The 51,464-nt window shown below is 57.0% G+C and carries 43 protein-coding genes and 2 tRNA genes; 19 read left to right on the plus strand and 26 right to left on the minus strand.

Annotation, left to right across the window (positions count from 1 at the left end; genetic code table 11):
• A partial coding sequence (locus P0O24_RS06680) for a DUF7507 domain-containing protein (RefSeq protein ID WP_316968969.1) occupies window positions 1–1,873 on the minus strand: 1,873 nt, incomplete at its 3' end.
• A gap of 371 nt (window positions 1,874–2,244) precedes the next feature.
• On the opposite strand from P0O24_RS06680, the gene P0O24_RS06685 reads away from it, so the two are divergent.
• Window positions 2,245–3,981, plus strand: a complete 1,737-nt coding sequence (locus tag P0O24_RS06685; protein ID WP_316968970.1) for a NosD domain-containing protein — start codon at window positions 2,245–2,247, stop codon at window positions 3,979–3,981.
• A gap of 77 nt (window positions 3,982–4,058) precedes the next feature.
• On the opposite strand, the gene P0O24_RS06690 is transcribed toward P0O24_RS06685, so the two are convergent.
• Together P0O24_RS06690 and P0O24_RS06695 are read right to left on the minus strand one after the other, a co-directional pair.
• Window positions 4,059–5,228: a pentapeptide repeat-containing protein gene (locus P0O24_RS06690; protein ID WP_316968971.1), complete on the minus strand. Its 1,170-nt coding sequence runs from the start codon at window positions 5,226–5,228 to the stop codon at window positions 4,059–4,061.
• A 287-nt stretch (window positions 5,229–5,515) separates the two neighbouring features.
• Complete coding sequence (locus P0O24_RS06695) at window positions 5,516–5,737, minus strand: hypothetical protein (RefSeq protein WP_316968972.1); 222 nt, start codon at window positions 5,735–5,737, stop codon at window positions 5,516–5,518.
• A 150-nt stretch (window positions 5,738–5,887) separates the two neighbouring features.
• Between P0O24_RS06695 and P0O24_RS06700 the strand changes: the two genes are divergently transcribed.
• Window positions 5,888–7,549 carry a right-handed parallel beta-helix repeat-containing protein gene (locus tag P0O24_RS06700; RefSeq protein ID WP_316968973.1) on the plus strand — a complete coding sequence of 554 codons (1,662 nt, stop codon included), beginning with the start codon at window positions 5,888–5,890 and terminating at the stop codon, window positions 7,547–7,549.
• Between the two features lie 85 nt (window positions 7,550–7,634).
• Here P0O24_RS06700 and P0O24_RS06705 read toward each other — a convergent pair whose 3' ends face one another.
• From P0O24_RS06705 to P0O24_RS06720, 4 genes are all read right to left on the minus strand, one after another.
• Window positions 7,635–8,768, minus strand: a complete 1,134-nt coding sequence (locus tag P0O24_RS06705) for a pentapeptide repeat-containing protein (RefSeq protein ID WP_316968974.1) — start codon at window positions 8,766–8,768, stop codon at window positions 7,635–7,637.
• Between the two features lie 98 nt (window positions 8,769–8,866).
• Window positions 8,867–9,571 carry a hypothetical protein gene (locus P0O24_RS06710; protein WP_316968975.1) on the minus strand — a complete coding sequence of 235 codons (705 nt, stop codon included), beginning with the start codon at window positions 9,569–9,571 and terminating at the stop codon, window positions 8,867–8,869.
• A 211-nt stretch (window positions 9,572–9,782) separates the two neighbouring features.
• Window positions 9,783–10,160, minus strand: coding sequence for a 4Fe-4S dicluster domain-containing protein (locus P0O24_RS06715; RefSeq protein ID WP_316969009.1), 378 nt, complete (start codon window positions 10,158–10,160; stop codon window positions 9,783–9,785).
• Window positions 10,161–10,165: 5 nt separating this feature from the next.
• Window positions 10,166–11,662, minus strand: coding sequence for a homocysteine biosynthesis protein (locus tag P0O24_RS06720; protein WP_316968976.1), 1,497 nt, complete (start codon window positions 11,660–11,662; stop codon window positions 10,166–10,168).
• Window positions 11,663–11,769: 107 nt separating this feature from the next.
• Between P0O24_RS06720 and P0O24_RS06725 the strand changes: the two genes are divergently transcribed.
• A complete protein-coding gene (locus P0O24_RS06725; RefSeq protein ID WP_316968977.1) occupies window positions 11,770–13,263 on the plus strand; it encodes a B12-binding domain-containing radical SAM protein in 1,494 nt (497 codons plus the stop codon).
• A gap of 14 nt (window positions 13,264–13,277) precedes the next feature.
• Here P0O24_RS06725 and P0O24_RS06730 read toward each other — a convergent pair whose 3' ends face one another.
• The 6 genes from P0O24_RS06730 to uppS all read right to left on the minus strand — a co-directional run bounded on the left by P0O24_RS06730 (window position 13,278) and on the right by uppS (window position 19,676).
• Complete coding sequence (locus tag P0O24_RS06730) at window positions 13,278–13,592, minus strand: DUF2551 domain-containing protein (protein WP_316968978.1); 315 nt, start codon at window positions 13,590–13,592, stop codon at window positions 13,278–13,280.
• 38 nt (window positions 13,593–13,630) lie between these two features.
• Window positions 13,631–14,692, minus strand: a complete 1,062-nt coding sequence (locus P0O24_RS06735; RefSeq protein WP_316968979.1) for a radical SAM protein — start codon at window positions 14,690–14,692, stop codon at window positions 13,631–13,633.
• A gap of 131 nt (window positions 14,693–14,823) precedes the next feature.
• Complete coding sequence (locus tag P0O24_RS06740) at window positions 14,824–17,199, minus strand: hypothetical protein (protein ID WP_316968980.1); 2,376 nt, start codon at window positions 17,197–17,199, stop codon at window positions 14,824–14,826.
• A 160-nt stretch (window positions 17,200–17,359) separates the two neighbouring features.
• Window positions 17,360–18,703: a signal recognition particle protein Srp54 gene (locus P0O24_RS06745; protein ID WP_316968981.1), complete on the minus strand. Its 1,344-nt coding sequence runs from the start codon at window positions 18,701–18,703 to the stop codon at window positions 17,360–17,362.
• A 34-nt stretch (window positions 18,704–18,737) separates the two neighbouring features.
• A tRNA-Arg gene (locus tag P0O24_RS06750) sits at window positions 18,738–18,826 on the minus strand.
• A gap of 28 nt (window positions 18,827–18,854) precedes the next feature.
• A complete protein-coding gene (gene uppS / locus P0O24_RS06755) occupies window positions 18,855–19,676 on the minus strand; it encodes a polyprenyl diphosphate synthase (RefSeq protein ID WP_316968982.1) in 822 nt (273 codons plus the stop codon).
• Window positions 19,677–19,792: 116 nt separating this feature from the next.
• Between uppS and P0O24_RS06760 the strand changes: the two genes are divergently transcribed.
• The 6 genes from P0O24_RS06760 (at window position 19,793) to P0O24_RS06785 (ending at window position 23,776) form a co-directional block, all read left to right on the plus strand.
• Window positions 19,793–19,866: transfer RNA gene (locus P0O24_RS06760), tRNA-Val, on the plus strand.
• A 280-nt stretch (window positions 19,867–20,146) separates the two neighbouring features.
• Complete coding sequence (gene eif1A / locus P0O24_RS06765; RefSeq protein ID WP_394356735.1) at window positions 20,147–20,422, plus strand: translation initiation factor eIF-1A; 276 nt, start codon at window positions 20,147–20,149, stop codon at window positions 20,420–20,422.
• A gap of 2 nt (window positions 20,423–20,424) precedes the next feature.
• On the plus strand, window positions 20,425–21,210 hold the full coding sequence (locus tag P0O24_RS06770; protein ID WP_316968983.1) for a serine protein kinase RIO: 786 nt from the start codon (window positions 20,425–20,427) through the stop codon (window positions 21,208–21,210).
• Window positions 21,211–21,258: 48 nt separating this feature from the next.
• Window positions 21,259–21,792: a KH domain-containing protein gene (locus tag P0O24_RS06775; protein ID WP_316968984.1), complete on the plus strand. Its 534-nt coding sequence runs from the start codon at window positions 21,259–21,261 to the stop codon at window positions 21,790–21,792.
• A 90-nt stretch (window positions 21,793–21,882) separates the two neighbouring features.
• The gene (locus P0O24_RS06780) at window positions 21,883–22,083 is read left to right on the plus strand and encodes a hypothetical protein (protein ID WP_316968985.1); all 201 of its coding nucleotides are present in this window, start codon (window positions 21,883–21,885) and stop codon (window positions 22,081–22,083) included.
• A 61-nt stretch (window positions 22,084–22,144) separates the two neighbouring features.
• Window positions 22,145–23,776, plus strand: coding sequence for a site-2 protease family protein (locus P0O24_RS06785; RefSeq protein ID WP_316968986.1), 1,632 nt, complete (start codon window positions 22,145–22,147; stop codon window positions 23,774–23,776).
• Window positions 23,777–23,788: 12 nt separating this feature from the next.
• Here P0O24_RS06785 and P0O24_RS06790 read toward each other — a convergent pair whose 3' ends face one another.
• Window positions 23,789–24,781 (minus strand): hydantoinase/oxoprolinase family protein, encoded by a 993-nt coding sequence (locus P0O24_RS06790; RefSeq protein ID WP_316968987.1) that lies wholly within the window; start codon window positions 24,779–24,781, stop codon window positions 23,789–23,791.
• A 76-nt stretch (window positions 24,782–24,857) separates the two neighbouring features.
• On the opposite strand from P0O24_RS06790, the gene P0O24_RS06795 reads away from it, so the two are divergent.
• Together P0O24_RS06795 and P0O24_RS06800 are read left to right on the plus strand one after the other, a co-directional pair.
• Window positions 24,858–25,964, plus strand: coding sequence for a Coenzyme F420 hydrogenase/dehydrogenase, beta subunit C-terminal domain (locus P0O24_RS06795; RefSeq protein ID WP_316968988.1), 1,107 nt, complete (start codon window positions 24,858–24,860; stop codon window positions 25,962–25,964).
• Window positions 25,965–26,082: 118 nt separating this feature from the next.
• The gene (locus P0O24_RS06800) at window positions 26,083–27,249 is read left to right on the plus strand and encodes a redox-regulated ATPase YchF (RefSeq protein WP_316968989.1); all 1,167 of its coding nucleotides are present in this window, start codon (window positions 26,083–26,085) and stop codon (window positions 27,247–27,249) included.
• Between the two features lie 112 nt (window positions 27,250–27,361).
• Here the strand turns inward: P0O24_RS06800 and P0O24_RS06805 are convergent, their stop codons facing one another.
• Window positions 27,362–28,390 (minus strand): hypothetical protein, encoded by a 1,029-nt coding sequence (locus P0O24_RS06805; RefSeq protein ID WP_316968990.1) that lies wholly within the window; start codon window positions 28,388–28,390, stop codon window positions 27,362–27,364.
• A complete protein-coding gene (locus tag P0O24_RS06810) occupies window positions 28,374–30,533 on the minus strand; it encodes a DUF1156 domain-containing protein (protein WP_316968991.1) in 2,160 nt (719 codons plus the stop codon). The genes P0O24_RS06805 and P0O24_RS06810 overlap by 17 nt, the downstream gene beginning before the upstream one ends.
• A 552-nt stretch (window positions 30,534–31,085) precedes the next feature.
• Here P0O24_RS06810 and P0O24_RS06815 point away from each other — a divergent pair.
• The gene (locus P0O24_RS06815) at window positions 31,086–31,619 is read left to right on the plus strand and encodes a flavodoxin family protein (protein ID WP_316969011.1); all 534 of its coding nucleotides are present in this window, start codon (window positions 31,086–31,088) and stop codon (window positions 31,617–31,619) included.
• A 460-nt stretch (window positions 31,620–32,079) separates the two neighbouring features.
• Window positions 32,080–32,418, plus strand: coding sequence for a hypothetical protein (locus P0O24_RS06820; RefSeq protein WP_316968992.1), 339 nt, complete (start codon window positions 32,080–32,082; stop codon window positions 32,416–32,418).
• Between the two features lie 90 nt (window positions 32,419–32,508).
• Here P0O24_RS06820 and P0O24_RS06825 read toward each other — a convergent pair whose 3' ends face one another.
• The 4 genes from P0O24_RS06825 to rqcH form a co-directional block, all read right to left on the minus strand.
• Entirely contained in the window at window positions 32,509–34,404 is a 1,896-nt protein-coding gene (locus P0O24_RS06825) for a GNAT family N-acetyltransferase (protein ID WP_316968993.1), read from the minus strand.
• A 43-nt stretch (window positions 34,405–34,447) separates the two neighbouring features.
• A complete protein-coding gene (gene thsA / locus P0O24_RS06830) occupies window positions 34,448–36,094 on the minus strand; it encodes a thermosome subunit alpha (RefSeq protein ID WP_316968994.1) in 1,647 nt (548 codons plus the stop codon).
• Window positions 36,095–36,527: 433 nt separating this feature from the next.
• Window positions 36,528–36,776, minus strand: coding sequence for a hypothetical protein (locus P0O24_RS06835; RefSeq protein WP_316968995.1), 249 nt, complete (start codon window positions 36,774–36,776; stop codon window positions 36,528–36,530).
• Window positions 36,777–37,308: 532 nt separating this feature from the next.
• Window positions 37,309–39,297, minus strand: a complete 1,989-nt coding sequence (rqcH, locus tag P0O24_RS06840) for a ribosome rescue protein RqcH (protein WP_316968996.1) — start codon at window positions 39,295–39,297, stop codon at window positions 37,309–37,311.
• A gap of 52 nt (window positions 39,298–39,349) precedes the next feature.
• Here rqcH and P0O24_RS06845 point away from each other — a divergent pair, with 52 nt between their 5' ends.
• The 4 genes from P0O24_RS06845 (at window position 39,350) to P0O24_RS06860 (ending at window position 44,108) form a co-directional block, all read left to right on the plus strand.
• Window positions 39,350–39,814 (plus strand): Mut7-C RNAse domain-containing protein, encoded by a 465-nt coding sequence (locus tag P0O24_RS06845; protein WP_316968997.1) that lies wholly within the window; start codon window positions 39,350–39,352, stop codon window positions 39,812–39,814.
• 55 nt (window positions 39,815–39,869) lie between these two features.
• Window positions 39,870–40,127 (plus strand): hypothetical protein, encoded by a 258-nt coding sequence (locus P0O24_RS06850; protein ID WP_316968998.1) that lies wholly within the window; start codon window positions 39,870–39,872, stop codon window positions 40,125–40,127.
• A gap of 103 nt (window positions 40,128–40,230) precedes the next feature.
• The gene (locus tag P0O24_RS06855) at window positions 40,231–41,172 is read left to right on the plus strand and encodes a class I SAM-dependent methyltransferase (RefSeq protein ID WP_316968999.1); all 942 of its coding nucleotides are present in this window, start codon (window positions 40,231–40,233) and stop codon (window positions 41,170–41,172) included.
• A gap of 236 nt (window positions 41,173–41,408) precedes the next feature.
• Window positions 41,409–44,108, plus strand: a complete 2,700-nt coding sequence (locus tag P0O24_RS06860) for a cation-translocating P-type ATPase (RefSeq protein ID WP_316969000.1) — start codon at window positions 41,409–41,411, stop codon at window positions 44,106–44,108.
• Window positions 44,109–44,190: 82 nt separating this feature from the next.
• Here P0O24_RS06860 and P0O24_RS06865 read toward each other — a convergent pair whose 3' ends face one another.
• Together P0O24_RS06865 and P0O24_RS06870 are read right to left on the minus strand one after the other, a co-directional pair.
• Window positions 44,191–44,625, minus strand: a complete 435-nt coding sequence (locus P0O24_RS06865; RefSeq protein ID WP_316969001.1) for a UPF0146 family protein — start codon at window positions 44,623–44,625, stop codon at window positions 44,191–44,193.
• A gap of 9 nt (window positions 44,626–44,634) precedes the next feature.
• Window positions 44,635–45,414, minus strand: a complete 780-nt coding sequence (locus P0O24_RS06870; RefSeq protein ID WP_316969002.1) for a sulfide-dependent adenosine diphosphate thiazole synthase — start codon at window positions 45,412–45,414, stop codon at window positions 44,635–44,637.
• Window positions 45,415–45,587: 173 nt separating this feature from the next.
• On the opposite strand from P0O24_RS06870, the gene P0O24_RS06875 reads away from it, so the two are divergent.
• Window positions 45,588–46,631 (plus strand): cell division protein FtsZ, encoded by a 1,044-nt coding sequence (locus tag P0O24_RS06875; protein WP_316969003.1) that lies wholly within the window; start codon window positions 45,588–45,590, stop codon window positions 46,629–46,631.
• On the opposite strand, the gene P0O24_RS06880 is transcribed toward P0O24_RS06875, so the two are convergent.
• Complete coding sequence (locus tag P0O24_RS06880; protein WP_316969004.1) at window positions 46,626–47,897, minus strand: UbiD family decarboxylase; 1,272 nt, start codon at window positions 47,895–47,897, stop codon at window positions 46,626–46,628. The genes P0O24_RS06875 and P0O24_RS06880 overlap by 6 nt on opposite strands.
• A gap of 40 nt (window positions 47,898–47,937) precedes the next feature.
• Window positions 47,938–48,645, minus strand: a complete 708-nt coding sequence (locus tag P0O24_RS06885) for a DUF1614 domain-containing protein (RefSeq protein WP_316969005.1) — start codon at window positions 48,643–48,645, stop codon at window positions 47,938–47,940.
• A gap of 146 nt (window positions 48,646–48,791) precedes the next feature.
• On the opposite strand from P0O24_RS06885, the gene P0O24_RS06890 reads away from it, so the two are divergent.
• Window positions 48,792–49,619: an Mrp/NBP35 family ATP-binding protein gene (locus P0O24_RS06890; protein WP_316969006.1), complete on the plus strand. Its 828-nt coding sequence runs from the start codon at window positions 48,792–48,794 to the stop codon at window positions 49,617–49,619.
• An 80-nt stretch (window positions 49,620–49,699) separates the two neighbouring features.
• Here the strand turns inward: P0O24_RS06890 and P0O24_RS06895 are convergent, their stop codons facing one another.
• Together P0O24_RS06895 and P0O24_RS06900 are read right to left on the minus strand one after the other, a co-directional pair.
• Window positions 49,700–49,975: a hypothetical protein gene (locus tag P0O24_RS06895; protein ID WP_316969007.1), complete on the minus strand. Its 276-nt coding sequence runs from the start codon at window positions 49,973–49,975 to the stop codon at window positions 49,700–49,702.
• Window positions 49,976–50,167: 192 nt separating this feature from the next.
• Window positions 50,168–51,250 (minus strand): mechanosensitive ion channel family protein, encoded by a 1,083-nt coding sequence (locus P0O24_RS06900; RefSeq protein ID WP_316969008.1) that lies wholly within the window; start codon window positions 51,248–51,250, stop codon window positions 50,168–50,170.
• Between the last annotated feature and the right edge of the window lie 214 nt (window positions 51,251–51,464).

A 51,464-nucleotide genomic window follows, 5' to 3' on the forward strand; every position in this document is an offset into this window, starting at 1 on the left:
GATCGGAGTCTTCGACTTCCTCTTCCTGATAAGTCCCGTTGGCCTTTGCTGTGTTGCTGTACTGTCCGACCGAAGCCGTCCCGGTCTTGGTGAACGTCTTGCTTTCGCCGACGTTCAGGTTGATGGGACCTGCTACGGGACCGATGACGTCGTCGGTCACGTAGACTTCTGTGAGAGGAACGTTACCCGTGTTGGTGACCACATAAGTCCAGGTCACCAGGTCTCCTGAGTTCAGAACGGGTCCCGTCGGAGAATCGGCATCTTGACCGTTCGTCGCCTTCTCGATGGATATAGAAGGTTCAGGAACAACTAGGTAGTTGGATGCGGTTACATATGCTTTGCCAATACAAATAGGTCCACTGACGGAATAATAGCAAACTTCCTGCCCCGCCTTGATCGCTGCATCGACGGTTCCGGTCACCCACTCACCATCTAGAACGAACCAGAAATCTGTGCACGTCCCTTTTTCAATAGGGATATCGAACTTGATCCCAGTAACCCCGGTTGTTGGATCCCGTCCAATCGCATATTTATGTGAGGCGCTCAGCACTTTTATGCTACAGCCTGATAAAGTGACCTGTTCAGGATCTATTGTATACTCCCAACCCTCGCCGGGATCATCTTCACTTATATAATAAGTTCCGAAAGGCAGATTGCTGAAGGTGTATTTTCCACCGTCACAGCCGAAGGTGGCACAATCTTCTTGGGGGCCGTCGATACAAATTTTGAACTCTGTCTCACCATCACAATCCCCAACCACGGCCTTGGTCACCTCGATGCTGCCGCTGGTGCTGACCTCCAGCTCCACCGTCCAGTGGCTTATATCAAATGGAGCATTATCTGTGGCACAAACCCTATAATCGAATCTGGTATTGTTACCGACAGTCGTCTTGCCGTTAAAGGTTACGTTATATTGATCGCAGGGACTCACTGAACTGCTGAGGTAATGGGTCGGATCGGTGTCAACGACCTCTTTACCATCATAAGTTCCTTTAGCCGTACCGACTTTTTTGTTTTGGCCCGCCACCGCAGTTCCCGTGGCCTCATAGGTCCATGTCTCGTCGGGATCCAGGATGCCGTCATTATTGGTATCACCGCCTACATAGATCGGGGTCATACCCTGATCGTCGGTGACGACCACGTTGGCTAGGGGTACGTTGCCGGTATTTTTAACCACATAAGTCCAGGTGATCGTGGATCCCACCGCGACGACGGGACCTGTCTCGGTATCAGCATCTTCACCGTTCGTCGCCTTCTCGATATCGATGCTCGGGATATCCGGGCAGTCGATCACCAAAGTCAGATAATTGCCTCTTCTCCCCGTGGACGAGGTTCTATCTTTAGATATTTGTATATGAGCCTCAAAGCTATAGGTTCCTTCAGGAAGGGAAAATGAAGCTTCATAACCGATAAGGGTATTGCCACTGTACACCCACATGAAGTCGGGAGGGGTTCCATCGTTCCCTGATTTGCCGCTAACTCGAGGGCTATTACCCAGATCGTAAACCTTGATCCAGGCGTCATCAGCTTTCTTGAGTGGGATATAATTTTCATCCCTCAGAACTAAGGCATATAATACATTCTTGTCGCAGTCGTAGCGCAAATAAAGCTTCGATAAAATTACAGCATTAGGCTTATTTGGGTTTCCTGCTTCCCACATATATGCGAAGAAGTCGTTAGAAAGGGCCCATTCGTCATAACTGCCGTCTACAACAGCTGAACCGTAGGTAGGCTCGTTCAGGGGAGCAACGACTGCAGATCCTGTAGTGACCACGAATCCCAAAACCGCTGTTATAAGAACTGATAGAATAGAAATATTTTTTACGCCGCATAAAGCATGATCCGGTCGGCTTATATCAAAGTGGATTCTCATGAGCTTACCCTCTGAATTCAAAGATCAGTACTAGAAGTAAGGAGTTCAGATATTTAACGATTTGCAGCTACCGGTCCTATTCGTCGATTTAACACCTCAATGAATTCTCATTATACTTCAATGTTTGATTATTGTCAAGAACCTCCAGTCCAGCATTCATCCTCATTCATCCTATATCGCCCGCCACTGGATCAATTAGCGATGTAGAAGAGAGGCTTAACGATCTAATATGCATAACTTTACTTCATGGCTACACGGGACCTGCTTTGTATAGGGCGATCATCCTCTGCTCTATCCCACAAGGTAAGTTAATAAACCGCGAGAAACTATTGGGATATGTGATTTCCATGCTCAGATTCCCGACTTCCATCTTGCTGATACTGATGACGGCAAACCTCGGGGCGGGTGCTGCCACCATTTTTGTCGACGGTGCAGGCTCCGGAGACTTCACGAGTATCCAGGACGCCATAGACGCCTCCGAGGAGGGCGACTTGATCCTCGTCCTGAACGGGACGTACCGCGAGAATCTGGTGGTGGATAAACAGATCGGCCTCCTTGGAGTGGGGCAGCCTATAGTCGAAGGCGGGGCTGGATCAGCCCCTATCATCACAATAAATGCGAGCGGTGTCGTTTTGGATGGTTTCATCTTAGCCGGAAGCACCAATGAGAGCAGCGATGGCGGTGCGGTTCTTGTTTTATCGGATGGCTCCAAAATCCTGAACAACACCATATCATCCTCTTTGAGTCACGGCATCTGTGTCCTCAACTCAAAGGATCATATGATATACGGCAATATGATCAGCGGGAGCTTCAAGGCTGGGATAAGGTTTGCCGGAGCTAACGATAGCCAGATCGCGGCAAATGAGATACATCAAAATGCGTACGGAATATTTGTCGAGGACTCCTCCAGCAACTGGATCTCGAACTGCGGGGTTTGGGGCAACGGCGCAGACGGGATCTCCATCGAATCCTCCCTTTGGAACGAGCTTGTCGGAAACGCGATTCATAACAACTCAGAGAACGGTGTATATATCACCAAATCCAGCAACAACATACTCATTTCGAACTGGATTTATGACAATTATGAAAGCGGCATCGACCTTTATGAGTCATCCAACAACATGATCGTGACAAATACGATCGGAAGAAGCGCTCAGACGGGAATAAACGTCGACTCCAGCGATAACAACGTGATCCTCCTCAACGCCTTATCATATAACGACCTCAACGGTATCGCTATACAGGGCTCGAAGTCCAATACAGTATCGGAGAACCTCGTCAAAGAGAACCGCGAGAGCGGCATATCCCTGCGCGACGAGAGCGGTGAGAACCTGATCACTCTCAACGAGATCTCGGGGAACAAGAGGTACGGCATCGTATTCGACGGTAGCTCCATCAACTATGTTCAGGCCAACAAGATCACAAGAAATTTGGACGGCATAGTCATCAGGTACTCCCGGGATAACTCCGTCGTCGAGAACGAAATAGATTACAACAATTTCGGCATAAGCCTTGAGTTCACCCAGAACGTGGTCGTTTCGACGAACAGCATACAGAACTGCACTCGGGACGGGATCCGTCTACTCCGCTGCGATAACAGCAAGATATATTCCAACAAGGTCCGCGAGAATATGGCAGACGGGGTCCATATGGTAAAATCAACAGGTACCGTCGTTTCGAGTAACGACATCGATATGAACGGCGAGTACGGGATTCAGGTCCTGGATCACTCCGACCATAATCTCTTCATGCTCAACGTCATCCGAAACTCCGGAACTGGCGGCGTATATATCTTCGAAGGAGAGCTCAACATCGTCTTATCAAACGCCCTGATCGATAACGGCAAGTTCAATGGAAGGGACAACGGCGGTAACAAGTGGCTCAGCAACTCCTACAGCGACTATGCTGGAGAAGAGATAGCCTACAGAATGGTCCTCGGCCAATACGACGATCGATTTGCCTCCGAACCAGGTGTGGTAGATATAGGCGCAGACCCTTACGAGATATTTGGCCATAGGGGCTCGGTCACTCGTGATTATAAGCCTTTCATGAACCACTTTGTAACGCTGGGCGATCGGACACTACCGGGTCCGCCGGGCGATATATAGGCTGAGTTAGGAGGTATGGCGAGGTCCCGCCGGGTCTTTTTGAGGATGGGATGAGGGATAGGAAGGTCGATGGGACCTCACCCTATCGCCTCAAGGTCTCTTTTTAGCTCGTCGTCTATCATCGCTCCATCCAGCTTCGCTCTCGATAGGGAGAATAGGGTGAACTGGTCGTACTTCGCCCTGATGAGGTTCGCCCCCGAGAGGTCGGCTCCCGTCATTTCGACGGACAATAAGGTCGCGCTTCGGAGGTCGGCACCGGTGAGGTTGGCATTGGTCAGGTATGTCCTGTCGATGGTGGCGTCCCTCAGAAACGCCCCTGAGAGGTCGACGCCCCGCAGGTCCAGCCCCAGTAGATAAGCCCTCCCCAACTTGGCGTTGCTCAAGTTCGATTTTATCAGCCGGACCGCGGTGAGGTCGGCGTCGGTAAGATCGGCTTGCGAGAGGTCTGCGCCGGTGAGGTCGGCGTAGGATAGCTTCGTTCCCCGGAGGGTAGATCGGGCGAGCTTCGCCTCCGTCAGGTCGGCGTAGGCGAAGAGGGCCCAGTTGAGGTTCGCGTCGGTGAGGTTGGCCCTCATGAGGTAGGCCCTTGAAAAGTCGGAGTCTGATAGGTCTGATCCCGATAGATCGGCTCCGTAGAACTCAGCCCTCGAAAACTGGCCCCGGTTGAGGTAGCTTCCTTTCATCTCGGCCCAGTTCATATGGGCTCCGACGAAGTTGCCACCGATGAGGTAAACTCCGATCATCGTCGCCCCGGTGAGGTCGGTGCGAAAGAGCCGCGCGTTGGTCAGATCCGCCCCGGTGAGGTCGGCGTCGGTGAGGTCGGCTCGGGTAAGATCCGCCTTGGCGAGGGTAGCATCTTTGAGCCTCGCCTCCGAGATCTTTGCACCCCAAAGCTTAGACTCCGAGAGGTCGGCTTCATCGAGGTCTGATCCGCTCAGGTCGGCGGCTGAGAGGTCAGCTTTAACTAGGTTCGCCTTGGTGAGGTTTGCGCCAGAAAGCCATGCAGATATGAGGTATGCGCTCTCGAGATCTGCCCCGGTGAGATCTCTCCCCCTCAAATCCGACTGGTTCAAATTTGCTCCTCTCATATCGAGGTCGGAGAGGTTGACGTATCTCAGGTCAACCGGATCGGATAGCCTCTCATCTTTGATCAGCGGTTCGGAGGCGGTTCCAGAAAGACAGAGGATTAGCGATACGACCGTGATAAATTTTAGCGATTTGAAGATATAAATGCGGATTCCTGTCATGTTGAACCTCTCGCTGAATCTATGATTATAATTAACTATATATGGATTTTCTGATCCGTCGTCGGATACGCTGACGCTTCTGGGATACTGTCACGTGCAGGACCTCGTCGGGATTGTTTAACCCCTTGAACTTTTGTACTCAGCCCCCATCCCTTCTGAAGGGATCTCCAGTTAAGGCCAGATTGAAGCTGACACGCCTCAACTCTGTCCTCTTATCTGCTCTTCGATCTTATCAGGGTTCTTTTATAAACCCTTTCTGGAAGCTTCTTCATCCGGCATGCCGTTCTCTACATCTCCAGCGTCACAGAGGCTATACCATCCTGGGCACAATAAAAGTTGCTGTCGATCTCATGGACCTCGAGCTTCTCTTCTTCATAATCTTCCTGGTGAAGAGTGGCGGTGATTTCTCCAATACAACAGGCCTCAAACGGGTCTTCCGGATGCTTCAGATTCCTCCATATCGATAGCCATATTGAGGGCTGCTGCCATCCTGGCGAGACTCTGGCCACCCCTACTCATCCGCTACTATGATCGTCATCATCATCTGATCTCATATGATGCTGAGCCAAAAAGAAGCGAACAGATTAATAAGTAGCGTTTGACTATTTGAGCAGGTGATTCTCATGCTCAGATGCCTAACTTCCTTATTGCTGGTTCTGATGTTAGCTACCGTTGGAGCCGGCTCCAACGCCTTTCTCGTCGACTGCGCAGGCTCCGGAGACTTCACCAAGATCCAGGACGCCATAGACGCCTCCGAGGCCGGCGGCGAGGTAATTGTCTTGAACGGAACGTACCGTGAGAACCTGGTCGTCGATAGGTCCATCACCCTTCTGGCCGATGGGAGGCCGGTCGTAGAAGGTGACGATACGATGGAGCCTATCATCGTCATCAATGCCAGCGGGGTCGTCGTTGATGGGTTCGTCCTCGCCGGCGGCTCCTATGACCGCTCTCTTGAGACGGTCGAGTGCGATTCCGCCGCCGTCCTGGTCCTCTCCGACGGCTCCAGGATCATAAACAACACTATATCCGGCTCCCCGGGTCACGGCATCTTCATCCAGAACTCCACCGGCCACCTCGTATCGGCGAACAAGATCCACGACAACCTTCTGGCGGGAATCCGGCTCTTTGGCGTGAATAGCAGCGCCATCGAGACCTCTGAAGTACATCGGAACGCCTATGGCATATTCATCGAGAACTCCCAGGAGAACTGGATATCAAATAGCGAAGTGTGGGGGAACGGAGCCGACGGCATCACCATCGCGGAGTCCTACAGAAACGAGTTTTCATCAAACTCGATCCACAACAACTCAGAGAACGGCGTACATCTATCAGAGTCGAATAACAACATATTCGTGGCGAATAGAATAAGGGATTGCGAAAATAGCGGGATCGACATCTACAGGTCTGATAGCAACATGATCACGATGCAGACCATCGAGATCTGCGACGAGATGGGGATCAACATAGACTCCAGCAAGAACAACGTCATCGTCCAGAACGTCCTATCAGATAACGATCTCAGCGGAATCGCATATCGTGGATCAAGCTTCAACACCGTCTCGAAGAATGTGATCAGGAACAATCGCGAAAGCGGCATCTCCCTCCGGGGTGAGAGCGAACATAACCTGATCATGAAGAACGATGTATCGGGGAACAAGAGGTACGGCCTCGTCTTGGACGATAGCGACCTGAACTTCGTCCAGGAGAACGAGATCCGAAGGAACGGCGACGGCGTCATCATTCGATATTCAAGCGACGTCTACATCGTCGAGAACGAGATCGAAGATAACGTCTTCGGCGTAAGCCTCGAGTTCGTCCATAACGCCGCCGTCTCTAAGAACCATATCGCCAACAGCACCCGAGACGGGATCCGCCTCCTCCGCTGCGATAACGGCAAGATATATGGAAACAGTATCAATAATAGCGTCGCAGACGGGGTCCATGTTCTCAGATCGACGGGGACCGTCGTCTCTGATAACGATATCCATGAAAGCGGCGAGTACGGAATCCAGGTTCTTGACGAGAGCAGCGAGAACCTGTTCATGACGAACCTGATAAGAGACTCTGGGCTCGGGGGCATTTATATGTTTCATGGCGAGCTCAACCTCATCATGTCCAACGCCCTCATCGATAACGGCAAGTTCAACGGGCGAGATAACGGCGGAAATCGGTGGATAGGAAACCATTACAGCGACTACGCCTGTAAAGAGATGATCGGGACGATGATAGGCATGGAGCCCTACGAGATCCAAGGCCAGAGGGGTGCGGTCACATTTGATCATCGGCCGTTCTTAAACTACCGGATTCTGTTGGGCCGATAAGGGTGAGATAGGTCGATGAGATGGTGGATTGATTGGGGGGCGATAGATCGGGGCCACGCCGAAAATCGCCTCCTGCCCCATCACCTCATCCGAGGGCTTCAAGGTCTCTTCTCAGCTCGTCGTCGATGAGGGCCCCCTCCAGATTCGCCTTGGAGAGGGAGAACAAGGTGAACTGGTCGACCTTCGCCCTGATGAGGTTCGCTCCCGAGAGGTCGGCCCCCGTCATCTCCACAGACGAGAGGGTGGCTCCCCTGAGGTCGGCACCGGTGAGGTTGGCGTTGGTGAGGTACGTCCTGTCGATGGTGGCGTCCCTCAGAAACGCCCCCGAGAGGTCGACTCCCCGCAGGTCCAGTCCCAGTAGATAAGCCCTCCCCAACTTGGCGTCGCTCAAGTTCGATTTTATCAGCCTGACGGCGGTGAGGTCGGCGTCGGTGAGGTCGGCTTGCGAGAGGTCTGCGCCGGTGAGGTCGGCGTAGGATAGCTTCGTTCCCCGGAGGGTAGATCGAGCCAATTTCGCCTCCGTCAGGTCCGCATAGGCGAATAGGGCCCAGTTCAGGTTCGAGTCGGTGAGGTTGGCCCTCATGAGGTAGGCTCTTGAAAAGTCGGAGTCCGAGAGGTCAGAGCCCGATAGGTCTGTCCCGTAGAACTCGGCCCTGGAGAACTGGCCGCGGTTGAGGTAGCTTCCTTTCATCTCGGCCCAGTTCATATGGGCTCCGACGAAGTTGCCGCCGATGAGGTAAACTCCGATCATCGTCGCCCCGGTGAGGTCGGTGCGAAAGAGCCGGGCGTTGGTCATGTCCGCCCCGGTGAAGTCGGTGTCGGTTAGGTCGGCTCGGGTAAGATCCGCCTTGGCGAGGGTGGCATCTTTGAGCATCGCCTCTGAGAGCTTCGCTCCCCAGAGGTTCGCCTCCGAGAGGTCGGCTTCGGTGAGGTCGGCGCCCGATAAGTCCGCCCCCGAGAGGTCCGCCCCTGCGAGGTTGGTTTTGGTGAGGTTTGCGGCTACAAGCCACGCTGATATGAGGTAAGCGCTCTTGAGATCTGCCCCGGCGAGATAAGCGCCGGATAGATCAGACTGGTTCAAATTGGCGCCGCTGAGGTCGAGGCCTGAGAGGTTGGTGGATCTCAGATCTGCCCTATCGGATACCGATAGCGTCTCATCACCAACTGAGCCGACTCCAGAAAGGCAGAGGATGAGCGATACGACTGCTATAAATTTCATCGACCTTGCTATAGGAATGCGGATTTTTTTCATCTCGAACCTCTCGCTGAATCTTCGGCCATATCTGACTGCGATTACGGGGTTTCTGGTGGAGCTTGTCATCCCAATCTCCATTTCGGGTTTATCGAGTTGAGGTTTTCGAACCCCTCGAAGCTGTATGGTGCGGAGTAGTATTCGTCGTCTATCATGACGCCGTAGTAGCTATCGACCGCAATCCATAGATCTGGTCGGCCGTCGTCTTCGACAATAACCCAGAGGTGTCCCTGCCAGTCCCATTCGCTAGGATCGTACATATATCTTACTCTATAATTGAAACTTTCGTAGGTATCCGCCAGCTTCTTCGATCCGTCGTAACACATCCCCAGGGGAGTTACAGGAAAGATGGCGCGCCGGGTCACCTCTCTGATGAATCTGCTGTTATCGGTCCTCTCGTATGTCACGTTCCTCTGGATGGCGTCGGGGACGATCACCCTCACCGGTCCCGTCGGGGTCGGCGGCGCCGCCCAGAGGTCTGCGAGCCTCGGGGCGGCGCCGTTCGGCGTCAGGTAGCTCCTCTCGCCGTCGGAGAAGGTCACCGTCACGTAGCCCCTCTCAGGGGTGGCGTTGAAGCTGTGGGTCGCCAGGAAGAAGGCGAGGTCGTGGACGGTTATCCCGATATCCTCGTAGCTGGATATGAGGAGCCAAAGGTCGTTGACCTCGGCACAGCTCGAAATGCCCGGGGCGAGGGCAACGTAAAGGGCCAATAGTGCCACCTTCAGATCAGTTCTGGTACAGTCCATTCCGACCCTGCTATCGATACCCAATCAAAGGATGAGTGGGGCTAGCTAGTATAAAATACATCGCGAGATGCCATCCCGATCGCGTCTCGTCGTTGAGATGACAGATCCTGAAGAGCTAAATCCCCCACCGTCAGCCTTCAGACCGCAAGGCTGGGATCTCCATGACGTCCAGAGCGAGGGTCCGGCATCTCCGGCGGAGATGACCAGGTCCTTTGGTCCTCGCTGGAGACGGCCTCTACTTCAGGACGAGCCTCAGAGCCCTCTGGGGACAGGCGGTGATGCAGCTGGCGCACTGGACGCATCTTCCGGCGTCGGCGACCACCTCAGACCCCTCGAACCTGAAGGTCCCTGTGGGGCAGATCGATATGCAGGCCCCGCAGTGGACGCATTCGTCGTCGTCTTTGATGATGGGGTTCTCCAGGAGGACGACCCTGACCCCCCTCTCCTCGAAGGCCCTCTTAACCTCGACGCATTTATCGAGGTCTACGTCGACGACGATCTCGCCGGAGACGGCGTCGACCTTCGCCCGCTCGATGTTGATGAGGGCCTTAGTCTCCAGGATCACCGAGGATACTATCGGCTTTCTTACGATCCCGGGGGCGACGTGGAGCATCAGCTTCACTTTGACCTCCTCCTCCTGCCGTAGAGCCTGCTGAGGTGGTCGCTCGTCAGCATCCCTATGACCCGGTGATCCTTGTCCACCACGGGGAGCGCCGAGATCTTGTGGTGGTGGAGCTTTCTCGCCGCCAGCTCCAGGGGCTCGTCGGGACTGGCGATGAAGACCTTCCTCGTCATCATCTCGGAGATGTGGGAGGTCTTGTCGCTGGCGACGGCCTTGGATATGTCCCAGGCGGTGACCATCCCGATGAGCTTCTCATCGGCCGATACGACCGGAAGGTGGTCGAAGGTGCCGCCGACGATCATCCTCGCCGCCTCCTTGATATTGATCTCCTCTCTGACGGTCACCACCTCTGAGCTCATGACGTCCCCCACCAGGAGGAACTCCTTCGTCTGCCTCACGGGGTTGTTCCTGCCGACCCCGGAGAGGGGCTCCACAGCCTCCGATAGGAGAAACTCCCCCCTCCGAATGGAGTCGCCCAAAGCCGAAGCCACCTTCCTCGCCACGTGGCGGCTCGATAGCGCCGAGGTCTTCACCTCGGCCCCGTCGATATCGACGACCCCGGAGTAGAGCTCCTCGTAGTTCACCCGCCTCACCGTCGGCCTGGCGCGCCTCGGGACGCCGTAGTCGACGATCTCGGTGACGATCTCCCTATCTCTTACGGCGGTCTTTTCTGCGATCCTCTCGTTTAAGACCGGTATCGGGACCCCCAGACCGACGTAGAGGCTCGGTCCGTAGTCCTGGAAGGTGGCGCCCCTGAGAAACTCGGAGCTCATCTCCTTGAGGTCGCCCTTCACCATCAGGGTGGCAAATCCGTTCTGAGGGAGGTGCTGGGTCCCAGGGCCGATGATCTGCCCCTGGCCGCCGCAGAGGAATATCCTCGTCCCCACCCCGATGTACTCGAAGTCGGGGTCGTTTGGTATCGGTGATAGGGCGCCGGCCCCGCTGTAGCTGACGTTTCCGTATCGAGGGAGGAGGGTTCCCATGTAGGTGTGGAGCGTCCTCTCTGTGGAGTTTGCGGCCGCAGCGTACCTCTGGTAGGCGTTCCTCGGGTTGACCATGATCGCCTGGTTGAAGTCATCAAGCCTGAGGGTCGTCTCCAGCTCGGAGCGGGGGTAGCAGTCGGTGACGACCCCCTGGGCCCGCAGCTCCACATCCCGTCCGGAGACGAGGTCCTCCATGACGTGGGCCCCGCCGTACTCGTCTCCTCTGTCCTCGGACGGCTGGGTGGCTCCAAGAAATAGGTCGACGGCGGCGACTCCGCCGTATGCCTCCACGTTGTTCAGCCAGGCCTTGGAGATCTTTATCGGTGGATCGCTGTGGCCGGTGTTGAGAAAGAGACCGGAAGAGCACATCGCTCCGAAGGTGCCGGTGGTGACGACGTCCACCTCTCGGACAGCACCCTGGGTGCCCAGCTCGTCCACCAGCTCCGGCATCTCCTCCGCAGTGACCACCCGAACGCTGCCGTCCCGGATGCGTTCGTTGATCTCCGACAACGATTTCTCCTGCACAGACCTCTCCTCTAAAGACGGGAGGTATTAAAGGCTTGTGGGGTCCGCCGGCTCAACACCGTTATCTGGGATCACGGAGATGGGGCACGAAGATGTCAGGCAAAAGGATAGTCCTCACCAGCGACGCTACCATGATGAGCAACTACAACGGAGGAGTGATGCTCGGCTTTGCGGCGATCCTCCCGGCATCGATGATCTCCGAGAGGATCTTCAAATGGCTATTCTGCCCGCCCGTGGAGGCCGGGGCTGACGGGTCGGCCCTCCTCGCCCCCTGCGGGATGAGGAAGGTGGAGGCCGCCCTTCTGGAGGCGGGCTTTTCGCCAGATGAGGTGATCGTCGCCCACCCCGACCATCTCGACGAGGCGATCGGGCCTGATACCGAGATCGTGGGGATCGGCCACGACGATCCCATGGGGAAGATCGCCGTCCGGGAGATCGAGGAGATGATCAATCGGGGCGCACCCTACAACAGGACGAAGTTTCTGGAGCTTCTGGGCCATCCCCTCATAAGAGAGCACAGGCCGAAGGTGGTCATAGGCGGCAACGGCTCCTGGGAGCTCCGGGGCGAGGATGCAGGGGTCGATCACATCTACCTGGGTGAAGGGGAGAGGACGTTCCCGTCGATCTGCAAGAGAATCATCGGCGGCGAGGACGTCCCCCGGGAGGTGGAGGGGGAGGCCGTCCCCGGCGATGAGATCCCCGTCAACAGGGGGGCGACCGTCGGGGGGATCGTCGAGATCGGGAGGGGCTGCTGGCGGGGCTGCTCTTTCTGCTCGCCGACTATGCGAAGGACTCGGAGTCGGCCCGTCTCCAGGATCCTCGAAGACGCCAGGGTGAACCTTTCTGCGGGACAGAGGGACCTGATCCTCCACTCCGAGGACGCCTTCATGTACGGCTCCGTCGGGATGGTGCCGGAGAAGGAGATCCTCCTCGACCTCTTCCGACGGGTGAAGGGTTTGGGCCCCAGGACCGTGGACGTATCCCACATGAGCTTGGCGTCGGTCTATCACAGCCAGGACCTCCTGGCGGAGGTCTCCGAGGTGGTGGGGGTCGGCTCTGACCAGAGGTACATGTCGGCATGGATCGGGATCGAGACGGGCAGCCCCCGGCTCCTGGCGAAGCACATGAAGAACAAGACGAAGCCTGCGCCCCTGGAGGCCTGGCCTGAGATGGTGAGGGAGTGCTACGGCCTCTTCCGGGATCGGTCCTGGCTCCCGGTGGCGAGCCTCGTCCTGGGGCTTCCCGGGGAGACGGCCACGGACGTGGTGGCGACGACGGAGCTTGTGGAGTCGCTGAAGGAGAGCGTCGGCCTGATGCTCCCCCTCTTCTTCACCCCCATCGGCGAGACCCGCCTGGGAAGGGCGAGGGGATTTGGGCGGGAGGAGGCGACCCCCGAGCACTGGGAGCTGGTGGGGAGTTGTCTGGAGTACAACCTCCGCCATCTGAAGGCGCTGCACAGCTATTACAGCGAGAGGATGACGGCGGGTCCGGTCCAGCACCTCGCCCTCCGGGGGACGAACATCCTCGCAGACTTCGCCCTCAAGAAGTATCTAGGAAGGATGAAGCGCGGAGAGCCGCCCAACTGAAGAATTGATATGGATCAATATGTTTCGAGGACCGAGCTGACGATCATCTTGTGATCCGGCTTGAGGGAGTAGACGTTGTGGTCCCCCGAGACGTCGATGCTGAGGATCCCGAGCCTGGTGTTCATGAGACCCACCATCGCCGAGACGCCCCGATAGCTCACCTCGAACCCTTCCCGGTCGAGGTAGGTGTAAACTTCCTCGGTGGTGAAAGACCTGTCATGCAAGAACAGCTTCAGGACAGCCTTCCGGATGCCCATCCCGTCGCGCTTCAGATAGTTTTTCAAGCGCTCCCGGATCTGATCTTCATGTTTTCGAACGCTAGCCTCCATCCTCTAAGCTCACCGCCTCTACATTTACAGCTTTGGACTTATAAAGGTATTCTCTCCACCACGGGGCCGCCTTCCAGGGGGTACCTCTCCTCCAGGAAGAGCTCCCACCCCATCGGTTCCAGCTCCTCGACTATATCTTCCAGGATCCAACCGGCGATCTCGATCCTCCCCTCGGAGGGGGCGTACATCTCCTCCGGGACCCCCAGGCCCGCCAGCATATCCACCACCGGCCCGAGGCCCACGACCACCCCATCAACGGGGATTATGGCGCCGTAGATGAGGGTCCCGTCATCGGTGGGAAGGTCGAAGGGTCGGGCGGTCCGCTCGGCCCGCCGCTTCAGCCGCTCCCGAAGCTGGACTGCGTCCTTGAAGGCGGAGGAGCAGTAGTGGACCTGCAGCCCTCCGATCTTGAACTCTTCGGCGGCAAGATCGCTCCCGACGGCGCCGCAGCCATAGTCCTTCGACCTGAACCCCATCCGCCCCAAAGCTCGCTGGTTCGTCTCGGAGAACTCCAGCTCGTTGAGGTTGAGGAAGCCCTCCGCCCTCATGACCGCATCGACGATCCCAGGGGCGGGGCCGATGGCGGGGATCTCGACCCCGGCGAGGAGCCCCAGGCCTTTGGCGTCGACGAGGGTCTTGTAGAGCCATCCCGGCTTCGACCACTCCGACGTCGGCGGGTGGAACCTGATCTCGTCGAGCCCCGCCTCCGCGAGGCCAGCGAGGGCTGTGGGGCCGGGCCTCGATCCTGTATATAGGTGGATGTGATGATCTTGCCCGAACTCCCGCTTCAGGGCCCGGATCGATTTCAATACAAACTCCATCTTCAGGAGCGGCTCGCCCCCGGTAATCCCCGTCCCCAGGGCGCCGATGGCGTTTGCCTCCTCGATGATCTCGATGTCGGACCCCACCCGGCGCTCGTTGGCAAAGATCCCGTCTTTTCCGCGCCGCTCCTCTGAGAGGGGGCAGTAGAAGCAGTCCCTCTCGCAGATCCCGGTGACGAACAAGACAAGGGACGCTCCCTGGCGGCATATCCGGCAGCCTGGCGATAGGTAGCTATTGAAAGAGCCCGTAAACTCCGAGACCCACTCCCGATCGGTCATCTTCCCCGGAGGAGACCTCTCCTCCGATAAATAGGTTTGGAGCAGGCCTTCCGGCGGATCTCGCAAGATCGAGGAGGTCGCTGGAGGGTATTTGCGTGGGCGGCTAGCAAGGGGAAAAGGGGGAATGAAGCTTAGGCGTTCTCATTCGGTTGCGACGGATACAACTCTTTAGAAGTCAGCTCGATTACTTCTCCCTTGAACCATTCCCTTAATTTTTCTATTCTGTTCTTCGTTCCTTGTTTCCATTCCGACTTGGAAGTTGCAAATACTATGCCGTCGGGTTCGAAACTTTTGCAGAGATCATCATAAAATGAGAACTGGTTATCGGGTATCTCATCATTGCTTTTGGCTTCACCAATGAACAACTTTCCGTCAAGAATACAAAGAATGTCTATATTTCTATTATTCTCTTCTTCATCATTGGTCCAATAAACATCCGAATCTGGTATCCATTCAAAATCATGCCGAGCCATTTTTCTAAGGTAATTTAAAGCAAGAAGTGGAATGTCCATGTTGCTTGTTAATCCCTGAAAAGTAACTTCAGAAAGCTTATACAACCACAATGGGTTTCTCCCTAAAACTTGTGACTGATAACATCGAGTGCATTCGAACGTTTGGCCAACATATTCAGCAGGATACCAGGATTTGAAGGAACATGATTTGCATTTAAGTTCAAAACCGCGTTCTAGTATTCTTTTTTCTAAAAGTTCTATTATTTCATCTGGGATCAAATCGGATACTTTATCGACATATGTCTTAGTTTCGGGTGGATTTGTTATTCCTAACGATTCTCTGAGATGATAGTGATGTAATGCGCGTCTTTTGTCCGAATCCTTACCGAGAAGCCAACCAGGTCTATTTTCATTTCTATTGTCCGAAAGCAATTCGAAAAATTCTCGATAAGGAGAAGTTGCAAGATATCTAGCAGCTTCTTCAAGACTGCCCGCGCGGTTGATAAAATCAGTATGATACTTAGCGCTACTGCTTCGTTCGATGCGAGAAAATCCCGAAGATAAGAATGAAGTCTTAATAATTTCATCGACTAGAGGTTTATTAAATTTTATTCGCGATACTTTTTTAGTTTGCACTCTAATAAAATTGTTCTTGGTGATTCGAAAGCTTGGCATTTCGATAGGATCTTCACTTTCCCTATCATAAACCTCAACATTTTCGGATGAAATCAATTTTATAAGATCAGCTTTTTGAGGAAGCATTAAATCTTCCCACTCTAAAGTAATAGTAAAAATTCCACCAATCATCTCCGAAGGCATATTCGGCAAAAACATGCATTTAGATGAGTCTCGTGCTACCAAAACATGCTCAGATTTGACATGAGGTTTGATAAAACTGTAAAATACTAACTCTTCGTAGGTCAATATACCCCAATGAGAGATTTCGCGCTTTTTTCTTTTTATTTTTTCAAATATATTATTAAGTCTTTCAATGTCTTCATTTCGGGAGGAAAACGCTAAATCCAGATCAGGGGGTCTAAAACGCCCATGATCCACGTACAGAGACCCTAGAAGAAGGTCTCCTAACCAGTTTCCGACATTTTCCATACCTTCTTCCAGGTCTTTAAATGATAACCAAATAACATAGATTTCATTGGCACGTAAGTTCCAAAATAATACTGCCTCATCTAAGCCAAAGCTATCTGATACCAGTATAACCATATTACATGGAACCTTAATATCATAAAAATATCTTCCAGAATAATCAATTGTCGATCTGATAAAGGATATAATCTGTGGACGCCTTGTCTGCATGCGACAACATGTACTTAGTATTTTGACTGCATCTGTGAGCGGAAATTGGTTCCCATCGCATATTATATCCGCTAGCTTATAACGATCAGGTGGAGAGATAAGATCTCCATTTTGCATTTTATGACCAAGATCACTTGGCTTATATTTGGATTCAAGTATCTCCCCTAAAAAAGATTCACGATATCCTGTACAGCCGTTTGTAGTGATTCCTCCTTTGAGCATCAGCTTATCTATGTGACGCAAAGAAGCCTCACCAGATTCGATATCGCCGCATGCAACAAGTGCTAAACGGCTGGCGTCGGGATATTCTTCTTTTGCGACCGCAGCAATGTAAAATGTGGATATGCTGTCGTCATCAATACGAGATTCTTTTAACTCTCTTAAGGTTGCGTTTGTACCGGATTTGATATCCCACGGATTATATGCCGCAATTTGTGAAACAGAATCCCAAGGAATCAAGGCAAAAGGACATATGCGTCTCAGAAATGACTCCGGTTGAATCGTATCCATATCTGGAGCTAGCACAATTAAATCCGGATCGAAATTTATCATAAATTGCTGATATTTTTCAGAGATCTCATCTTTGCCGGAAAGTGGAATAATGACATTGAAGTATCCGCCTACCATAGCACAGTTGTACTTGATTATTTGCTCGAACCGATCCCATTCATTAGGATCATTGGGGCGAATTATCCATGCTATGCTTCTGGGATATACTGATGCCACAGCAAATGGCTGCAAGTTTAGTCACCAGTAGCTACCACTATCGCCGACTTAATAATAACTTCGCATATCTCCCCTTTCATCCCCAACGCCAACGACGCGAAGACGCCAACGGTCCCGAAGAATAGGAACTAAAGAAGAACAAAAGAGAACAGAAAGACGGTGATATCGCGACGGCCTACATCCCGCCGCCGCCCATCATGGGGCCGAACTTCTTCATCATCCGCTTCATCCCCATCTTGTTCATGCCCCGCATCCCCTTGAGGGCCTTCTGCATCGCCTTGTGGGACTTTAAGAGCTCCCGCACCAGCTCTGGGGAGGTCCCGCTCCCCCGGGAGATCCGCTTGATCCGGGAGGCGGTGATGATCTTGGGGTCCTCCAATTCCTTCTCCGTCATGGAAGACATGATCACCCGGTACTTCTCGAGCCGATCTTTGGTGACCTGGTACTCCTGGTCGGAGAGGTCGAGGCCCATCCCGCCCAGGGGGAGCATCTGCATGATCTGCTTCAGGGGGCCCATCTTGTTGATCGCCTCCATCTGCTTGCACATGTCTTTGAGGGTGAACTTGCCCCGCATCAGCGCCTCGACGTCCACCTCCTCCTCGACCTTCGTCTCCTGGGCCCGCTCGATGAGGGTCTTGATGTCCCCCATCCCCAGGAGGCGGGATATGAACCGGTCGGCCTCGAACCGTTCCAGGTCATTGGGGGTCTCTCCGACCCCGATGAAGGCGACCGACGAGTTCGTCTCGGCGACGGCGGACATGGCGCCGCCCCCCTTGGCGGTCCCGTCGAGCTTGGTGATGATGACGCCGGTGATCCCGACGGCGTGGTTGAAGGCTTTCGCCTGTTCGCTCGCCTGCTGGCCGAGGGCTGCGTCCATGACGAGGAGCTTGTGGTCGGCGGTGACGACGGCGTCGATGTCCATCATCTCCTGGATCAGATCCTTCTCCAGGGCGTGCCTTCCGGCGGTATCGACGATCGCGACGTCGTACTTCCTCGACGCCTCCAGGCCTCGCCTGGCGACGGCGGGGGCGTCGGGGTTACCCTTCTCGCCGTAGAAGAAGACCCCCTGCTTCTCGCAGAGGGCTTTGAGCTGGTCGAAGGCCCCTGCCCTGAAGGTGTCGGCGCAGACGACCGCCGAGCGCAGGCCCTTCCTCTGGAAGAAGGTGGCGAGCTTCGCCGCGGTGGTGGTCTTGCCGCTGCCCTGGAGGCCCACGAGCATGATGGTCTGCTTCTCCAGGGATACCGGAGAGCTCTTCCCGACGAGGTTTATCAGCTCCTGGTAGACTATGTTGATGACGTGCTCCCTCGGGTTCATCCCCGGGGCGGGCTTCTCGGAGAGGGCCCGGTCCCTGATCCTGTTGGAGAGGTTCATCACCAGCTTGACGTTGACGTCGGCCTGGAGGAGGGCCCTCTGGATCTCCCGCACCGCCTCGTCGACGACCTGCTTATCTATCCTGCTGGCGGAGGCGATCTTCTTCAGCGCCCCCCTCAGCGACCCGCCAAGGCTTTCCAGAACCATAAAAATCAAACATCCATCGGTCTATTAGAAATTACGTCCCGACCGGGATTCGAACCCGGGTCTGAGGCTCTCTGCGCAAAGTTGCTCCGCAGGCCTCTAGGATGTCCACTACCCTATCGGGACACGATGCCGGATAGGATGGTTATGGTAATTAAGCCTGTTGATTTGATCTCCTCCCCCTTCTCCGACATCCCTGGTAGGTTCTTATGGCCCTGAAGAACTCGACCCTCCCGAACTCGGGCCAGTAGGGGGCGCAGAAGTGGACTGGAGAGCTGGACCCGTTCGCCTGCCACGGGAGGAAGTTGGAGGTTCGCACCTCGCCTCCCGTCCTGATCACCAGGTCGACCTGGGGGAGGGGCTCACCTCCCATGGGGTAGAGGTGGGATGCCACAGCATCCTCGTCGAGGTCCAGGGGTTTCAGCCGCCCTTCTTTCACCTCCCGGGCGAGGGACCGCGCGGCGTCGGCGATCTCGCTCTTGCCGCCGTAGGCCAGGGCCAGGTTGAAGTGCATCCCGTCGTAGCCACAGGTTGCCGCCTCCGCCTTTCGGATCGCCTCCTGCAGACGGGAGGGCAATAGGCCGATCCTGCCGATGGCCCGCACCCGGATCCGGTTCTTGTGGACCTTCTCTGAGGCCGCCAGCTCCAGAAGCTTCCTCTCGATCAGCTCGAAGAGGTACTCCTTCTCCGCCTCGTCCCTGTCGAAGTTCTCGGTGGAGAAGGTGTAGACCGATAGATGCTTTATCCCCAGCTCGAGGCACCAGTCACCCACCATCTCCGTCGTCTCCGCCCCCCGACTGTGTCCGTTGAAGCTGGAGAACCCCTTCATCCTGGCGTAACGGCGGTTTCCGTCCTGGATGATGGCGACGTGGTCAGGAAGCCCGTCCCTCAATAGACTCCTCTTCAGCGGCCCCTCGCAGAGGGTCCTGAAGGGGCCGCGGGAAGAGACGGCCAGGAGCGATCGGGAGAAATCCATCTGCATAACCTCTTCCAGTTACTATTTAAATCGTCCTCTCCGATCCCCTATTTCCCCACCCCCCTGGGGTTGGAGAGGAAAAATACTAATATGCATGCCGTCGTGGGAGGGTCCGAGGGCCCGTGGTCTAGGTGGTTATGACATCGCCTTCACACGGCGGGGATCACGCGTTCGAATCGCGTCGGGCCCATCATCTCCATCTTTCTCGTCCTCTTCACCCCCGTCACCATCGTCCTCTTGGCTCTAATCGTCCTCGACTCCCCCCATCTTTCTGATCAACCCCCATCTTCCTCGTCATCTCTTCTGGTCACAACCTTTAATTATCATACCCGGCCATAGGGACTGCTGTACGAACTTCAGGTTATCCGCCGCCAAAACTCGGATTTGAGGCTTGATTCGTCTGTAGAGGTGATATACTGGCTAATTATGCAAGTACAAAAAGGAAGAGAAATGCACAAGGTCCGGAGGTCATAACGAGAGTCCGCCTCCCGCGATCTTACGACAGAGAGGTCTTCGGGTTCGTGGAGACCCTCCTCGGCTCGAACAGGCTGAGGGTCAGGTGTCTCGACGGCAAAGAGAGGATGGCGAGGATCCCCGGCAAGATGAAGAAGAGGATCTGGATCCGGGAGGGAGATGTCGTCATCGTGGTCCCCTGGGACTTCCAGGACGAGAAGGCCGACGTCGTCTGGAGGTATACCGGCCCTCAGGTCGATTACCTGGTGCGGAAAGGGTACCTCAAAAGGTAGTCATGACCGAGGAATCCAAGAGACAAAGAGAGTTCGAAGCGCGGATCGACCTGGTCCGTGAAAGGATCAAAGATTCTGACGACTTTAAAGTACACGACGAGGTATTCGACAGGCGCGTCCTTATGGACCTTTACGCCCTGGCGAAGAAAGGGGTCATCGCCTCCCTGGGTGGGGCCGTCTCCACCGGAAAAGAGGCGAACATCTTCCGCGCCAAGGGGGAAGATGGGACCGACCTCGCCGTCAAGATATATCGAATAAATACCAGCAACTTCAAGGCGATGCAAGATTACCTTCTGGGAGACCCGAGGTTTGGGTCCATCAAGGGGACGAAGAGGGCGGTCATCGCCGCCTGGACGAGGAAGGAGTTTCGAAACCTGAAGCGGGCCGGAGAGGTGGGGGTGAAGGTGCCAACTCCCCTCGCCATGAGGGAGAACATCCTCGTCATGGAGATGGTCGGCGACTCGGAGAACCCGGCGCCACAGCTGAGGGACGTGACTCTGGAGCCGGAGGATGCACAGATGGCCTTCGAGAAGATCGTCGAGTACGTATCTCTCCTATACAACAGGGCGAACCTCGTCCACGCCGACCTGAGCGAGTTCAACATCCTCTACCACAACGGCGAGCCGGTGATCATCGACATGGGCCAGTCGGTGACCCTGGAGCACCCGATGGCCAGAAGCTTCCTCGAAAGGGACATATCCAACCTCGCCCGCTACTTTAAAAAGAAGTACTCCATCGGCTCGGAGGAGGCTATCAAAGAGCGTCTCCGGGCCGGAAAGGTGAGCTGAACCTATCGCCATCGAAATCGAGAAAGACGTTCTCGGAGGCAGATAATATTGCATATAAAGATTCCAGCAGATCGGATCGGGGCTCTCGTGGGTCCTTCAGGATCGGTCAAGAGCATGCTTGAGGAGAAGACGAGTGCAACCCTCGATATCGAGAGCGAGAGCGGAGCCGTGGAGATTGCGGCCGGGGAGGACCCGATAATGGCGATGCGCCTCGCCGACGTCGTCCGAGCGATAGGCAGGGGCTTCTCTCCCGAGAGGGCGTATCCGCTACTGGAGGACGAGATGCTGATGCTGGATGTGATAGACCTTTCCCGGGTCTTCAACACCAAAAGCGACATGGCCAGGATAAAGGGGAGGATCATCGGCAAAGACGGCAGGACCCGGGAGATCACCGAGAAGCTGACTGGGGTCTTCATATCCGTCTACGGCAAGACCGTCGCCATCATCGGCAGCCCAGAACAGATCAGGATCGCAAGAGCCGCCATAGAGATGCTGATAGACGGGGCTCCCCACGGAGCCGTATACGGCTACCTGGAGAAGAAGAACCAGGAGCTGGTCTCGTCCGGCATCGGCGAACTCTGATCAATCCAGGGTGACCCCATCCCCACCGATAGATACGACCATCCTCCCGGTGCCGGCGGCGCGACCTCCGGAAAGGTACATCCTCCGGAGGTGGCCGCAGTCCGCCCTCTGAGAGGCGGCAGGAGGGCGGGTCTCCTCGAAAGGGCGGTCTCCTTCGCCCTTCGGGGGATCGCAGGTCCCGTGCCGTTCGACGGTCTCGATCTCTTGGCCGATACCGTCTTGAGAACTCTTCTCACCGTCGCCGATCCCATTCCGGAAGCTATGGGTATGGATGGATCTGGTTTGGCATGAGATTATATACCCTCCGTCAGAACGAGGACCAACTACAGATCGAACTTCGGAGGACGAACTGTTGGAATTCACCTGGAATCTGACCCTCTTCGACTGGCTTCTCATAGCGATCCTAGCCCTCAACATCCACTGGCTCCTCGCCATCAGGCTCAGCCGGCTGCAGAGCCTGAAGGGGCTGCAACTGGGGAACTGGGGGCCGGTGATCATGATCAAGACGACGAGGTGGCTCACCCTCATCGACCGGCTGAGCCGCCCCAAGAGGTTCTGGAGGGGGGCGATCACCGCCGGCATCCCCCTCGTCGTCCTGGGGATGCTCTCCTTCCTCGCCCTCTTCCTCCTTCTGACCTTGACGGTCTTGCGGACGCCTCCGGAGCCGTCCGTCTACACCGCCCCGAGGAACGTCCTTCTGATACCGGGGATAAACCAGTTCATACCCCTCTGGTGGGGGTGGGTCGCCCTCTTCGTTACGATGGCGGTCCATGAGTTCTCTCATGGGATCCTCTGCAGGGTCGAGGGGATAAGGGTAAAGTCGATGGGGATAGCCCTCCTCGCTGCCCCGGTGGCGGCCTTCGTCGAGCCCGACGAGGGGGAGCTCTTCGGCTCCGAGGACGACGACGATAAGCCGAAGGCCACCCGGGCCGCCCGAATTCGGATCCTCTCCGCTGGAGTCATAGCGAACTTCGTGGTGGCAGCCCTCGCCCTCGCCCTCTTCTTCGGGCCGGTGATCGGTGCGATCGCCCCCATGGACAGGGTCGTGGTTGTGGACGTCGCCCCCGGCTCTGCCGCCGACCTCGCCGGCTTTGAGAGGCAGATGATCCTCCTCTCGGCCGGCGACATCCGGGTAGATGGTCTCGAGGACCTGGTGGCGACAGGAGGGGGCGACAGGAGCCTCAGCTTCCTCCTGGGAGATGAGATGGTGGACCTGGGCCTTGGGGGGGAGTTCGTCCGGGGGGTCGTCGTCTCCTACGTCTTTGAGGGATCGGCGGCCGATGATGCGGGGATCGTCCCAGGGGCGACGATCTCCGAGATCGATGGAGTACCGACGCCGGACTGGGAGTCCTTCAGGTCGGCCATGAACTCGACGACCGAGGGGGATACCGTCGTCGTGGGCACGAACCGGGGGGATTATGTTGTGGATCTCGCCGCAAACCCCGACGGATCGGGGAGCGGGTTTTTGGGGGTGGGCTTCTCCGGGGTCTCGGCGAACGCAGTCTACCTTGACGGAGCCACATTCCAGGAGTTTCCGGCGGGGTCCTTCCTCGCGGCCCTCCGGGAGATGCCCCGGTCCGGCGTCTTTGGGGTCTTCACCCTCATGGGCCTGCCCTTCTCGGGGATCCCCGGATTCACCGAGATGGGCTTTCCCGGCTTTGCGGGCTGGATCACCCACCTCTTCGAGCCGACGGGATGGGCCGAGCCCCTGGGGGGAAAGATCTTCTGGATCGCCAACTTCCTCTTCTGGGTGGGGCTGATAAACCTCTACGCCGGCCTCTTCAACTGCCTTCCGGCGGTTCCCCTGGACGGTGGCCACATCTTTCGGGACATGCTCTCCATGGGGCTTGGTGCGGTCTTCAAGAGCGAGGCGAAGGCTGAGAGGATGACCCGGGCTCTTGTGACGTTGATGGCCTGGCTGATCTTCTCGTCCCTCCTCTTCATCATCGTCGCCCCCTACCTCGCCCACGGGTTTGGGGGCTAGGCGATAGCCCACCTATCTTTGGACTTTTTTCGACGTCCTCAGAAAGCCCCCCGCCTCCATCTCCAGGAGGCGGGCGGCGGCGTAGGCGGGGAAGACGCAGGAGACCGACTTTCCGTACTTGGCCGAGAGCTTGACGCACTCGAGGCCGAGGGAGCGGGCCGCCTCTTCTATCAGACCCTCGCCGATCCCGCAGGCTGCAACGATGGAGAGGTCGTACTCTTCCGACTGTCTTCTGATCCCCTCGGCCAGAAGGCTCAGCTGGCGGGCGGCGGCCTGGCGGCCGATCTCCGCCGCCGCGTCGGGGCCGATCTCCGCCAGGTCTGCGCAGACGGTCCGGGCGAGCCTCCGGAGCGCCGATCGTCGATCTCTTCTGCCCCCGTCGGGGGGCTCGACGGCATAATCGTCTTCGCAGATCCGGCCTCCGGCGAGGTGGGCGTCTGCGGCGATGGCGAAGAGCTCGGATGAGAGGGGGATCCTCCTTCCCCCCATATCCACATGACCGAGGAGGGCGGCGATGTTCGTTCTGAGGAGGCCGGAGTAGATCAGCTCCCCCCTAGCGAGCCGCTCAAAGTCGGTCTTCGCCGCCCTCGGCCCCCCCTTTATCGGTATGAGGTCGGTGGTGGTCGATCCCATATCGACGAAGAGAGAGTCGCCTATCTGCGCGCAGACGAGGGCCGCCGAGGCGGACCAGTTGGCAGCGGCGAGGTCGGAGAGGTCGCGCCAGAGGAAGCCGTCGACACCCCAGAAGCTGACGGGGCAGGTGAAGGACCGCTCTGCCGCCTCCTTTATAAAGAGGATTCCGGCCCGCTTATCCGGAAAGGAGTCGGCAAGCTCCCCGGTCATGACGACCGCCAGAGCCTCTGGCCTCGCTTCCGCGCAGATCCGGCGGAGGAAGGGCTCCAGGGGGGCCTCTTTCCAGAGGGGGATGTACTCGATCTTGGTGAAGAGACCGTCGGAGCTGGCGGTTTTGGTGTTCGCTCCGCCGACGTCGAGGCCGAGGATCATGACCGTTGGGTCCCCGATATACCATAAAAGCTTTAGTCTAATCGGCCGTCAACTACGCACCTAGCTTTTGGAGAGGATGATCATAGCTGCCAAGGAGAAGTATCCCGAGCCCACGTATCTTGAGTACGGATTTGGGGAGCTCGATTATGACGTCATCAAGAAGGAGCTCTGCTGCTACTGCGGTAACTGCATCGCCTTCTGCCCCAAGATCGATAGAGAGGCAAACCGCCCGGAGCTGATAGACTACGACCCCAACTGCGGCCTCTGCTACGCCTACTGTCCCCGGACCATGTTCGATATGCCGGGGATGGCGAAGAAGGTCTTCGGGAGGGAGAGGAGGGAGGATGAAGTCCTGGGAATATACAGGAAGGCCGCCTCCGCCAGGGCGCGAGGATCCGGGGCCAGGGCCCAGGACGGAGGGGTCGCGACGGCGCTCCTGATCGGCGCCCTCGAATCGGGGGTCATAGACTGCGCCGTCGTCACCGATAGAGACGAGAAATGGAGGGGCGTTCCGAAGGTCGCGACGACGGCAGAGGAGATCGCCGCCGCCGCGGGGACGAAGTACACCATCACCCCCAGCGTCACCGGGGTCCAGATGGCGATGGATCAGGGCTTCAAGAAGATCGGCTTTGTTGGAACGCCGTGCCAGATCCAGGCGCTCCGGAAGGTCCAGCTCCTGGAGGAGCCCTATCAGTTCGGCCAGGAGAAGATAGCCCTCCTCGTCGGCCTCTTCTGCATGGAGAACTTCGAGCACGAGCTGCTCTTCCCCCACCTCGTCGAGGGGGAGTTCGGGTTCAAGGCCGAAGAGGTCGATAAGTTCGAGGTCCAGAAGGGGATGTTCCGGGTCCTCTCCGGCGATAAGGTCAAGGAGGTCCCCCTGGAGGAGACGGACGATTACGTCTGGAAGGGGTGCGGCCCCTGCTTCGACTTCGCCGCGGAGCTCGCCGACGTCTCCGTCGGGTCCGTCGGGTCGAAGGCGGGCTGGTCGACGGTCCTCACCAGGACCGACCTCGGCGCGAAGGTCTACGACGCCGCCCTGGCGGCAGGAAGCATCGAGGAGGCGGCCGTCTCCGATAAGGGGCTCGCCCTCGCCGGAAGGCTCGCGAAGTCGAAGGAGGAGCGGTTTTCCGCCAAGACGGCGGAGCTCTTCGGCCGGGGCGTCCCCGTCAACGTCCGCAGATGAAGGGAGCCCGAATGACTGCGGCCGATAGATAAGCAGCATCGAGCAGATTCGATTGCAGATTCGATTGCGGATTCGATAGCAGCAGATAACCAGGTCCGATATACCAGGAGGCGATCCGATGTTGTCAGTGGGGCTTGCGGGAAAGCCCAACGCCGGGAAGTCCACCTTCTTCAAGGCGGCTACCCTCGCAGAGGTGGAGATAGCAAACTACCCCTTCACCACCATCGATGCGAACCACGGGGTCTCGTACGTCCGGGTCCCCTGCCCCTGCCGGGAGCTCGCGACGAGCTGCGGCAGGTGCCGGGACGGGACGAGGTACGTCCCCGTGGAGCTGATCGACGTGGCGGGGCTCGTCCCCGACGCCCACCTGGGTAAGGGCCTCGGTAACGAGTTTCTCGACAGCCTCCGGGTGGCGGAGGCCGTCATCCACGTCCTGGACGCCTCCGGCTCCGCCGACGCCGAAGGTAACCCCGTAGGCGTAGGAAACCACGACCCGATGACGGATGTCGAGTTTCTCAAGCGCGAGATCGGGATGTGGCTCTTCGGCATCTTAAACCGCAACTGGGAGAGGCTGATGAGGCGGGTCCGGGCCGAGGGGGTCAAGATCGAGCCGCTGATCACCGAGCAGCTGGCGGGGGCCGGGGTCGCAGACCACCACGTCCGGTGGGCCCTCGCGACGATGAAGAGCGACCCGACGAAATGGGGAGACGACGACATGAAGCGGTTCGCGGGGCTGCTGCGGGACGCCAGCAAGCCGATGATCATCGCCGCGAACAAGGTGGACGTCGCGCCCCCCGAGTTCGTCGCCCGCCTGAAGGCTCTAGACGAGATCGTCGTTCCCACCAGCGCCGCCGCCGAGGTCGCATTGAGGATGGCGGACAAAACCGGCGCGATAAAGTACCGACCGGGCGACCCAGACTTCGAGATGGTAAAGGACCTCTCCGGCCCCCAGAAGGCGGGGCTGGAGAAGATCCGGGGGATCCTCAAGGCGACCGGCGGGACCGGGGTCCAGGAGTGCCTCGACCGGGCGGTCTTCGAGCTTCTCGAATACATACCCGTCTTCCCGGTGGAGGACGAGGGGAAGTGGACGGACAGAAACGGGGTCGTCCTCCCGGACGCCTACCTGATGAAGAAGGGCTCGACGACGAAAGACCTTGCCTACCGGATCCACACCGACATCGGGGACAGCTTCCTCTTCGCCCTGGACGGGCGGTCCAAGAGGAGGCTGGGGGAGAAGCACGAGCTGAAGGCGGGGGACGTGATAAAGATAGTGTCGACGAAGTGAGGGGGGGGACGACAACTGAAAGCGTGAGAATAGAGCGCTAGGAGCAAACCTTGGCAAAGATCCTTGTGGACTAGCAGATCTAAGAAAAGTGGATGGTTTTTTGATTAGGTAACTATTTTATAGCAAATTCTTTTAGACGTGAAAACTCAACGAGATTGCTTAGCGTTTTAAATGTGAATACTTTTCCTCTTGTTGCAAGAAGCATTTTTTTAACATCTTCCCTCCGAACGCCAAAGCCACGTCCGTCGATGCATGCTATTACCTCGTATTTTGGCACTCCATTAGTTTGACCCGCCATGCTTAATTCGCTGAGGTGCTGGATACGCGTTACCTTGTCTCTTGCTGTTCCATCGTCTTCAGTAATTTTAGCTTCAATAATAATTTGGGGATTGTATTCGCTTGGTATTATGAAGTCTGGAGCTTGATCGAAACCAGGTATACGCTCTGCTCTCTTAGTCTTACGATAGCTTATCTTGTAACTTGTAAGGACATCCTCAATAGCTGATTCAAGGGTATCTCCAACTAATTCGCTAACGGAGTCACGGTGGGATGCAAAAGGTCTACCCAAAAACCTTTCATAAAGTAGCATCGCATATGGAGCACCTATTGTCGAAAGCAATTGGACTCCATCTAAGCCTTGCCGAGTATCAGCTTTATCAAGGCGATGAAGGTTTTTATTGCCAACATAGGTAACTTCTTCGCTAAGTAACTGACATGCAACTCTAATCATTGCGTCAAGCCTTGATTTTAAGACACCGTTGGGACTCAAGACATTAAAAGGATTCATTCGTATCTTCCGATCAAGACTTCTGGCAAACCCCTGATCGACTTTAATACCTGTTCTCTGTGTGGTAATATATGCCCATTCGGGAGGAGTAAAACCTAATATAGAGCGTAAGACGATGATTGAGATCGGAATTTTAAATAATGTGGGTGATATTTTATCTTCAGAAAACTCTGTAAATCCGTTAGTTGCTTGTTTAAGTTCTTCATATCCCCTTTCGAAAATAGGATATTCGATAAATCCATTACCTTTTGGCATCACGAGAAACTGAGATTGCAGGGATGTGCATATAGAGGATACAAAAAGCTCAGGATTTTCTTCAATCTCTTCCCAGCTTGCTTTAAAAGAATGTTTCATACTTGATCCCCTTATTTAACGTAACTTTTTTTATTTTTTTCTCTAATATAGCCAAAAAACCGTTCTCATCGATCCATCTCTTTATAGCAGCTAATTTTTCGTTTATAGAACAACTGTTATCCCAATAATCACTCATATAATAAGTAGCTAGACGCGTGAGGTGACCATAGGTTAAGCATCGGATATCTCCCTCAGTCAGTCTCATCGCATATTTCAAGTTATTCATGTCATCTTCTATATAATTTGCTATTTCTTCAGTAGATATAGTATCAGAATTAGATTTAATCGGCATGAACTCTTTAGAACGGCAAACGAAAATAGTATCAATTGTTGAAGATTTTGTACCTTTGATATGAATTGATGCCCCCATTTCAGCGGGACAGGGTATCGAAGCGGTACATACAAAACCTGAGTCGAGAATTGCCACAGCTATGGGGAAATACGCATCTAACTTATTATGATGATACGTGAATACTAGTGGTGATCCGAATTTCAAAGCTTTGGCCATATGCTGAAACACCATTGATAATCCTCCAGTGAACTCTTCAAGTCCACGGTTCATATTTGTATTCTTTGTAAGTTCCTCAAAATTTCGTGTGGTGTGTTTGTTAAATTCTGGATTACTATCTTTAACTAATTTTCTTAGCCAAACATAGCAGAAGTCCATCAACTCCGCATATTGTACATTACCGTAGTACGGAGGATCGGTGAGTACAGCATCCAGACTAGAAGCAGGCAACTCTTCATATATCGCATTTTTGCAATAAATTTCTACACTCCTTTTTTCATGCGGAAAGTCGTCGTTAGCATCTCCGATCCACTCGCCTGTAGTATATATAAACTTTTTTCGTTTTCCAGAAACTGAAACTTCGAAGGGAGATTCGCAAAATGACTTTGCCTTTATAAACTTATCAATTATGTTGGACCAACCTCCACTTCCTATGCTCATTTTTCCATTGGGGATGCCGAGTAGGTTGGACTCGCATTGAATAAGCCCAACAGGATATCCATGTATCGAGAATATATCCAAGGATTTAAGTGCCATAGTATCATAACGACAAAGCATATTTTGATATCGTAATAGATCAGACAAATTTGTAGCTAATGCATATTTTATTTTTTCATTCGGTTGTGTATTAATTATTTGACAACTCAATTCGAGACCGAGTAGCTGTCGATAGTTGAACATCTCACTATAATGTCGATAACCCCACCTATGGAGTCGATCGGTTTCATCACCTGAAGGGATTTTATCTTCTGGTACAAAAATTGGTTCCATATCATTAAAAATAATTATGGCTTCATTGTATCTATGGAGATCCATCGAATCCGGTTTTTTAAAGAAACGGCCTTTATGCCTCGATTTGCATATTGGACAATTATATTCAATAGCAAACATTCTATGTTTTGGTGGACCTTGATCCATATTAGGAAATTTATTATCAATTCCACAGCTAGGACAAATACAATGATTGCGTTTTGCGGGTCCCTGCAGGAGTAATTTTGACCCACAGGACATACATTTATCTAGTTTCTTAAGGTCTGCCGCCTCTGTAAATTCTCCACAAATACTACACACTATAACATTCCTAGGATGACGTTTATTTTTGGATATTAGATAGCCAGGAAACAGATCAAATGTCTTACCACAATTTTTGCAGACTTGGTATTTAATCCATAAAAAATATTTTGCATCGGCTTTTTCATAACCACATATATTGCACCTGGTATGATAGAGGTAGCCTATTTTTTCCTCAAGTTTATTTCTAAGTTTATTTGCTTCTTCTTTGTATACATTTAGATCCAAAGTTTCAATTTCTTGCTTGACAATCCAATATGCCATGGGATTTATATCGTATCCGATTACGTCACATCCAAGTCTATTTGCTTCTAACAGTGGCGTACCACCTCCCATAAAGGGATCTGCGATGCGAATGCCGTTTAATTTGTTCCCCCTGTAAAACGTTTCTTTGAGCGATAATCCGTTGCTAAACTCCGAGAGAAGAATCGCACGAAACAGTGTCCCTGGTCTTCTTGCAAACCATTTATGAACAGCAATGATCGGGCGATAATTCTGCTGGATTTGCTTCTCGCTCAGTGCGAGAGCTGCAACAAATGGTATATCAAACTCTTTTTCGATCATACGTCCTTTTCCACTCCCGAAATAATATTGTTTTTATTATTAATCTGGTCTTTCCCATTTGGCTCATGCTCATAATCTCTAAATGGGACACGTTAAGATGTCATATCGCTATGGTATTTAGCCCTTTACAATTTGCCCTAACAAAGGCTCTCCCCCGATGACTGATATCTCGCTATCTGGTAAATGGAGGTTAAAGTCTCGATGCGCTGTCTGTCCTTCCTCCCGATCGTGAGGGACTGATAGATCCTCCACGCTAGGTACCTTGCGGCCGAGCTATCCTGTCACCCTCCCGCCGCGGCCAGCCCCTCCGCCTTCGTCGTCGACCCCTCCGCCGCCTCTTCTCGCCCGCCCGCGATCCCCGCGCCTCCTCCGTCAGCCACCCCTCGTAATCCCCGCCCCCACGATCGCGGAGGCGCCCATTTTTGCCGGTCGGCGCCATATTTACTATTTTTGAGCAATAGTTATTATTAAATATCATACCGTTAAAGACATCAGAATCGACTCTTAGCGCGATTAGATCATGGGAGGGATTAAGCCACGAAAGCTATAGGAATCGTAGGAAGTCCCCGGAAGGGCGGCAACGTCGACAGGCTCGTCCAGGAGGTCTTGGATGGGGCCGAAGAGGCGGGCTTCCAGACTGAAAAGTACATCCTCAACGAGATGAACTACTCCGGCTGCCAGGGGTGCAACTACTGCAAGAGCGCCGAAGTGTGCAAGCTCGATGACGACCTCTCGGGCCTCCTGGAGGATATAAGGGAGGCGGACGCCGTCGTCTTCGGCTCGCCGATATACTTCTACCTTTTTTCCGGCCAGTTCAAGCTGATGGAGGACCGGATGTACTCCTTCATAGACCCGCAGTTCAAATCTCGCCTTGCGCCGGGAAAGAAGGCGGTCATCGTCACCAGTCAGGGCAATCCAGACCTTTCGGCCTTCGAGAAGGCCGCCGACGACTTCGCCGAGGTTCTCCGGTTTCTGGGGTTTGAGATGGCCGGGATCATACGGATGGTGGACGGGGGCTCGCCGGACGCCGTCCTGGAGAGGAAAGATCTCCTCGATCAGGCTAGGTCGGTCGGATCGTCACTTTGAACCGGCGGGTAGGGCTCGAAAAAAAGGGATGGACCGGGGGCGGTCGGTGGGGGCGCGGGGGGGCGGCGGGTGACCGGTCGAGGATGGCGGTTGCTGGATGGCGGAAGACGGTTGGACGTGGACGGTGGACGGTGGCGAGGGGTCAGTCTCGGGCGGACGGCGCCGCCCGCCCGGCAACCATCCCCGCCTCAGCGGATGGCGTTCAGTCGGAGGAGGGCGCCCCCGGGGGCGCCGAGATCGCGGCGGGTGATCCCTGCCGCCACCATGATGGCGACGTTCATCATGGCGGTGGCGGCCTCGATTGGGCCCGGTCCCGGTCTCTGTCCCGTTTTCTGTTCATTCAGCTGCTCCAGACCTGGGGGAGGGGGGCTGCGGCCCCCTCGCCGATCCCAGAGATCACCCCTTCACCATCTCAAAAATACGATCATCTTTATGATTATGCAGATCCGACGGATTCAATATGTCAATTTCGAAGATAATCGGCCGCGAGGGTCGCCTGATATGGGACGATCTTCCCGTATCCCTGAAATACTGGATGATAGAGCAGGAGAGACCGGACGGCGGAGAAGAGAGCTGGCACGGCAGAGCGATCATCTCTCAGACGGACCTTCGTGCCATGATGGAGGTGCAGGCGAAGTCCAGGCCCATCCCGATAAACGAGCCGATCTTCGCAGAATTTCATAAGGGAAAAGAGGTCTACCGGGGAGAGATCCTGACATCCTCAACTCCCGATCCCGTAGACTCCAATCCTCTGATCGATTTTCGAGGCGTCGGCAGGCTTGAGCAAAAAGACCGGTGATCCTCAATCCTCGATCCTCGGCCTCTGTCCCGAGCCGATCTTTTCGCGGATGAGGAGACGATGAGAAGAGGAGACGATGAGAAGAGGAGGCTAACCCTCAAGATCTCTGAACTTCATCCGCATCTCATAGACCCCGTCTTCGCTCCTCTTCTCGGTATCGAACCCCATCTTTTTAAAGAGGTTCAGCATCGGCTCGTTCTCGACCAGGACCTCGGCGGTAAATCCCAGTAGCCCCCGCCCCCGGGCCAGACGGGTGAGATAAGTGAGGAGGTCGTGGCCTACGCCCATATTCTGGTACTCGTCCTTCACCACAAGGGCGACCTCGCCGTTATGCATCTTATCATTTATCTCATACTGTCCGATCGCGGCGATGGTCTCTCTGCTATCACCCTCGACCACAGCCAGGATCATCATGCGGTTGGCATAATCGACTATCCCGAACTCCTGCAGCCGCTCATGAGGCATGTCCATTCTGACGGACATGAACCTGCGGTACATGCTGTCATTGGAGAGATCATAGAAGAAATCTTTCATCAATGGCTCGTCCCCGATCTTGACGGGCCGCAGGATGACCTTGAGCCCGGTCCTCGTCGTCCTGAACGTCTCCAGAGCTGCCGGGTATACGCCATTCACCCCGGGGACGAAGGCCTGATCTTTGTAGATGAGGAGGCGCTTCTTCGCCTCTTCGATGAGCTGAGGCCTGAACTTGGGATGGGCGATGGCGATCAGATCCATGGCCCGTTCCCTGATATTCTTGCCGTGAAGATACGCTATCCCGTACTCGGTCACACAATAGTGGACATCCCCTCGGGTCAGCGTCACGCCCGTCCCCTCCTGGAGAGACGGCACTATCCTGGAGATGGTGTCGTTGACGGCCGTCGATGGGAGGGCCAGGATGCTCTTGCCTCCCGGCGCAAGGGCGGCGCCCCTCATGAAATCCGCCTGCCCCCCGACGCCGAAGTAGAAGGTCCCGGCGAGGGATTCCGCGGTGACCTGGCCGGTCAGATCTATCTCCATGGCGCTGTTGATGGCGGTCATCAACTTGTTCTTCGCGATGATCAACGGGCTGTTCACATAATCGATCGTCTTGAACTCGATCGTTGGATTCTCATCCAGAAACTCGTAGCTCTCCTTCTTGCCCATGCAATAGGAGGCCACAGTCTTGCCGGTGTCGATGGACTTCAAAGTGTTATCAACGACACCCTTCTTCATCAGATCGATGATACCGTCGCTCAAGAGCTCGGTGTGCACCCCAAGATGCTTCTTCTCATCCAGGTATGAGACGACGGCGTTGGGTATGATGCCGTATCCGACCTGTAATGTGGACCCATCCTCAACTATCCGGGCGACATACTTTCCTATCGATCTGATGATCTGCCCCGGATCTTCTACCTCGTACTCCAGCAACGGTTCATCCCGATGGATGATGAAATCCACATCTTTTATATTTATGAATCCGTCACCCTGAGTCCGGGGCATATGAGAGTTGATCTGGGCGACGATCAATGACGCCTTCTGGGCGGCGGCCTTTACGATATCCACGCTTATACCCAGGCTCATATAGCCGTGCTTATCGGGAGGAGACGTCTGTATTAATGCTACGTCTATCGGTATAATCTCCCTTCTGATCAGACCGGGAACGGCGGAAAGAGATACCGGCGTGTAGTCTGCAGCTCCCCGGTTGATCGCGTTTCGCGTCCCTTCGCTGATGAAGAAAGAGTCGATCCGGAAGTTATCCCGGAACTTTTCGTCTATGTAGGGGGCGGTTCCCAGGGTCCAGACGTGAATGAGCTCGATGCCGAAAAAGGCTTTGGGGTTTTTGCTGACAAAGTCCACCAGCGCCTGAACCAGGTGCTGGGGTTCGCCGCAGCCGGTGCCTATGAAGATCTTGTCGCCAGCGTGTATATGGCTGAATATCTCTTCTTCTGGCGCGAACTTCTCCGGCCAGCTCTCCTTTAAGAACTCTAACAGATCGCTTCTATCCATTTCCCTGCTTTCCTTCTTTGTTGAGGAAGATGGGGGCTGGGACTTACTCGAAGTCCTCTGCGCCCATACCGCCCATGCCACCCATGCCGCCGGGCATTTCTCCCATCCCTCCTGGCCCAGATTTGGAGGCTATGACGTCATCGATCCGGAGGATCATGACAGCGGCCTCGGTCGCTGAGTTGATCGCCTGGGTCTTGACTCTGATCGGCTCGACGACCCCCTCTTTTAGCATATCGACCGCCTCGCCGGTCTCCATCTTCAGGCCTGCGTTCTTCATCCCTGTCTCGTGGGCGCTGCGCAGCGCCATGAGAGAATCGATCTGGTCCAGACCGGCGTTCTCGGCCAGGGTCTTGGGGATGATCTCCATCGCATCGGCGAAGGACTCGATCGCCAGCTGCTCGCGCCCTCCTACGGTGGACGCGTACGCCCGCAGCCGGATAGCCAGATCCACCTCGGGAGAGCCGCCCCCGGGAACGAGCAATTTATCCTCCAAAACGACGCCCACAACCCGCAGCGCGTCCTCCATCGCCCGGTCCAGCTCATCGACGACGTGCTCAGTTCCACCTCGCAAGATGATGGATACGGACTTGGGGTTCTCGCAATCTTCGACGAAGGTCATCTTCTCGTCGCTGACCTTCCTCTCCTCGACGAGCCCCGCCCTCCCAAGGTCGCCTTTCTCGATGTCGTGGATGCTGGTGATGACCCTTCCGCCCGTGGCCCGGGCGAGCTTCTCCATGTCGCTCTTCTTTACGCGGCGGACGGTGTAGATCCCGGCCTTGGCCAGGAAGTGCTGGGCGAGATCGTCTATCCCCTTCTGGACGAAGAGGACGTTGGCTCCGGAGGCGACGATCTTATCGACCATCCCCCTGAGCGCCGTCTCTTCCTGGTCCAGGAACGCCTGGAGCTGGTTTGGTGAGGTGATCTGAATCTTGGCATCGACCTGCGTCTTCTCGATCTCCACGGCTGCGTTGAGGAGGGCGATCCTGGCGTCGGTGACCGACTTGGGCATGCTGGGGTGGAGCCTCTCTTTATCGATGACCACTCCCCTCACAAGCAGTGAGTCAGTAATGCCGCCGCCGACCTTCTTCTCCACGGTAATATTGTCGATATCGACGGTCCCGTCTTCGTCCACGACCGACCTGACCGCCTCGACAGCCATCACCGCCAACTCATGACGGGCTGATTGAGAGCCTTTGCCGGTCATCGCCGTTATGGCGATCTTTCTGAGAAGATCCTCATCTTCCTCGGAGACGGTTACAGCTAGACTCTTGAGAATTTCCATGGACCTTTCGGCCGCCGCTCTGTAGCCTGCGGCGATCACCGTTGGATGGATCTCCTGTTCCAGCAACCCTTCAGCTTGCTTGAGCAGCTCTCCTGCCAGCACAACGGCGGTGGTGGTGCCGTCCCCCACTTCCTGATCCTGGGTTTTGGCGATCTCCACCATCATCTTGGCCGCGGGATGCTCGATGTCCATCTCTTTGAGGATGGTTACGCCGTCGTTGGTGATCACCACATCTCCCAGGGTGTCCACCAGCATTTTGTCCATCCCCTTGGGGCCTAGAGTAGTCCTCACAGCGCCAGCAACCGCCTTGGCAGCCATGATATTCGACCTCTGTGCGTCTCTACCGGCGGTCCGCCGGCTCCCTTCTCTGAGAATGTATATGGGTGTGCCACTGAATTGTCCAGCCATGAATTGCCTCGATTACAATACCAATTTAGGAACTAATGATTGTTTGAACTTCTATATAAACTAAATCCATGAATTCGGCGAATCCCGTTAAAATGATGGCAAAAGTCCCGAGGAAGCCTCCCAAGATCTATCAGGCGTTGAAGAACGGGAACGGGATCGCGACTATGGTGGTCCTCGAATTTGGCTCTGGTGATGTGACCGACCATCGGAATGGCCGCTTCGATTATGGTTCCGAAGCTTGCCTGCTCGCTTATTCCCATTTGCGAACCCCGCGAACAACTCTCGTTATGGCAGACTTCATCAAGGCAAATTGCGGCGGTGCAACCTGCAGCAGAGCTGCTGGGCGTTCGATAATATAAGGATGATTTCAATTATCTTAAAAATTTGATATGCGGGGGACGGGGTGGGCGGAACCAATCCCCGCCACACCGCTTCAATAGATGGCGTTCTGATAGAGGAGGACGCCCCAGAGGGCGCCGAGGGCTCCGATCGCCGCCGCCGACCGCCGCAGCCCCAGATCGTAGTAGGTGATCCCCACCGCCACCATGATCCCGACGTTCATCATGGCGGTGGCGGGCTCGATCGCTCCGGTCCTGTTCACAAAGCCGCTCCAAACCTGGGGGAGGAGGGCGAAGACCCCCATCACCGATCCCAGGGTCAATATCAGGTCATGCCGCTTCAACGCCGTAATCTTCCTTTCGACTCCAAAGCTGCTTTCTTTTCAGCTTGTTTGCCTTCATATCGGGGAGACAAACTTTTTGTCCGATCATTCAGTTTTTATCTGTATCCCCACATCTATATGTCGGCCGGATATCTTTTTCTGCCTCTATTCTCTGGCGAATATGGTCATTTGATTGAATTGACGATATACCGCCTCTGAACAATCCCATCACAGTTCGAATTGAGATTGAAAGTCTCTCAGCTCGATGTGCTGTAATTATACCGAGATAAATCTTTTGATCGGCGATAGTATCCGGCATATACGATTATATTTGTTTGATTTTCTATTATCAGATTTATTTGTGTATCTGAACCGAATTTTTCGGGATTAATCGATTATCAGACGGTTTATACGGATCTTATATCCATTCAGACCGGAAAAAATGATTTATAACTGAAAAAAAGCCGGCATAAAGGGTATATAAAAATCCAGAACCCCTAAAAACCCTGATATTGGTGGCGACGACCCCTCGTCTCCCCCATCCCCGGGAGGATCACCCCTTCACCTTCGACCCCCCAGGGGGGAGGAAGCTCGCGATGGCGTCGACGGAGGCTACGGCCTTGAGCCACCTCCTGTCATCCTCTTTTTCGGCGAAGGACCGATAGATCCTCTTCGCCAGATCCTCGGGGCTGAGTTCCCCGGGCTCCACCTCGACGATCGGATCGGCCCTCGGCTTCACCGCCGAGATGGGGCCACCGATGAGCTGGTCGCCGGCTATGCCCAAAGCGACGCCGACGGGGACGTCCCGGAAGTACTGCCTCTCGCCCCGGACGACGAAGGCCCCCTTCTTCAGAAACTCGCCGGGCTCTGGGGTCTTGGTCACCTGATCGGCATTGACGAGGTAGCAGTCACCTTCAAAGAGCCCCGCCTTCCAGAGGCTGGAGTAGCTGACGGCGAACGAGGCCGCCTCCTCCAGGGTCTCCTCGGGGACCCCTTCCCCCAGCGTCTTGATGACGACCAGGGGCGCCCCCGGCGCGTCGGTGTGGAGGGCAAGGTCCCGCTTTTCGAGGTACTTGGCGTAGATCTCCTCGTTGCTGGAGGCATCCCTCCCGCCGATGACGAGGAATCCGTCCGACGAGGTGAACCAGCGGAACCTCTCGTACCACTTCGGCTTCTTCCGCCGGAATACCTTCCTCGTCTTCACCTTCTCGGGTCCTGCCTTCCTCTCGATGAGCCGGATCGTCTCCTCCAGGGCCTTCTCCGCCCCCTCCCTCTTCCTAGCCTGCTCCTTCGCCCGGTCGTAGTACCTCTGGGCGTTCTGGGGGACGGTGAGCTTTGAGTTCAGCTCCAGCTCGGCACCTCTCGCCTCTCCTTCCCCTCCGGCATTGGCCGCCTCTCCGCCCCCGTCCCCGGGGTCGTCTAGGCGGAGGAGGAGCTCGCCCTGGTAGTCGAGGGCGAGGATCTTCTCGGCTATGGGAAGGCCGGAGGTCTTTATCTTCGCCAGGATCTCGGAGTAGGTGTACCCCTTCTCGAAGCCTTTGGATATCGCGGCGAGGACCGCCTCCACCTCGCCATACCTCTCGTAGATCTTCTCGCCGAGGCGGGCCAACTCCCGCTCCTTATCCCGGAACTCCTGGATCGATCGCTCCTGCATCTCCCGTCTTCGTTCCAGGGCGGTCTTCGGCTTCACCCCCTCGGCCTTTGCCTCCTCGATGGCGAAGAACTCGTCGAGGGCTTCGCTGAAGCTTCCAAACTCCCGACGGTCTAGGCCGCCGTAGACGGCGAGGGGGGCGGGGACGGCGTCGACGACCCCGCCTTCGTCGAGGACGAGGTGGGGGTCGGTCTGGACGAGGCCGAAGATCTCTCCGAGGGCCCGGTGGACCCGGTCGATCTCCTCCCCGGTCAGGCTGTGAGCCGGCTCCGTCTTGTTGAGGCCGGCCCGTAGGCAGACCTCCTCGGCGTAGGTCCCCCCCATATTCAGACCCCGGACGAGGGTCCTCACCAGCTCCGAGTCGGAGGAGGCGAGGATGAAGGCGAGGTCGTTCTTCGAGACGGTCCGGGGGTCGAGCTGGTCCTCCCGGTACTGGTACTTCTCCCCCGCCAGGAGCTTTCTGTCCCTGAAGGCCAGCGGTCGCAGCGGCAGGACGATCCTCCCATAGTCGTCGAGGAGGAGGATGTTCCCCTTGGGGAAGATCTCGGCGATGAGGAGGTATCGATCGTCGCCCCGCTGGATCTCGATCTCCGCCACCCGGTCGAAGCCGTGCTGGCGGACGGCCGTCACCCGCCCTCCGGAAAGGCGGCTTCGGAGCATCGTCGGAAACTGGGGCGGCATCTTCGGCGCCTCCCTCGGCTTCTCGGTTAGGTGGATCCTTCTTCCGGCCTCCAGGATGAGGTCGAGCTTCCCCCGCCCCGAAGACTGGAAGGAGACGACGACCCTGTCGGGGGCGAGCTGGTAGGCCTTTCCGATGAACGCCCCCACGAGCTTCTCCTGCAGCTCCTCGACGACCGCCGCCACGTCCACGTTGCTCATCGCCTTCTTCATAATGATCGAAAAAGGGCGATGGAGAGATAAATAGTTGCGGACGAGATGGGGGATGATGGCGAAAGTCGGCCGATTTATAGCAGACGAGATGCTGATCCGGCTCGCCCGGTGGCTGAGGATGGCGGGCCAGGACGTCTCTCGCTCCCCGGAGGGGGCCGGCGACTCCGACCTCATCGAGGTCGCCCTGAAGGAGGAGAGGACCCTCCTCACCAGGGACCGGGTCCTGTCACAAAGGTGCGAGAAGGCGGGGGCCGGCTGCCTCCTGATAAGGTCCTCTGACCTCGACGCGCAGCTCTCCGAGTTTTCGGCTGCAGGATTCTCTTTGGAGCCGCACCCGGAGAGGTGCACCCTCTGCAACGGACCCCTTGAAGAGGCGGTGGGGCCAGAGAAGGCCGACGATGCCGCCGGTTCTGAAGAGGGATCGATCCATTGGAGGTGCCAGAGGTGCGGAAAGATCTACTGGCGGGGTTCCCACTGGCGGGGGATCCGGGAGAGGTTGGAGGGGAAGAGGGGCTGATCTTCCTCCAATGGATCTGTTGCGGGCCGTCCCTTCGCTACTATCAGGTCAAAAAATGAATAAGAGTTGTCAGGGTCAGAAGGATACGGTGACCGCGGACGTCGTCGTCTTCGGCCATACCCATTTTGCCAGCTCCTACATCGGCGGGTCGGGCAAAGAGAAGCTCTTCATAAATTCCGGGTCCTGGGTGGGCGAGGACGAGGTGATAGACGGGTTGGACCGCTACTCCAACACCTTCATCTACATCGACGAGGCGCAAGCCCACATCCTCAGATGGAACGATGGCGAGGTCGAGTCCGTCGAAACTCTCTGACCCCGCGGCTCTGGCATCCGGTCCAAAGATCCCGGATGCCGCCCGGTGAACGATGGCGACCCGATCGGCTGCTATTTATTCGGGAAAGCTCATCTCCACGGCCATGTTCGAAGAGATCGGTGCCGTCCGAAATCACGCAGACCCTGAATCCCTACAACACCTCGCCCTCTTCAAAGACAGCATCAGCGAAATATTGCTCATCGAGGGCCTGTACCCTTCGGATTACTTCAGGGCCGAATATTCTCACTATATCGTCGTCCACACCCCCCTGGATATCAAGGATTCGGAGCAGAACAACGAATGGTCCCACCGCTTCTCCAGCCGCTGCGGCGTCTCCATCGTCGAGAGGATCGGGGGCTGGGGCGGGAAAGGGAGCGGGTGCGGTAGCAGGTGCGGTAGCGGTAGCGGTTACGAAGACGGGGACCGGGACGGCCCGATATACGTCAGGGGCCTTATGGCGGCGAGAGGGTCGAAGGTCTATGCGATCCTTCCCTACACCCACATCCATCTCGCCGCCTCGAAGGGGGCGAGCTTTCCCGAGCTTCGGCCCGTCTCCACCAGGAACCGGATCTGGCCAGAGATCCTGCCGGAGATAGGAGGCGATAAGATCCTCGACGTCGGATGCGGTTTTGGCAGGCTCACCCTCGACGTCGCCGAAAATAACCCAGATTCGCAGGTCTTCGGGATAGACGTCTACGAATCCCTGACGGCCCAGGCGCGGATGAACGCCGAGGCCCTCGGCATAAGAAACGCCGATTTCAGGACCGCCAGCGTCTACGCCCTCCCCTTCGAAGACGGCTCCTTTGAGATGGTTTATTCCTTCTTCATGCTCCACCACCTCGAGGATATCCCGATGGGGCTCTCGCAGATCCGGCGGGTCCTGGCAAGCGGGGGTCGATACCTGGCCGCAGAGCCCCTCGGCCATCACCACGGCCCGAACTACTCGGGGGGCGATTGGCTGCGGATCTTCGAGGAGGCGGGATTTTCTGCGGAGGTGGAAGAGAGGGAGGGAGCGGTGATCATTCGAGCACGTAAGGACGAATAAGAATATCGAGAAGTGATCTTTGTCGAATGCGGGATATTTTCATCACCAATCGGTCCGGGAGGGCGGGCGGCGCCGGACGGGGGGGGGCGATCCTTGCAGCCGTGATCGTCTCAGCCGACGTCGAGATGTGACTAGCAGTAAGATACATCAAAAGGGAGCGGAACGGTCGGGATTTGGCGCCCGGGTGAAGGGAAGATATATCTTCGCACAAAAAAGAATTCATCACAGACCTAACTATGAGAGAAGATCCCATGACCGACCCCTGGCACACCCTGACCGTCGACGAGACCCTGGAACGGCTCAGCTCCAGCAGAGAGGGCCTCTCCTCCGATGAGGCCGCGCAGAGGCTCTCCGAGCATGGCGCAAACCAGCTCGAAGAGTTCTACAAGCCCTCGAAGCTCAGGTTATTCCTGCGCCAGTTCGAGAACTACCTGATCATAGTCCTCATCTTCGCCGCGGCGGTATCGTGGATCGCGGGGGAGACGACGAACGCCTACGCCATCTTCGGGATCATCTTATTCATCTCCATCATCGGCTTCTTCCAGGAGTACAGGGCGGAGCGGGCGATGGACGCCCTCCGGGAGATGGTGGCCCCGGAGGCGAACGTGCTGCGGTCCGGGAAGATGACCCGGATCCCCGTCGGGGACCTCGTCCCCGGGGACGTGGTATACCTGGAGGCGGGAGACAAGGTCCCCGCCGACGGTCGGGTGATCGAGGAGACTTCCCTCCAGGTCGTTGAGTCGTCCCTCACCGGCGAGTCGGTACCGGAAGATAAGTCTGTGGAGGCGGTGGCCGAAGAGGCCCCCCTCGCCGACCGGACGGACATGGTCTACATGGGGACGATCGTCGTCTACGGCAACTGCATGGCCGCCGTCACGGCGACGGGGACGAGGACAGAGCTCGGCCGGATCTCGGGGCTCGTCCAGAGGAAGCCCGAGGACCCGCCGATAAAGATCAAGTTCCAGCATCTGGCAAAGCAGCTCGCCGTCGTCGTCCTCGCCGCCTGCGCCATCATCTTCGCCGTGGAGGTGAACCGGGGCGCTCCGGTTCTGGAGACTCTGATCATCGCTACCGCTCTGGCCGTCGCCGCCATCCCCACGGCCCTCCCCTTCATCACGACGATCACCCTCGCCTACGGGACCCAGATCATGGCGGGGAAGAACGCCATCATCCGCCGCCTCCCCGCCGTCGAAACCCTCGGCTCGACGACGGTGATCTGCACCGACAAGACCGGGACCCTCACCCGGGGGGAGATGATGGTCCGGAAGATCTGGACGACCCGGGGGGTGGAGGTGACCGGGACCGGCTACGACCCCGCCGGCTCCTTCCTCCAGGAGGGCGAAGAACTGAATCCCAAGGAGGATAAACACCTCTGCGCCCTCCTCGTCGCCGGAGCCCTCGCCAACAACTCCAGGCTCGAGGAGGGGCCCGACGGCTGGCAGGTGATCGGAGACCCCACCGAGGGGGCGCTGATCGTCGCCGCCTCGAAGGGGGACCTCCTCGACTACGTCGAGGGGTGGTACCTCGAGGAGGTGGTGGAGTTTCCCTTCGACTCGGAGATGAGGAGGATGACCACCGTCCATCGATCCCCCGACGGGCTCGCCGTCTCGATGAAGGGGGCCCCCGAGACGGTCCTCGCCTTCTGCGCCCGGATCATGCGGGACGGCTCCGAGGATCCGATCACCTCCGAGGACCGCCTGATCGCCTCGAAGGCCGCCGACGAGATGGCGGGCCGCGGCCTGCGGATCCTCGCCCTGGCGGGAAAGGAGATGGCTCCTGGCGAGCCCCTCGACCGGGAGGCCGTCGAGTTGGATCTGACCTTCCTCGGCCTCGTCGGGATGATGGACCCGCCCCGGGAGGAGGCGAAGGAGGCGATCAAGGTCTGCGAGGCGGCCGGGATCAGGCCGGTGATGATCACCGGCGACCACAAGCTCACCGCCTCCGCCATCGGCCGGGAGCTGGGCATCTTGAATGAGGGCGGCCGGGTCCTGGAGGGGACGCAGCTGGACGAGATGACCCCAGAAGAGCTCGCCGAGGTTATCGAGGAGGTCTCGATCTTCTCCAGGACGACGGCGGAGCAGAAGGTGAGGATCGTCGAAGCCCTCCGCAAAAAGGGGCACATCGTCGCCATGACCGGCGACGGGGTCAACGACGGACCCGCCCTTCGTACAGCAGACATCGGGATCTCCATGGGAAAGACCGGTACGGAGGTCTCCAAGGAGGCCTCGGATATGGTCATCGCCGACGACAACTTCGCCACCATCGTGGCGGCGGTGGAAGAGGGCAGGAGGATCTACTCCAACATCAGGAAAGCCTCATCCTACCTGCTATCCTGCAACTTCGCCGAGGTGATGACGATATTCATCGGCGTCATGCTGGGCCTGCCCGTCCCCCTCATCGCCCTCCAGATCCTCTGGATCAACATCGTCACCGACGAGTTTCCGGCCATAGGCCTCGGCGTCGAGCCGGCCCATTCAGACCTGATGAAAAATAAGCCCAGAGACCCGAGGGAGCCGATCCTGACCAGGGGGCTCTTCCTCTACACCCTGGGGATATCAACGGTCATCTTCATCGGGACCCTCGGGCTTTATGCCAACGCCCTCCGGGGCGGCGCCCCCCTCGAGGAGGCGAGGACGACGGCATTCGCATCCCTGGTGATCTTCGAGATCTACAACGCCTACAACAGCCGATCCCTCCAGACCTCCTTCTTCAAGATGGACCCGAGGACGAACGGAAAGCTGATATTGGGGCTTGCCGCGTCCCTCGGAGCCCTTCTCCTGGCGATATACCACCCCTTCATGCAGAGGCTCTTCGAGACCACCCCCCTCGATGCCGAGAGCTGGGCTGCCATCGTCATCGCGGCCTCGGCGGTGGTGGTGGTGGCGGAGATCTTCAAGTGGATGGAGCTTCCTGAGAGGAGCGACCGCACCGACTGAGGTCCCGGGCCCTGTCATAGAGGTGGGGTACCTGAGGTCGTCGGGAGGAGAAGGGGGAGGAAGTTGGGGCGGGTAGAGGGCGTTATAGAGGAGGAGAAGAGGCCCGGGGGGAGGGGGAGAATAGGTAGAACCTCGCCTCGCGAAAGTTTACGAGGGTCCGGCGAAATCCCGGGATCGCAGCCACCTCTTCGGCCAGGGGCCTTACGATCACCTCGGCCCCGATCCCTCGGGCCACCCTCCCTGCGGCGAGCTGCATCTCCAGGGGCGGCCTTATGGAGTAGAGGAGGGAGGCGCCCCGGTAAAAGTCCAGGCGCGGAGAGAATATGTCGTCTGCAACGACGGCGAGGCCTCCGACGGTCCGGGCCGTTTTATCGGTGGCGACGACCTCCAGTTGAGGGATGAGGAGGAGGGCGACCTCGGGGGCGGCGCCCATCCCCACCTCCACCACCTTCCCCGAGTACCGGGCGAGGATGAACCGGGCGAGGTCGGCCCCGCCCCTGATATACTGATCTGACATCTCTCGACTTTACAGCCCCAGCTTCTCCAGGGCGATCATCGCCGCCTTCTCCCCCGATAGGAGCATCCCGCCGAAGATGGGTCCCATCCGAGGGCCTCCGGCGACGGCCGTCGCCGCCATCCCCGCGGCTATAAGCCCTGGATAGACCTCCTGGGTCACCTCGACGACGGTCTTCTCTCCGACGTCGGCCCACATCGGCTTCTCGCCGACGACCCCGAGAGATCCAACCTTCGCCCCCGGGATCTTCCTCTGGACGACGTTGCAGACGTTGGCGTCGTGGCCTGTCCCGTCGATGACGACCTTCGCCCTGATCGATAGGGGGTCGACGTGAAGCCTCGTCCTCTCCACTGCCTCCCAGTTGATGACGAGGCCTGCGATCCTCTCGTCCTCCCGGATCATGACGTCCTCGACGGTGACGAGGTTGATGATCTCGGCACCGGCGTCGACGACCCCCGCCGTAAGCTTCGCCACCGTCTCGATGGAGCTTGCTATGTAGTAGCCCTCCTCGTACTCCCGGTACCAGACCCCGAACTCGTCAAGGATCCTGCACCCCTCCTTCTGGACGACGATCCGGGGAAACATCATCCCGCCACCCCAGATCCCCCCGCCTACGGCGAGGTTCCTCTCGAAGACCACCGTCTTGGCGTCCGCCTCGGCGAGCTTCTTTGCTGCCACCAGGTTTGCGGGGCCCGCCCCCACCAGGGCCACGTCCACGTCGGTGTACTTCAAAAAGGACTCCATGTAGGACTCGACTATCGCCTTTGTGATCGTAACTTCATCAAGCGCCATGAAAGGGGCGATTGGTCCGATCGGTGATAAAGATATCCTTCTTGGAAATTCTTATCTACCATCCCCCCATCCTCTACCCCTGGCGGAGATCTTCATAAAGGGGGACCGGGCTTTGAAGGCCGAGAAGTTTTCCAGGGTGGATCAGCCCCCCGTTCTGGACGGGGGTGGAAGGGATGGCGTTTGAGCCGGGAGGAGCTTTCCGGTCCGAGGAGATATGCTACTCGTACGATGGCGAGGAGTTCTCCAACCCCAGGATCCTGGTGGTGGGGTGCGAAGATGCAGGGTGCCGTATGGCGGCGAGGCTCGCAAACCTTGGGGTCACCGGCGCCGACATCTTGACGGCGAAGGTCGACAGGAGCCGGATCGACGGGATCGGGGCCGGAAAGAAGATCCTCGTCGGGGAATCCGTCGTTGGCGGTGGTGGTGCCGGAGTTGGCTCCGATACCATACCGACGGCGGCCCGTGGACCACGCCCTACGATCGAGGTGGCTCTCAGAGACGCAGACCTCGTCTTCGTCGTCGCGGACCTCGGGGGCGGTACCCGGACCGGGACGCATACCGCCCGCGCCGTATGCCGGATGGCAAAAGACCTGGGAAAGATGGCTGTGGCGATCTTCACCCTCTCTCCCAGATCGGGTGGAGGTGGTGGCAGCAGGTCGCCTTTCTCCCCCTTGGATATCGACGGTCTGACGAAGGCCGCCAACATCCTCATCCTCCTGGATATCGAGAGGGTCTTTGAGATGGCGCCGGGCCTCTCGACGGATCAGGCCATCTCGGTGATGGATCAGGTGGCGGCAGAGATCGTCAAGGGTATCGCCGAGACGGTGACGAAGACCTCTCTCATAAACCTCGACTACGCCGACTTAAAGACGATCATCTCCTCCGGGGGCCTATCGGCGGCGCTGGTGGGGGAGTCCGATTCGGCTGCGGCGGCGGAGGAGATCGTCCAATCGGCGTTGAGGTCGCCGATGGCGGACGTGGATATGAGAGGAGCCACGGGGTGCCTCCTCCACATAACGGGAGGAAGCGACCTCTCTCTCAAGAAGGTGGCGTCGGTAGCCTCCGCCCTAACCGGTGAGATGGGTCCGGGGGCGAACGTCATATGGGGGGCGAGGGTGAAGGAGGGGTTCGAAGGGAAGATGCGGGTCATCGCCATAATGACCGGGGTGGGGCTTTCTGCCCGATCCTGCCTCCGGGAGGCCCGTCGGGATTCATGACCTCCGGGGCGGCGTCTCTGTCCTGATCCTGAGGAACTTCTCCTCCTCTCCCAGGGTCATGGTGGCGTCGATCCCCACCTTCGTGGTGATCCCGTCAACGGACCGCGGATCGAGGGTGCTCCCCCGGACGTTGGGGCGGATGACGATGTCCTCGTCCCCCTTCACCCTGGTGGAGACGGCGTACTCCAGGTCCTGGAGGTTGTAGACGTCGATGTCTTCGTCGACGACGATGACGTGCTTCAAGCTCTTATGAGCCTCGAAGGCGGCGTCGATCACGTTTATCGGGTCGGCCTCGCCCCTCTTTTTGATCTGGACGACGGCGTGGAGGTAGGAGCACCCCCCCTCTGTCAGGAGGACGTTTCTGACATCGGCGACCGAGGACGCCGCCCTGAATATCAGCGGCTCGTAGGGGACGCCCATCAGCATCTTGTGTTCGCCCCCCGATGGGAGGAGGGCGTGATAGATGGGAACCTCCCTCGTCATCATCTTCGTCAGGTGGATCACCGGCTCCATCCTCGGAAAATCTCGGGTTGCTGTGATGTCGACGAAGGGCCCCTCCTTTGCCCTCTCGCCGTCGATGTACCCCTCCAGGACGATCTCGGCGTGGGGGACGCAGACGCCGTTATCGAGGGCGACTAGCTCCACGGGGTCTTTGGATAGGGCGCTGGCGTACTGAAACTCCATCCCTGGAGGGACCCGAGTGCTGGCGGCGATGAGGACGACGGGGTCGATACCGATGACGATCCCCACCGGGAGCCTTCCGCCCTCGGCGACCGCCTCCTGGAGGAGGTTGTAGGTATGCCTTCCAGAAACGACCCGTGCTACGAGCTTGTCCTTCCCCAGGACCATCATCCTGTGGACGGAGGCGTTCGTCTTCTCGCCGAAGGAGGAGACTACGATCCCTGAGGTGATGTAAGGGCCCCCGTCCCCTTTGAAGTGGGTGAGGATGGGCAGGCTCGTGAGGTCTGGCTCTCCGACGACCTCCATGAAGGAGGAGGAGTCCACCTCCCGGATCCAGCCGCCTCCCATATCGATCTTTGCGAGGTATCTCGTCATATCCTCTTTCGAGGTCGATAAAGCCCTGGCCAGAAGCTCCCGGGTCCCGAGGACGTTGATGCAGCACTTCTTGCCGTCGACGTTGTTGTAGAGGATGGGGCCGGCCCCGACGGAGAGGGCCGCAGCCTCCAGCACCGGCGAGACGGGACGGTCCACCTCCTCCAGAAGGCCGGCCTCCTGGAGGCCGTGGAGGAAACCTCTGAAGCTCATGGGAGAGGAGATGCCACCCGTCGATAAAGACCTTTCCTTCTCAGACGATGAGGACTGCTATCGCTCCCGTCAAGAATATGCCGTCGAAGGTCCCTGCGCCCCCGATGCTCGCCACCGGGGCGCCGAGGTCACAGATCCGGCGGAGGTTGAGGATGTCGGCTCCGATGAGAGTCCCCAGGACCCCCCCGACGTAGGCTGTTACGAACCGGCATTCGGGGATGGGGCAAAAGGCGGTGGTGAGGAGGACGGCGGATAGGGCCGCGGCCAGGGGCGGTATGAAGAGAGGGGTGGCGATCCCCAGTCCCCTTATCGGCCTCGCCACGCTGAACGCCACCAGGGCGACGATGAACGTCCCCGCGAGGGCCGTGCTGGCGAACGATGGGTATGTTATGAGGAGGTAAGCCGATACGAAGATCGGGATCAGGGCGCCTCCGACGTTCACCGCCACCGTCGTCTCGTTCTTGACCGTCTTCACCACAGGCACCCGATAGACGATCCCGAAGGACTTGACGAGGCTATCCTTCACCACAGGAACCTTTGACTCGACGGTGAAGAGGGGGAGGTTCATCCCGGCTCCGATGAGGGAGGCGGCCAGGAGGAGGAGGGCGTCGGACCAGGAGAAGCCCATCTTGGTGAAGGCGGTGCCGAGGGCTCCGAAGAAGAGGAGGGCGACGATCGCCCAGACGACGGCGGCGAGAAGGAGGATCGCCAGGATCCCGAAGGGGAGGTAGACCATCCTGGGGTTCATGAGATCTGATCGATTCTCATGAAGTATAACCCTTCATCCCCCGAGACGGACCTTCCTGCGAAAGAGTGGCCAAAGGAAAAGGCTGATCTAACTTCAGATGGTATATGGGCCGAGAAGATCTCAAAACCGAGTCGTATGGAGCGGATATGATGACAGAACCTGAAGAAAACCGGATCAAGCACAGCATAATGGTGATGAGCGGCAAAGGCGGCGTCGGAAAGACGACGGTCGCCGTCAATTTGGGCCTCGGCCTCGCCCTCCGCGGCAAGAAGGTGGGGATCCTGGACGCCGACATCACGGGGCCGAACGTCCCCAAGATGCTTAAGATAGAAGACGAGGTCCTGACGGGCGAGGATGACCGGACGATCCGTCCCGTGGAGATCCCCGTGGGGGCAGACGGGGAGTTGAGGGTTATCTCCATGGCCTTCATCATCGGAAAGGAGAGCCCCGTAGTCTGGAGGGGGCCGCTGAAGACCCAGATGCTCAAGCAGTTCATAGAGAAGGTGGCCTGGGGTGACCTCGACTACATGCTCATCGACCTGCCTCCCGGGACCGGCGATGAGCCCCTCAGCATCGCTCAGCTCCTCCGCCCCGACGGGACGGTCGTCGTCACCACCCCTCAGGATCTGGCCCTCCTCGATGCCAGGAGGGCGATCGATATGTCCAGGTCCCTGGGGGTTCCGGTACTGGGGATCGTCGAGAACATGAGCGGCTTCTCCTGCCCCAGGTGCGGCGGAGCCATCGACCTCTTCAAGGTCGGCGGGGGGGAGAGGGCGGCCGAGGAGCTACAAGTCCCGTTCCTCGGAAAGATCGAGATCGATCCCGCCATCTGCGAGAGCGGCGACAGCGGCAGACCCTTTATCCTCTCCGTCCAGTCGAAGAACTCAGAGCCCTTCGACGGGATGGCGAGAAGGATCATGGTCCACTACGAAAGCGGCGATCGAGATTCATGGCCGAAAGACAGGCTCTCATAAATGGATGATCCAGAAAAAAAGAGGGGGGCAGGGTGGAAAAGCCGTCGGTCTGCGGGACCATTCTGACCTTTTCTGTGAGGTCACCACTTCCCCGACCTGATGATGTTCAGGTTCTCGACGACCTTCGCTCCCGCCTCCTGGCTGAGTTTGTACTTCTGAGATATGGCCAGCGCCCTGGCGATCTCGTTCTGCTCGTCGGAGCCGGTCCGTTGGGTCACCAATACGTCTGCAGCAGCGTACCCCTTCTCCAGAAGGGTCTTTTTGACCTCCTGGAGGAGGGCCTCGTCCATGCATAGCGGTCCGGTCCCGATCTCCTCGACGACCTTATCCATCTTCTCCATCTCTTTTGTCTTCACTCTCAAACCTCCTCGATACGTCCAACGGGATCGTCGCCCTCATGCCTTCGGCATTCGCTTCAAGCCCGGCGACTGCGACGATTATAATGAGGACCGACAAACTTAAGAAATTTTCGCCAATATAGTGGGCAAGGACGGCAGGAAAAGCAAATATGGGCTTGGTGGTGGGGTGGGGGCCGCTCCCACCGGCCATCATCCGGCACGATCGCGCCTTTCATCATGCAGATCTTCGGGGTTCTGTATTATGAGGTTTCTGTAGGGGTAGGGTATCTCGATCCCCTCTTTGTCGAACCTCTTTTTGATCGCCTCCCTGATCTCGCAGCCGGTGGTGAAGGCGACGTCTCTCTTGGGGACGTCGACGCTCAGCCGCAGGTTGACGGCGAAGTCCCCCAGATCCGTCACCCTCACAGTTATCTCGTGGTTCTTGAGGACGAGAGGGTGGCGCTTTGCAACGTCCAGCATGATATCTCTCGCCTTGTCTATATCTGCGGAGTAGGCGATCCCGACGTTTATGGGCCATGTGATCACAGGGTCTGTTATGGACCAGTTGACTATCGGCTGGTTTCCCATGATGCTGTTGGGGACGAAGATCCTCCGGCCGTCCCAGGTTTTGATGGTGGTGTGCCTCAGGGTCAGATCCTCCACCTGGCAGTAGTCGTCGTTGAAGTTGACGTAGTCGCCTACCCTGAAGGGTTGGAAGACCGCGAGGAAGATTCCGGAGATGACGTTTGCGAGGGAGTCTTTGGCCGCAAAGCCGATGGCAAGACCTGCGACCCCCGCACCGGCCAGGAGGGTTACCGCAAGCCTGCTCAGGGGCGGTATCTGATATATTACCATTATAAAGCCGGCGATGTAGATGGCGGCGACGAGAAGCCTCCGGATTATCGTCCTGAAGGTCATCTCCGTCTCGGCGTCGATGCCGGCCTTGCCGCCGGCGGTCACCTTGGGGATCTGGACGGTGAGGGCTCTGTCCACCATCTTGGCGACGAGACGGGTCAGGATCAGGATGACCACCACCGTCGCGATGGTGGTGATGATGGAGACGAGGTCGATCCCCAGGGTCGAGTTGAGATGATCGACCGCCGAGATGATCGTCGACGAGGCACCGTCTCCCGTGAGCTGGGAGGGCAGTTGCGAAGATAGCTGGGGGGGGAGGTCCCCCGATAGGTCGGATCCGTTCGCAGCGGGGTCCATGACCTCCAGGCCCGGGTCGCTGGGGGCGGTGTAATAGTAGAATGCGTCCTCCTCCGCGGATACGATCTCGTCCTCGTCCATTGAGCTTGGATGGTGGCTGCTAGGGTTTATTAAGGGTTCGCTGAAGGCATCCAAAAAGATATTCAGCTTCTGGGCCCCATTTATAGAGGCGGGGTGCAGGGGTAGAGAAAACTCCGGTCTTCGGGCCGGGGATGAATCGTACCCCGCCTTAAGCTATGAATCTTTAAATACCATAGCAGCATAAGTGAGTATAATGCTTAAAGCCTTCAAATAT

The sequence above is a fragment of the Candidatus Methanocrinis alkalitolerans genome (genome assembly GCF_029167205.1).
Lineage (GTDB): Archaea > Halobacteriota > Methanosarcinia > Methanotrichales > Methanotrichaceae > Methanocrinis > Methanocrinis alkalitolerans.

Coding starts and splice junctions, on each gene's coding strand:
- P0O24_RS06690 (WP_316968971.1), bottom strand. CDS start 5,228: ATGACAGGAATCCGCATTTATATCTTCAAATCGCTAAAATTTATCACG.
- P0O24_RS06700 (WP_316968973.1), top strand. CDS start 5,888: ATGTTAGCTACCGTTGGAGCCGGCTCCAACGCCTTTCTCGTCGACTGC.
- P0O24_RS06705 (WP_316968974.1), bottom strand. CDS start 8,768: ATGAAATTTATAGCAGTCGTATCGCTCATCCTCTGCCTTTCTGGAGTC.
- P0O24_RS06715 (WP_316969009.1), bottom strand. CDS start 10,160: ATGCTCCACGTCGCCCCCGGGATCGTAAGAAAGCCGATAGTATCCTCG.
- P0O24_RS06725 (WP_316968977.1), top strand. CDS start 11,770: ATGTCAGGCAAAAGGATAGTCCTCACCAGCGACGCTACCATGATGAGC.
- P0O24_RS06730 (WP_316968978.1), bottom strand. CDS start 13,592: ATGGAGGCTAGCGTTCGAAAACATGAAGATCAGATCCGGGAGCGCTTG.
- P0O24_RS06735 (WP_316968979.1), bottom strand. CDS start 14,692: ATGACCGATCGGGAGTGGGTCTCGGAGTTTACGGGCTCTTTCAATAGC.
- P0O24_RS06745 (WP_316968981.1), bottom strand. CDS start 18,703: ATGGTTCTGGAAAGCCTTGGCGGGTCGCTGAGGGGGGCGCTGAAGAAG.
- uppS (WP_316968982.1), bottom strand. CDS start 19,676: ATGGATTTCTCCCGATCGCTCCTGGCCGTCTCTTCCCGCGGCCCCTTC.
- P0O24_RS06770 (WP_316968983.1), top strand. CDS start 20,425: ATGACCGAGGAATCCAAGAGACAAAGAGAGTTCGAAGCGCGGATCGAC.
- P0O24_RS06790 (WP_316968987.1), bottom strand. CDS start 24,781: ATGATCCTCGGCCTCGACGTCGGCGGAGCGAACACCAAAACCGCCAGC.
- P0O24_RS06795 (WP_316968988.1), top strand. CDS start 24,858: ATGATCATAGCTGCCAAGGAGAAGTATCCCGAGCCCACGTATCTTGAG.
- P0O24_RS06800 (WP_316968989.1), top strand. CDS start 26,083: ATGTTGTCAGTGGGGCTTGCGGGAAAGCCCAACGCCGGGAAGTCCACC.
- P0O24_RS06805 (WP_316968990.1), bottom strand. CDS start 28,390: ATGAAACATTCTTTTAAAGCAAGCTGGGAAGAGATTGAAGAAAATCCT.
- P0O24_RS06810 (WP_316968991.1), bottom strand. CDS start 30,533: ATGATCGAAAAAGAGTTTGATATACCATTTGTTGCAGCTCTCGCACTG.
- P0O24_RS06820 (WP_316968992.1), top strand. CDS start 32,080: ATGTCAATTTCGAAGATAATCGGCCGCGAGGGTCGCCTGATATGGGAC.
- P0O24_RS06825 (WP_316968993.1), bottom strand. CDS start 34,404: ATGGATAGAAGCGATCTGTTAGAGTTCTTAAAGGAGAGCTGGCCGGAG.
- thsA (WP_316968994.1), bottom strand. CDS start 36,094: ATGGCTGGACAATTCAGTGGCACACCCATATACATTCTCAGAGAAGGG.
- rqcH (WP_316968996.1), bottom strand. CDS start 39,297: ATGAAGAAGGCGATGAGCAACGTGGACGTGGCGGCGGTCGTCGAGGAG.
- P0O24_RS06845 (WP_316968997.1), top strand. CDS start 39,350: ATGATGGCGAAAGTCGGCCGATTTATAGCAGACGAGATGCTGATCCGG.
- P0O24_RS06850 (WP_316968998.1), top strand. CDS start 39,870: ATGAATAAGAGTTGTCAGGGTCAGAAGGATACGGTGACCGCGGACGTC.
- P0O24_RS06855 (WP_316968999.1), top strand. CDS start 40,231: ATGTTCGAAGAGATCGGTGCCGTCCGAAATCACGCAGACCCTGAATCC.
- P0O24_RS06860 (WP_316969000.1), top strand. CDS start 41,409: ATGAGAGAAGATCCCATGACCGACCCCTGGCACACCCTGACCGTCGAC.
- P0O24_RS06865 (WP_316969001.1), bottom strand. CDS start 44,625: ATGTCAGATCAGTATATCAGGGGCGGGGCCGACCTCGCCCGGTTCATC.
- P0O24_RS06870 (WP_316969002.1), bottom strand. CDS start 45,414: ATGGCGCTTGATGAAGTTACGATCACAAAGGCGATAGTCGAGTCCTAC.
- P0O24_RS06875 (WP_316969003.1), top strand. CDS start 45,588: ATGGCGTTTGAGCCGGGAGGAGCTTTCCGGTCCGAGGAGATATGCTAC.
- P0O24_RS06880 (WP_316969004.1), bottom strand. CDS start 47,897: ATGAGCTTCAGAGGTTTCCTCCACGGCCTCCAGGAGGCCGGCCTTCTG.
- P0O24_RS06885 (WP_316969005.1), bottom strand. CDS start 48,645: ATGAACCCCAGGATGGTCTACCTCCCCTTCGGGATCCTGGCGATCCTC.
- P0O24_RS06890 (WP_316969006.1), top strand. CDS start 48,792: ATGATGACAGAACCTGAAGAAAACCGGATCAAGCACAGCATAATGGTG.
- P0O24_RS06900 (WP_316969008.1), bottom strand. CDS start 51,250: ATGGACGAGGACGAGATCGTATCCGCGGAGGAGGACGCATTCTACTAT.